The organism is Caldanaerobius fijiensis DSM 17918 (assembly GCF_900129075.1).
In the GTDB taxonomy this organism is placed as follows: domain Bacteria; phylum Bacillota; class Thermoanaerobacteria; order Thermoanaerobacterales; family Caldanaerobiaceae; genus Caldanaerobius; species Caldanaerobius fijiensis.
The window spans coordinates 115343-173013 of the sequence record NZ_FQVH01000002.1 but is presented as its reverse complement, the minus strand read 5'-3'; the positions used below and the strand labels follow the sequence as shown (position 1 = coordinate 173013).

Here is a 57671-nt window from a genome sequence, read left to right as displayed (position 1 = left end):
ACTATTTCTTTTGTCCGCCTTACATTTTCATCAAAACTCTCCATAGAGGCATCTATCATAACAGAAGTAAATCCGTAATGAATAGCTTTAACAATGTTTTCAAAAGACTGCCCATGATCAAAATGAACGACTACAGGTACATCAGCATCCTTAGCAGCTTTTATCATTAAGTGCGATATATCTTCAAAATCTACAAAAGGGAGGTGTACTTCTGCTAATGCTATTATAACAGGTGAACGCAGTTCTTCAGCTGCCCCGATTATACCCCTTAACATTTCGACGTTTAAAACGTTAAACATACCCACACTATATTTACCTTTTTCTGCTTTCTCTAGTACTTCTCTTAATGTATATAATGCCACGGTTAATCACTCCTTTTATAATATCCCGGTTTCCCCGGGATATATTATTACTTGCTTGGCAATATCTTTTCTACATCGTTATGAGGTCTTGGTATTACGTGTACAGCTATTAACTCTCCTAAATTCTTGGCAGCTTGAGCTCCTGTATCTACCGCAGCCTTCACGGCGCCTACATCACCTCTTACCATTACAGTCACAAGTCCTGAACCGATTTTCTCAGTACCTACCAATGTCACATTTGCCGCTTTAAGCATTGCATCAGCCGCCTCGATTGCAGCTACCAGTCCTCTTGTTTCCACCATGCCCAATGCTTCATTATTCATTTATTGTTCCTCCTTTAAATTTTTTATTTATTTAAATAATTTTGTTTTTGCCTATCCTATTAATCTTGATCATAAGATTCGTATCCTCATACGGCCTGGGAATTATATGCTTCACAATAACATCAGAAACTTTTTTTGCCGCCTTTTCGCCCGCCTCCAATGCTACTTCTACATCAGATATACTACCCTTTATTTTCAAAGCCACCACCAAAGGAATCGGAATATCTGAATTCTTAGGTCTATTGGTATCTATCGCTTCGATGGTTACTCTAGCAGCCTTTGCAGCCGCATCGCCAGCAACTAATGCCGCAGTTAATCCGTAAACTTCTAAAATGCCTATAGCTTCCATAATATCACCTATTTAATTAATTCACGATAGCTACCTTGATGCCACTTAAAGATATATTGGTTTCCATGGCTTTATCTATGTCTTCCAATGAAAATCTATGGGTTATAAGCTGTTCTAGTGGTATGCCGATTTCTTTTGCCCTTTTTATAAATTCTATTGATATTAAATATTCCTGAGGATTATAAGTCCATGAGCCTATCAGGTTTATTTCCTTATTGCATATATCAAAGTGAGGATTGATAGTAGTTTCGCCATTATTGACAAAAAATCCTACCTCACACAAACCACCACCACGCCTTACATACTTAAATGCCTCTGATGCTGCCGCAGGAACTCCTGTACACTGGAACACGAAATCTGCACCTATTCCACCGGTTAATTCTTTAACCCTATTAACTTTTGCATCAAGATTGTTATATTTAGTAAAATTGATAGTAGCCGTAGCTCCCATGCGCTTGGCCATTTCTAGCCTTCCATCATTTCCATCTATAGCGATTATGTTTCTTATACCCGATACTTTAAGACATGCTACAACCAATTGCCCTATAGGTCCAACACCCTGCACCAAAGCTATACTGTTAAATTTTAATAAACCTGTCTTTTTGGCTCTCTCTACTGCATGTACAGCAACAGTAGAAGGTTCTATTAAAAGCCTCTGCTCAAGATTCAACTCTGAGACATTGAAAAAAGTAGACCCTTTACCTATTTTTATATGGGTTGCAAACCATCCGTTCAGATGGTTATCCTCACTATCAGGTATAAGACCATATATGCGCTGATTTTCGCAAAGATTTGGATTTTCAGGATATTTTAAGCACATAGGGCACTGTCCACAGGCTATAACTGATGTAACTATTTTGTCGCCAACAGCTACTTTTTTGCCTGCCGTATCATATTTTACATTTTTGCCAATAGCAATTATTTCACCTGTTCCTTCATGCCCTAACACAACAGGGGCTATACCAAAAGGATCCCCTCTCCATTCGTGGACATCTGTTCCACACACGCCACATCCTTCAACCTTCACTAATATATCGTCATCTCCAATTTCAGGTATCAGGTATTCTCTTATTTCAATTTTTTTTGGTGCTACTAACATCGCCACTTTAGCAAATTTAGATCTGTCAGCCGTTGAATTACTAAAATCCATAACTGCATCGCTTATACTTTTAATATTTCCTATCCGCAGTTCTCTAAGCACTTTTTCTACCAATGATGATATTTCTTTTTCATCGATTTCCATGTTAAGCTCCCCCTTTTATATGATCCTTAAGCCATCAGCCAGAACACACCTTCGCATCCTTGTAAATGTTTGAGCAGATGTCAGTCCTTCCCCCGTTGGCCCTGCTATAGTAAAAGTCGTAAAACCTTCTCCACCAAATCCTATTCCTGCATATGACGGTGCATTTTTAACCAAGATAGTAGTATTTATAGCCTTAGCATATCTGGTAATATTATCGATATTCTTTGAATGTATATGAGCCGTATGTCGATTGTTTTTCTCAGCTTTCACAGCAATCCTAATGGCATCATCAATGTTTTTTGCTTTTACAATAGGAAGAATTGGCATCATAAGTTCTTCCATCACAAAAGGATGATCTTCGTCGGTTTCACATATTATACATCTTATGTCATCAGAAACGTTTATCCCTATTTGATCCAATATTACTTTTGCATCTTTGCCAACCAATTTCTTATTTAATTTACCATCCATTAAGACCAAATTTTCCAGTTTGCTTATCTGTAGCGCATTTAATTTGTATACCCCTTGCTTTAAGATCTCATCTAACAGATCTCTGTAAATTTTTTCAACTGCTATGACTTCTTTTTCTGCAATGCATGGCAAGTTATTGTCGAAAGTACATCCATCTATGATATCTTTTGCTGCTTTCTTTATATCAGCTGTCTCGTCAACAACTACTGGAGGATTTCCTGCCCCTGCACCGATGGCTTTTTTCCCAGACGATAGCACGATTTTTACTATCTCTGGTCCTCCTGTTGCTACAAGCAATTTTACGTCAGGGTGTTTAATCATGGCATTTGTCGTATTTATACTAGGTTCTTTTATTGACACAACCAGGTTTTCAGGTCCACCAGCCCTTATGATAGCTCTATTTATCATGTCTACGGCAAAATTAGAAACCCTCTTAGCGCCAGGGTGAGGACTAAACACAACAGCATTTCCTGCTGCAATCATCCCTATACTATTGCATATTATTGTCTCTGACGGGTTTGTAGATGGAGTTATAGCACCAATTACACCAAAAGGTGCCATTTCAACTAATGTAAGACCTTTATCTCCACTCCAGGCTTGAGTTTTTAGATCCTCTGTACCAGGGGTTTTCTTCGCTACCAATTGATGTTTTAATACTTTATGTTCAACTTTTCCCATCCCTGTCTCTTTTACGCCCATTTCTGCTAACACTCTGGCATTTTCCAATGTGGCCTTACGGATTTCAGATATAAATCTTTCTCTATCTTCTAAAGTCATGTTGGAAAACTTTTCAAAAGCGTCCTTTGCTGCTTCAATGGCATCTTCCATTTTGTCGAAAACACCTAATTGATGTTTGTCTTCGTTAAGTTTGATGTCTTCTCGATCTATTCTCCTAAGAACCTCCCGTACAATAGCCTCGATTTGTTCTTCTTTAACCACCTTTCATCACCTCCTCGCAAGAAAGCGCCACAGCTTTGGCTATTTGAGAATCTTGTTCAGCTGTACCACCGCTAATCCCAACGCCTCCTATTACCACTTCTTTGTTCTTTAAAGGGTAACCACCTCCAAAAGTAATAATTCTGTGATCATTAGTGGTATTAATACCGTAAAGGGGACCGCCTGGCTGAGCGAGACTGCCAATCTCTTCTGTAGACATTTTTAGAATCGAAGCAGAATAAGCCTTATCAATAGCAATATTGATACTGGCAATCATTGCTCCATCCATGCGCTGAAACGCTATGAGATTTCCTGCTTCATCAGCTATCGCAGATACAATTGGTATACCCATTTCTCTTGCCAATACCTGTGAAACCATTATCAACTTTAAAGCTACATCCAGACTTAAATAACCGTTTCTTTTATTGTCCTTTTTATTTGCATATACCACATCAGATAGTGAAATATGATCAATATACCGTGCTAGTATATAGAGTAAATCTGATAACCTGTTTAGATACTTTAAAATTTCTGGTTTTATGCCATCTTTTTTAAGTGCAACTGCTTTTCGCTCTGCTTTTCTAGCTATTGTCCTGGCAAAATCCATGTATGTAGAACCAAACGTTTTACCCGGGATGATAAAACCGGTTTGAGGTGATAATTCCTGTTGATATTTATCAATTAAATCTTCAATATATGTTATTTTCTCCGGCGATATATTTTTATCAAAACCAGCTATATTTGCACCAATGTTCAACATGTCTCTTTGAAATTCTTCAATTATATTTTTAATTTCTTCATTAACATATAATTTAACTATCCCCAAAGCACTGTTCAATTCGTCCAGAGAACCCAATAGTTCAATTCTTATGTCATCTTTGGGAAGCCTTATATTTTTTGCTATTGATGTCGTACCGTCATCTCCCGTACGAGTGTATATCTTCATTTTACCACCTGACTTTTATTTAATATTGTGTAATGGTAGATTTTTTGCCAATCTAGCCGCATTTTCCCCCATACGCCTAGCAGTTTCTTCATTACAATTGTCAATAGATAAATAAGGTATTTGCCATTGCATTATATGTAGAGCAACAGAATAATTATTCACAACAAGCCCTATGCCCAATTTAGAAAAAAGTTCTGATCTATCGTCAGCAATTCCCCAGGGAACACCTTCTTCTTCTATACCTGCTATTATATTGTCGGCTATGCTTTTGTTGTAAGATACAAAGAGAAGCCTTACCTCATAATTCAATCTTTCCATCCTGAATCTCCTTCAAAAGAGCAATGGCTAACCCTGTTGCAACCGCATTTCTCGGCCCTTCTTTTCCCCTTATATTTCCTTGACCTACGACTACACCACACTTAGTCAATTCTTCCATCAACATATGAGGATACTCAAAATCTAAGGATGATCCACCTATCATTACTATATATTCCAGCTTTCTAAGGTCGTTATTTGGAGCAACTTTTTTTAGGGCGCGTATAGAATTTCTAACCAATACATTGTATTTTACTTCTCTTCTGATACTGCGAATTTTATCCATTGTATGTTCAATTAAAATGGGAATATAATCACCATTTTTATTCAACAACACCCTGGCAAAAAGTTCTGGTCGCAAGGGATTTTTAAAAAAACTAATACTGCCGTCTTCATTTCTAATGTGAAAAAGGCTCTCAGATTTTCCTAAAGGATATTTTTTTAATTCTTCAGCCACTTCTATATTATGTAAACTTAATTCTTCATTAATAAGCAATGACACCATATTACCGGCTCCAGCCATATTCACTCGTCTTACCTCGTAATTGTGGTCTATATAGGCAGCGTCAATAGAACCTCCTCCTACATCCAGTATGGCAAGAGGTATATCTGTACCCGGCGTAGTAAATGCTCCTAACAATGCCATAAGTGTTTCATCACCCAATATACAACAGGGAGCAATGTTTTTTTCTATTTCAGTTATCAATGCCCCAAGAAACGCCGAATTTGACTTTACCATTGCAGCTATTCCTACTCCTGATTCCATGAAAATCTCGTTTGCAAGACCACCTTTAACTTTAAGCGGAACAATAGTATCAACAGCATATAAATCCGATATCATTATTTCATTGGTGGGAAGGCCTGAAACAGCTGCCATAGTTGACCTTATGTGGTGTAGCATAGACCCTATATTTGTTTCCTTTTCTGCAGTAACGTTTAATAGATCTCCTACCATAGAAAGTGCATCCATGATAGCATCAGCACCTTCGCTGACATCAACGGTTATTTCATTGTTTTTGCCTATGAGCGTTATCGAACCTGCCGGGACAACCTTTTCTTTCACTTCTCCTTCAGGTGCCATAATAACCACACCAGAGCGCTTTCCTATTAGTGACTTCGCAATAGGTATAACCTTTTTTGTTTCTTTAGGTGATAATTTTAATAATGTAGCGATACCGTAAGGGTTTGAAAGTTCTCTTATATACTGACCTGGAGGTGCAACCTCAATTGCAGCTATAGAACCTTTTGGTATTTTTTCGATGTTTTTTACTTCATCAATAATGGGAATTGTCTTATTAATGCGATTAGATATTAATACCCCATCGTTATTTTGTACTATAGCACCTACCACGTTAATACCATTTTTTAAGGCTTTTTGGAGTTCAGCAGCAGCTTTTTGAAAACTCCAATCAGACGGAACAAGAACAATTACAGGTTGACTTTTAGAGATATTTTCTAACAAATTTATATCTACTATAACCCCCACACCTATGCCACAACCTCCAGGGGTATCCGGATTATGGCCAATCATTGACGATTCTGTTATTATTGTTTCGGTGACGTTTTGCACTGCGATATCTCCAATTACAGGAGATACTTTATTGATACCGCATAAGTCAATATCTTTTATGCTTATACCGGATTTTTTCGTGGCATCTTGTAATGCGTTTAATATCCCAACTATGTTATCCTGTGTACCTTTTAAACCTGTAGTATCGCTTATCCCGCTGGATAAAAACCTTATCGTATTTTTATTACCTTCTGCCAGCGTTACTTCGGTAGTAGAATTGCCAACATCAATTCCTGCTACGATCATCTTTTAAGGACTCCTCTTCGCTCATATGTGTCTGCAGCCTTCCTTACAAGAGCAGCGCATCTTTTTGCATTATATTTTTTCTCCAATTCATCGGCTATATCTAATAATTCTTGCTTTGTAGACCTATGAGGCCTTAATGCGTTATATATTTCTAATATTTTATTATCAGGAACAACTGTAAGCTCTGCAGCTCTTCTTAGATTTTCTGCTAATTGTGGCCTTTCACACGCTTCTGCTATCTCAGCTTGATACATAAGTACATTACCTGATATCCTTAAATCACCCTGGCTTATACTGCCGTCATTGACGCTCTTGAGGTTAATATCATCAAAAGACTTACCAGTGTATGTCCTTATCAATTCTCGTCTCTTAACCGAAAGAGGATAATCTTCTCTGCTTAATGCCATTGTTCATCACCCCAGTCGATTTGTTCTGGAGGTATATTTTTAACACATTCTTTTTCCTTTATATATAATACAGCCGCCTTTGCCTGATATTTTGGCCTAATCATATAATCGTTTTTTACTTTTATAGGCATTGGTACATCTCCTTTAGCGTATCTAGCGGCATTTCTACCTATTTCACGATATGTAGGTAAATCTAACAATGGCGCCTGTGGAAACAACTCTAAATTAGATAGTGGCAAGAGGTCTTTTTGGTGTATTACTGTGGTCCCTTTTGATTGAATGCCTATGCCAATACCTGAACCGCTCATTTTTGCCGCTTCCCATGCTATAAAAGCCACATCTGCAGTAGAATAAATTCTGAATACTCTGTAGTGCATACCCTCTTCTTCTATGCCTGCTATTACTTCTCTTAAGACATCGCGCAAAGGAATATTAGCTATAGTTTTAAATTGGGATTTTAAGAAAGCCGGCCCAACCCCAATGACTACCTCGTCAGCTCTAAAATTATTCTCTAAAGATGATCGTTTTTTTAATTCCTGTATAACCTTTTGGGTAATGATTCTAACCAACTCATCCATTTCTTAAGATCCCTCTTTCTAATATTCATCTGGATCTATAAGATGAGGAATCGCTTTTATTTCATTCCATCTTTCCTCGCTCATGATATAACCTGTTCCAGGACCCCTATAATCGTTTTCACAGTTTACAGCACTTATTACGTTAAAATTCTTGTCAATTATAGAAGATGTTTGTAAATAATCACCTGATACTCGTTGTTTTAACATGTTTAAAATATTTTCTGCAATATCTTCAAATCCAGATCTATAAAGAGCTTTTACAACGTCAAGCCCTGTTATGCCTTTTTTCATCATTTCATCTATCGCTAACAAATCCTTTACTATATCTCTTTCAGGCATATCTTTACTTCCATGAGCATACGTAGCTTTCTCTACTTCTTCATTGGTTATGGGTGGTAATCCTAATTGGGTAAAAACGGATTTTAAAGCCCTTGCTGCCCTATTTCTGACCATTATTACTTCTTCTTCTGACACAGGCCTCAAACCACCATCTACTTTTAAATCCCTCTGCAACACATTATAATCGTCATAGTCATCTACATCAAAATTAGATCCTGCAAACATATTATCATAATTAGGTGTGGCACTATAACCTGAAAATATAAAATCTGTACCTGGCAGAAACTGCAGCATTGTCTTAGCTGTTCGCCTTATATCCGAATGCGAAAACGTCTGATCATTACCGGATGCTACTTCCAAATCCAGCATAGCAGCTACAAGATTTTCAGCCAGTATAGCTCTTATTCCTGATGGAACTGAAGAAGTAACCCCAATACAGCTTATAGATCCATTTTGTATCCCTTGTACACCTGCTCCTTTTGCAATCATAATACACCTGATTTCAAGGTAAAGCATCGATTTTCCTTCGGCATCACCCATAAGTACTTCAGATCCTGTACCAGATGTAAACCTTATCTTGAGGCCGCGGGATGCATAAGCGGATGCTAAAAATGCTTTTGAAAATGGCGTATCGTCGCCATCGATAAACACACCCTCAGTCCCGTAGACCGATATTGTTTCAGCATAGGAAGTAAGTCCCCTCATGGCTATGTTAAGCTCCGTCGCTTCTTCTACAGCACACTGAGTTAATACGCCACCACGACCTGTCTGTGAACCTACAAGAAGTGCCAATGCATTTAAGGGCGCATAACGAGCTATACCTACCGTAGTCTCTTCTTCATCAAATCCCCTTAAAGCCCCTTCTGCTGCATCTGCTGCTATAAGCACAGGGTTATCCATGAGATTAGTTACATGAGCCTGAATAGAAGGAATTTTCCTTGCTCTCATCTTCTGCATAGCCATCATCATTTCTACTACGTTCATAGAATTTACAACTTCCAATATTTTGGCAGGTGTCAAGCCTCTCGTGATATTTAGAATTTCTCTTCTACTTACATTTACATCAACAAGCATTTTTGCTATATCAATACTTTTTATGTTCATAGCGTTAATTGCGGCGGATATATCAATAGAGTTATCAGCAATAAACTCATCAATAAAATCAAATTCGTCGCGCTTTTTCCCATCTAGTTCTACAATCACACCATTTTCAATTTTTATTGATGGTTTCGGATCTCTGAGAGATTCCATGGCAATAAAACCCTTTTCGGGCCACTCCCTCATAAATGCATCGTTATTTATAGGTCTACTATCCAAAACTTGAAACCTTTTTGAACGTTTCATAGAACCGCCACCTGTGATAATTTAATTTAATTATATATCCATTTTATGTTTAAGTCAATAATTTTCTGTCAATAATATGTTATATTTATGTTTGTATTTAACATATAAAAATGTTGACATTTAAGCGTATCTTTCATAAAATTAATATATGCAACAGAAAGGATGAAAGTAATGACCGTTGATAGAAGACAAAAAATATTAAATTTGATAAATTCAAAAGGAGAAGTAAGACTGAGTGAGTTAAAAAAATTCTTTCCAGATGTATCTGAAATGACTTTAAGAAGAGATCTCATGTATCTTGAATCACAAAATAAGTTAATAAGAGTTCACGGTGGTGCTCGTTCGATAAATTCACTAAGCGCTGGTGAATATGATTTTAATAGGAGTATGCTAGAAAATATTGCAGCAAAAGAAAAAATAGCAAGGATAGCTACGCGATATCTTGTAGAAAATACCTCTACTTTTATAGACGCAGGAACTACACTTATGACTTTTGCAAAACAAATACCTAATATTAGACTATATGTAATAACAAATGCTCCAAACATAGCCATAGAGCTTTTAAAAAGAAGTAATATAGAAATAATTTTATTAGGGGGCAATTTAAATCACCATACAATATCTTCTTCAGGTCCTTTCGCATTAAAGAATCTACAAAGCTTGAATATAGATTTGGCATTTTTATCTATTGGTGGTTATTCGATATCAGCGGGGTTTACTAATCCCAATATTTATGACAATGAAATAAAAAGTTATGTAATAAAGAACGCTAAGAAAAAAATTATGCTTATGGATTCATCTAAGTTTAATAAAAGCCTACCTTTTACCCTGGCACAACCCGAAGAGATTGATATACTTATTACAGATAAAAAACCTGATGATAATATTCTGGAAGAATTTGAGAAAAAAGGGGTGGAGGTCGTGTATGATTTGTGATAAAATAATATTTAAGAAACTAAAAATAGAAAGGAGCACATTAATTAATGGACAATTTTCACGAAGAGGTCGTTAAAAAGAAAGATATGACTTTAAACAATATTATATACTATACCTCATACCTATTTATGGTTATTTTTGGATTAATATCATTAAACTTTCTATTTAGTATACTTGCTCACTTCAACATTATCAACTTGATTATAGCAGTTATAGCAGGTGGTATTGCATATGGCTTGTACGTTTTACGAAATAGCCAAAAGATCGAATATGAATACACATTTACCAACGGAGATATTGATATCGCTAAAGTCATAATGAATAGTAAAAGGGTTCATATTTTATCCACCAATGCAAAAGAATTTGAGGTGATAGCCCCCGTCAACAGTGACGCATACAAAAAGATATCTCATAACATTCGCAATTATAAAATATTTAAAGCGTATAATAACATTGATAAATTATATTTTGGTATATTTAGTCAAAATGGTAAACACTGTTTTCTTCTTTTTGAGCCCAGCGATAAATTGCTTAAACTATTGAATTTATATAATCCTAAAAATGTTCAGGTTGAATAAAACATAGTTTTATTCAACCTTTTTATAAAAGAACGATTTAAACTGTTCTAAACCAAAACGTTTTGGCATAAAAATCTGTTCAGTACTACCTACAAACAAAATACCGCCTGGGTTTAGAGCCTTTGCCAATTTATAAAATACCATTTCTTTTGTATCTTCATTAAAATAAATAACTACGTTCCTACACAATAGTAGATCAATATCGCTGAAATATTCATCTAATATAAGATCATGCTTTACAAAGGAGACATTTTCTTTTATTTCTTCTTTAATCGCGTACATTCCATTTTTTGAATCAAAGTACTTCATAAATTCTGTAGGTACATTTTCAATGCTTTTAGCATTGTAGATACCTGCTTTCGCTTTTTTTAACGCGTTTTCATCAATATCTGAAGCAATTATCGTAAACCTTTTCGGATCAATATATTTTCTCAACAACAATGAAATCGAGTAAGGTTCTTCTCCATTAGAGCATGCTGCACTCCAAACTTTAATAAATCTTTTTTTACTTATAATTGGGATTATATCATTTTCCAATATAGACCATTGTTGAGGATTGCGGAAAAATTCAGAGACATTAATAGTTATATAATCAATAAACTCATTATAAGCATCTTTATTGTTTCTAAGCAATGTTAAATAATCAGAATATTCATTCAAATTATGGCGAGTCATAAGTGTTTTTATTCTGCGCATCATTTGATTCTCTTTATATGCGGATAAATCAAGTCCAGCAATCTCCAATATCTCTTTAATAAACTCTCTGTACAGCAAAATAATAACCCCTTTAACCCTATAACAAAAAAGTCGTGAAAATTCACGACTCTATTTAATAATTTTGTAGAATCTATCATCAAATCCCGCTTATCTATAAATTAGCAACTTTTACGGGCTGCTCAAATATCCCTCGCTTAACCTCTGTAGCAGTCATATGCTTGGCATTAAGCATGCTTGTTAAAAAGTTACATGCGTCCCATGGATTGACATCATTTCCACATGTAAAAACATCAACTGCAGCATATCCTAATTCAGGCCAAGTGTGTATCGTAAGGTGAGATTCTGATATAATTACAACTCCACTTACACCTTGAGGACTAAACTTATGAAAAGCCACTTCTCTTACTTCAGCTCCAGCTCTTAGAGCAGATTCAACCATAATACGTTCTATATTCTCTCGATCATTTAATATTTCGGCGTCGCAACCATATATCTCTGCCAAAATATGACGGCCCAAAGCATTCATTCTATATTAATTACCTCCTTCATATATATTCAATAAGATACATTTTAGCAGATTTTATCTAAAAGTCAAGGGTTTTTAAATTTTTTATTTAATCTTCAGCCTTATTCTTTTTTTGTCTAAATCTACATTTAGTACTTCAACATTAACTATGTCACCCTCTTTTAAATCACCTTTTTCGTTCAAATGTGTTTTATGAATTAGTCCATCAATCCCCGGTTCTAATTCTACAAACACTCCAAATTGAGTTATTCCTACAACCTTTCCTGTTTTAATATCACCTACATGGTATTTTCTATCAGCACTATCCCATGGGTTTGGAATTATCTTTTTTAAGCTTAAAGCTATTTTTTCGTTTTCCCGATCAATATTCAATATATAAACTTCTAATTCATCTCCAATGCTTAATACATCAGATGGATGTTTAATTCGTCCCCATGATATTTCATTTATCCTGAGCAGACCATCAATACCCCCTATATCAACAAATGCTCCATATTCTGTTAGACTCTTCACTACGCCTTTAACTACCTGACCCACCTGTAGATTTTTCAATGTTTCAGCCTTTTTCTTTTCTATCATATCTTTTAAATAATTTCTTCTGGACCCTACTATTCTTTTCTTTTGCTCATCTATTTCAATTATTTTTAAATCGATAGTTTTCCCAATGTAATCATTAAGGTTATCTACGTGTTTTAAATCTAAATGAGATGCTGGTATAAAGCAACTAAAGCCTTTTACACTACCTAATACACCGCCTTTTACGGTCTTATATATTTTGCCTTTTACAGCATTTTGTTCTTCATAATCATTCTTTAGTTCATCCCAAATTTTAGAAGAATCGACGCGTTTTTTAGAAGCAAGAACATTTCCATCCTCATTTTCAAGTCTTAAAATTTCGACTTCAATTTTATCCCCCACTTTAACCACATCTGAAGGCAATTCTTCGTCATCATAAGTTAACTCGTTTTTTGGCACAAAAGCATCTGCTTTATAGCCTATATTTAATATCGCTCCCTCATCATTTACTTGAATAACCGTGCCTTCGACTACATCTCCCCTTTTAATTTCTTTAAAAGTTTTTTCATATTCATTCATGTAATCCAATTTTAATCCCTACCCTTCGCTTGTTTTTGCAACTCATCAATTACTGAGTTTATAACCCAATCCGGTGTTGAAGCACCAGCCGTTATACCTATTATATCACTTTTCGATAATTTGTTTAATGGCAATTGTTCCTTTGATTCAATATGGTATGTTCTTTTACAATGTTTTTGGCAAAGCTCCGCTAACTTCTTCGTGTTTGAGCTGTTTAATCCTCCTACCACTATCATCACATCTACTTCTTTGGCAAGGTTTTCAGCCTCTGTTTGACGCTGATATGTGGCATCACAAATTGTATTAAAAGTAACCAAATCATTTATTTTTTTACTCAAAATCTCAACTATCTTTTCCCACTTTTCGCGCATCATCGTCGTCTGAGAAACAGCGCAACCTTTTTCAAAATTAGGTATTGTCTCTGCTTCTTCGATAGAATTCAAGATAATGGCTGTATTATCACACCATCCGTTTACTCCTTTTACTTCGGGATGTGTAGGATCTCCTACAATAACAATTTGATATCCTTTTCTATAGTATGTATTTGCTATTTTCTGAACTTTTTTTACAAATGGGCAAGTTTTATCAAAAATGGTACATCCCTTATCACGAATCAAACGATATTCTTCTTTGGATATTCCATGGGTACGTATGATGAGATTGCTTTCCGGTGTTAGTTCATCTATAGAATCAACAACTTTTACACCCTTCTTATCATAAAATTCAACTACTTGTGGATTATGAATTATGGGACCATACGTATATATAGGATTAACGCCTCTTTTAAGCAATTCGTCAATAAAGTTTACAGCTCTTTTAACACCAAAGCAATACCCTGCCATTTTAGCCACTATTATTTTCATTTGCTTCCTCCTGTAGTGCTCTGATTTTTTCTATGACAATCTGACTTATTTCACTTAAATATTCACTATCATTCTTATTATTCGAATTTACTTTTAAATAAAAAGGACTACCTATATTTATTATAATTTTATTGAATAATTTGTACTCGCCTACGATGGCCACGGGAACAATGGGACATGAAGCTTTAATAGACAAGAGCGCTACACCAGGTTCTGCTTTTTTTAGCTCACGATTTCTACTTCTTGTCCCTTCTACAAAAAGTCCCAACGCCTTACCTTCTTTCAGTATTTTAAGAGCAGTTTTTATTGCCATAAAATCTGCAGTACCCCTTTTAACAGGAAATGCACCTAACATCTTCAATATTTTTCCGAAAAGCTTATTATGAAACAATTCCTCTTTCGCCATATAATATATTCTACGTTTTATAAAACATGCAACTAAAGGAGGATCAAAATAGCTTATATGATTAGGGCAAAGAATAAAAGCCCCGCTCTCAGGAATGTTATCAATACCTCGAACTTCTATTCTAAAAAATAATAGCAATAATAATTTGACAATTATTTTTGCTATATTATAAAACATAAGGTAAAACACCTACCTTATAAATCTATTTTAACAATTCTATTATGTGGCATACCACCTCATCTACTGACATATTAGAAGCATCTATTAGATGTGCATCATCTGCCATTTTTAGCGGTGAATATTCTCTGGTTTCATCCTGCAAATCTCTTGCCTTTATCTGTTCAATAACTTCACTAAATTCAATCTTTACACCTTTTCTTTTTAATTCCTCATATCGCCTTTTTGCTCTTATTTCAACAGATGAGGTAAGAAATATTTTTAAATCGGCATCTTTAAGGACTGTCGTACCAATATCTCTGCCTTCCATTACGACACTTTTGCAATCTGCTATCTTTCTCTGTAGCGACACTAATATACGCCTTACCTCAGGTATGCTGGCTACTTTAGATACATTTGCGGTCACAAGAGCAGATCTTATATCTTCAGTTACATCTTTATTGTCTAGATAAATCCTGCCATTTTCAAACTGTATTTCTGTGGAATTTAAAATATCCACTACAGTATCTGTATCACTAAAATCTACATGTTTATCTAGCAATTTTAATGTTACAGCCCTATACATTGCTCCTGTATCAATATATTCTATATTCAACCGCTGAGCTAACTCTTTCGCAACGGTACTTTTACCCGCTCCTGCAGGGCCATCAATAGCTATTTTTAAATTTGATATATCGGGTCTTAATATCTTTGCCTTTTTTAAGTAAACATGCTTAATTTTTTTGTGCTCATCAGCCTGAATATGTACTAATACCCGTATACATCTCCTTAAGCTATGTTTAACCTCGGCCTCCTGTAAACACATTACAGGTATATCATATCCCAAAGATCTTATAGCCGGTGCCGGGTATGCATCATCAAGATCTTTAGTAACCGAGAACAGAATATCCACTATTTGCGAAGGATCAATGTTGTTGGAATTAATAATTTCGTTTATGAGCATTTTTGCGGCATTTATTATATCTTCTTTTTTATTGTCTTCAACACTTATAGCCCCTCTTATTGAGTATAAAGTCATCGCTGTCACCTCATTCCAATACGGCATAACAAACTTATCTTCTCGTCAATGTATTTTTCTATAATACCATGAGGGAAAATAATATTCCCGCTTGCCCTTGCTATTTTTACTTTAGCTGGAGTCGTTGACTGCAACTCTATTATGTCACCTTTGCTAACATTTAATATAATATTATTAGTAAATGATGCTATTTCTTCTCCATTGCGGTAAATCCTTATACTCGCATTATTTTTATTAGATTTTATTTCAATCCAGCCAGTCTTCTTACAAACATTAATATCAGTGTATTTTTCAGCTCTTACAACATTGTTAATTTCGAATTTATTGTATTTTATGCCGCTGTTTGCCATTACAATAAGACAAAATAAAATCGCCCCTATTAAAATTAACATTTTTTCTATTTTTAATAACATTATCTTTATATCCCCCAATGTATGATATTTATGATATGTTATGTAATATCAATAAATATCATACATTGATTACCACAATAAGTGTCGCGTGTCATTATACAAAGTCAAAACAGCATTCTTATTTTCATATATTTCAATAATATTAACCGCTGTATTGTCCTGTCGAAACCTGTTATATTTTGATATATCTATTCCTAATAAACCTAACACCATCAGTTTTATGGGTCCTCCATGACTTACTATTATTATATCTTGATTACTGGACTCATCTAATACCTTTCTAAGCCCCACCATAACCCTTTCATATACGTCTTTGAGCATTTCACCACCTGGTATTTTTGCATTGTGAGGAGTTTCTTTCCAGACCTTATGCTCTTCAGGATAGTTTTTTTTGATTTCTTCAAAAGTAAGACCTTCCCACAGACCAAAATTTATTTCCCTAAATTCTTTCATCCTTATGATATCCTTTTTCAAAATTTCAGCAATATAAGAGGCGGTTTCAACTGCCCTCCTCAGATCACTGGAATATATCTTATCTATATTATACATACTCATTCTTCGTGCTAACATCATTGATTGGTGTCTACCATTATCATTTAAAGGTATGTCTCTACAACCCTGAGTTTTGTTATACAAATTCCATTCTGTTTCTCCATGCCTTATGAGGTATAATCTATTCATCTTTAGCCCCTTCTGTTTTATCAGAATAAACCCCATATTTATCCCATATTTTCTCAAGATGATCAAAATACGTAGTGATTATGTTCTTTTCTCTTAAACCAACGCTTACTATTAAAGCATTTATTAGACTCAAAGGCGCAACTAGCGAATCAACAAATGAAGCAATATTACTTTTTGCCAATAATACGCAATCGGCAGATTCAGTTAAAGGCGATAAATTGCTATCAGTTATTGCAATAACTTTAGCTTTTTTCTCCTTTGCGTACCTGAGCGCATCAATAGTTCTGCGGGAATACCTTGGAAACCCTATTCCTATCACGACATCATTTTCCCCGACCCTTAATAATTGTTCAAAAATATCGCTTACGCCATAGGATACTACTCTCACATTGTCCAGTATCAAATTTAAATAAAACCCCAAAAATTCTGCTAAAGCCATTGAACTGCGCAACCCTATAATATATATTCTTCTGGCATTAAATAAACTATCAACAACCTTATTAAAAACATCAATATCAAGGGTATCTAATGTTGCCTTTATATTTTCTAGATCGGATTTTAACACAAATTGAACAATATTATTATTTTCCGTATAATCCTCAGCTAATTCCAATCTTTGGATAGTAGTAAGTTTCATTTTTACAAGATCTTGTAATGATTTTTGAAGTTCCGGATACCCTTCAAATCCGATGGCATTGGCAAATCTAACCACCGTCGACTCGCTTACGTTTATTTTTTTGCCTAACTTAGATGCCGTCATAAATGCTGCTTTATCATAATGCTCAAGTATATACTCTGCTATAAGCCTCTGGCTCTTACTGAACTCAGGAAGGTGTTGCTTTATCCTGTCTATCAAATCTGTATTACTCACACCCTACCACCTTTTTAATATAATTTGATTTCAAAATGATTATAACATATAAATTTAAGTTTCGTAAATAGAAACTATCAACTCGTCTCCATCTAATGAAACACCAAAAATTAAATTATGATGTTTTAATGTTTTATTTAAAAAATCTATTACTTTATACAATTCGCCGTTATATGCAAATCTCCTTTCAGCAATCAATTCCAGTTTACCTTTATTTTCCATTTTTGTTAAATCCAATCTATTTCACCTCTGAAAAATTTTAAAATAGTTTAAAGCAAGAAGTGTTAATGTAAAACCATTAACACTTCTTTACAGTGATCAAGCAGGATATACTTTTTCGTTAAAATCTACTAAATCTGAATCTATTTTATATTTTCGCGCTTGTCTCTGTTTAAAGAAATTCAATGCCACCTGTGGGAATAACGCATATGAAAGTATATCTTCATCTTGCTCGATGTATGCAGATATTTCTTTCTTCAATTCATCCATCTGTGGCTTTAATAGGTCAGCAGGCCTTACTGTTACAACTTCTTCATCTCCAATTATTTTTTTCTTTATTTCCTCAGATATAGGTACAGGCGGTCTCCCATAAAGCCCTTTAACATAATCCTTTATTTCTTTAGGAACCATCTTATATCTTTCACCTGTAAGTACATTTAATGTAGCCTGCGTCCCTACCATCTGACTAGTAGGTGTAACTAGTGGAGGATAACCCAGGTCCTCTCTCACTCTAGGTACTTCTTTTAAAACTTCTTCATATTTGTCCAATGCATTTTGCTGTTTTAACTGTGAAACAAGGTTCGAGAGCATACCTCCAGGAATCTGGAATTTAAAAGCTCTTGTGTCTATTTCAGTAGTCATAATAGCACCCTTTTTAATATGATCTTCTCTAACTTTTTTAAAGTATTCAGCTATTTCATTTAATAAATCAAGATCTAACCCGGTATCGTAAGGAGTGCCTTGAAGGGTTGCCACTAACGGTTCTGTAGCCGGCTGAGATGTTCCCAAAGCCAGAGGAGAAATAGCTGTATCAACTACATCCACACCTGCTTCTATAGCTTTTAAATAAGTCATATCAGCAACACCTGTGGTATAATGACTGTGCAATTGGATAGGTAGTTTAATCGTTTCTTTCATTTTCTTAATTAATTCGTATGCAGTATAAGGAGTCAATAACCCCGCCATGTCTTTTATACATATAGAGTCACAACCCATATCTTCTAATTTTTTAGCCATATCCACGTATGTGTCAATATTATGAACGGGACTCAAAGTATAGACAACAGTTCCCTGTGCATGTCCTTTATACTTTTTAGTTGCCTTTATGGCTACTTCTAAATTTCTTATATCGTTTAATGCGTCAAATATCCTTATTATATCAATGCCGTTATCAATAGCTTTTGCTACAAAAGCCTCTACCACATCATCAGGATAATGCCTGTATCCGAGGAGATTTTGTCCTCTTAATAACATCTGAAGTTTTGTATTTTTAATTTTATCTCTAAGCTTTCTAAGCCTATCCCATGGGTCCTCATTCAAAAATCTCATACATGCGTCAAAGGTGGCTCCTCCCCACATTTCCAGAGAAAAATATCCAACCTTGTCCAATTTTTCGGCAATAGGAAGCATCTCATCTGTAGTCATTCTTGTGGCTAACAATGACTGATGAGCGTCCCTTAAAACCGTTTCTGTTATCATTACCTTAGCCATTTAAAACTCCTCCCTTACATAAATGATAATATAGCTTCTCTTATAAGCTTTGCCGCTAACATTGACGTTATATCTGAACAATCATTAATGGGCGAAACTTCTACTAAGTCAAAGCCAATTACATTTAATTCCTTCATCAAATGTATAGCATCCAACATTTCTCGGGAACTAATCCCACCGGGTTCAGGCGTACCCGTTCCTGGCGCAAATGCAGGATCTATAACGTCTATATCTAGGGTAACATAAATAGGTCTATTTTTCAAATCATTTAACACGCTTTTTAATGGATCTAATACATCAAACAAAAACATGTGACCATATTCTTTAGCATACTGAAATTCTTCCCTTATGCCAGATCGAATTCCAAAGTGATAAATATTTGTTGGCTTTACATATCTTGCGGCAAGTCTCAAAACATTGGCATGGGAGTATTCCTCACCAAAAAACTCTTCTCTTAAATCTGTGTGAGCATCAAAATGTAAAACTGCCATTTCATCTCCATATTTATTATACGCTTCTTCTATTATTGGAACACTTATAAGGTGTTCGCCCCCTATGAACAAAGGCTTTTTACCATCATTAAATACCTCTTTTGCGGCATTTCTAATAATATCTATACCTTTTTTCACATTGCCAAAGGGCAATACCAAATCGCCACAATCGTAATATTTTTTATCATGTAAATATCTGTCTAAATAAACGCTATACTCCTCTAGTCCATAAGACATTTCACGAATTCTCTGAGCACCAAACCTGGAACCAGGCTTAAAACTTACTGTATAATCAAACGGTATACCCATTAATACTATATTGGCTTTATCATAGTCATCTATACTACCAAGGAATTTGTTGCTAGACATAAGGTCAAAAGAAAACTTTTTCATATGTTACTACCTCGCATTTATTATATTTTTCACAAAGGGCGGAAGCACAAATGCACTATTATGTATTTCTGGAGAATAATATTTCGTATCTATATCTTCAAAGGACTTTACATTTAATGGATCATATATTTTCGATCCTAAAGTAAAAGTCCAAAGTCCACCCGGATATGTCGGTACTGTTGCAAGATAAAGACGCACAATCGGGAATAACTCCTTTAAATCCCTGTGTATATTTTTAATCAGATCTACATTGTAAAATGGCGACTCAGTTTGCGCTACAAATATACCATCATCCTTCAGTGCATCATAAACCATTTTATAAAATTGCCCGGAAAACAGACCTACAGCGGGACCAATAGGATCTGTTGAATCAACAATTATAACGTCAAATTCATTTCTATGTTCCTGGATGTATTTAATGCCGTCACATATCTGTATATCAGCTCTTTTGTCTTCTAAACCACAACTTATGGACGGTAAAAATTTCTTACTTACTTCCACTACTTTGTCATCAATTTCTGCTAATGTGGCTTTCTTTACAGACTTGTGCTTTAATACTTCTCTTATAGCTCCACCGTCACCACCACCAATTACCAACACCCTTTCCGGATTTACATGTGTGTTTAATGCCACATGGGTTATCATTTCATGATATATGAATTCATCTTTTTCATTGGTCTGTATTATATCATCTAAAGCTAACAGTGTTCCATACTGTGCTGTTTTATAAACGGCTATTTCCTGATAATTGGATTTACCAGAATATAAAACTTCTAATACTCGTACAGATATTTTCTGATCTTTTGTTTGATTTTCTGAAAACCACAACTCCATAATACCTCTCTCCTTACTGCATGTCCTTTGTTTTTATTAATATAATTATAACAAAAAAAAACTCATTTTACTACAATTTGCGAAGATATTCAATCTCTTCATCAGACAAATATCGCCATTGTCCTTCTTTTAATCCTTCTAAAGTAATATCTCCTATTGCAATTCGCTTTAGTGAAATAACAGGATGTCCAATTTTTTCACACATCTTTCTTATTTGTCTATTCTTACCCTCATGAATTTTTATTTCAACCAGAGATCTGCTATTAAAGATTTTAAGTATACTTATTTCTGCAGGTGACGTTACATAGTTATCAATTTTCAAACCGGTTCTAAAACGCCTCAAATCTTCTTCATCTGGAACGCCTTGCAAAGTAGCTAAGTACGTTTTTGTAATTTCATGGCTGGGATGGGTGAGCTTATATGTAAGTTCACCGTCGTTAGTTAAGATCAAAAGTCCTGACGTGTCATAATCCAGTCTACCTACAGGATATAATCTTTCTCGTTGATAACCTATAAGATCCATAACTGTTGGTCTGTTAAATTGATCTTTGACTGTTGTGATAAACCCTACAGGTTTATTCAATAGAATATATATTTTCTTTTTTTGCGGCTTAATTATTTTTCCGTTAACCTGAATTATATCCACGTCAGGATTTACCTTTACACCCATATCAGTAACAACACGTCCGTTTAATTTCACACAACCTTTTCGTATAAGCTCTTCACATTTTCTTCTCGAGGCAACTCCAGATTTTGCCATGTATTTTTGCAATCTTTCTAGCATAATAATCCTCTCTTACAATATTCTTTATAAATATATCTCTATAATTATACCAATTTTTCTTTGTATATATCAAGTAAACCTATTCTCTTTATACGATTCCTTATTTCCTCGGGATCTACTGAGTATAACCCCTGTTGTTTCATCCTTTCAAAGAACACTGAACCTGCAAAGGTATAGCGTAATTTTAATCCCTCACGAGTTTTAATATTTTCATTGGCATATGCGATAAGATCGCCTGTCGCAGTATTCCTTGGTAGCTCAAGAAGGGGTATTCCCATTGCAAGCCTTACACTGTTGTGACCTGCCAGGCTACCTGTTGCCATGGCTTCTGTATGACCTACAAATAATCCTGCCTTTTCTCCAGCACATAGTAGATTATCCACTCCCATTACTTTCATAGCATTATTTCTTGGTGCCATTGACAGATATCTTACAGAATTACCTTTACCGCCCGAATACGGATCTTCATAACGAGCCCTTTCTAAACCCGGAATCTTTCTGAGCTTTTCAAGAGGATAAAATGGTGTCATAAGCTTTGCATGACCTGTATCTAGCAGTATTATATTTTCAGCGTATTCTGGCAATGCGTATTGTTGGCATACTTTAAGGTCTAGTTTCCCTATATTAATATCTTCTTTGGGGACGGGTAAAATTACAACTCCATCCCTATTAAGTTTTTCTCGAATTTCTTCGCTCAGAGAGTCTTTATTTAATTTACAAGAACCACTAAAAGCACCATATACTTCATCGGCTCTCATCCCTAATATATCTTCTACCCCTGCCCTATAACTTATACTTACTCTAGGCCCAAAAGAAGGACATCTTAAAATACACATCGAACAACCATTACCGTACTTTAAACAGTTGCCCATGGGCCCTGTAGAGCCTGTGGTTTCAATAAACACATCACCTTTTATAGTTGATTCGTCAGCTAAAACCACAGATTTAATACTTCTTCCTTCCATCTCCACATCTACAGCTCTTGTCATAAGGCGGATATCAACACCTTTTTCCTCTAATATTTTCCTGACCATTGGCTCCACTTTTGTCACATCATATAGATTAGCATGTTGATGTCCAGGAAAGTTTATGTTAACATGTCTTGCTGCAGCATCCGTTATATTAATTAATTCTTCAGCACCAAGGGCTTTTATTTCCTCGGCACCCGTATATCTACCGTTATTTCTCATTATGCCACCCACAAGGCCTAAACCTGTTAACATATCGGTTTTTTCTAATAAAATAACTTCTGCTCCAGCTTTTCTTGCAGTAAGTGCAGCAGCGCACCCCGCCCATCCTCCTCCTATTATTACTACTCTAATCATGTAAAACTCTCCTTTCAATGAGTCTTCTCACATCAACTTGAACTTTACATGTTTTTACATTAATTTCATCCAACGTTATTTGACAGCTGCCACATACTCCTTCTCCACAACACATAGTCTGATTATTTGAAACTGCTAACATAACTTTTGGATTATATATGTCAATATAATTTAATATGTTAATGTGTTGTTCGTCAGATCCGCCGCTATACACAAAATTTAAATTTTGTTCAGCAATCAAATTTTGTAGAAGTTGCTGTCCGGAAAAAGACAATAAATCTGCATGATAGATTTCTTTACAATAAGGCCGTATATCATCCGTTATGATATCCTTGCCAATTTTCCCTTCATCCACTATAACAACGATATTATTGTGTTGATTAGCTAACTTTTTTACAAGTAAAAGTCCTGGAGCTTGAGCAATACCTCTTAAGATGATAAGTGCGTTTTGATTTTTGAGAGCTTTTACATACTTTAATCCAAAAAGTCCATTCCAATATGGACCTCTTATTATTACTTTTTTAGAGTTCTTATTTAAAACTTTTGTCTTGGGGCCCAAAACCTGAACAGCAATTTTGATAGTATGCTTTTGCAAATCAGAATCCATAATCGATATAGGTGTATCAAAATATGAGACTGTATCTTCTGGCCTTAAAAATATATAAGAACCAGGTTGTGAAAGTTCTCTTGACAATATGCTGTTGACGCTTAACTCCATCATAAATGCATTGTCGCTTATAGGAGTAATGGAAATAACATCAGATACATATGTAATTCTATTGCTTTTGCTCTTATAACCGGCCCACACATATTCTTGATAAATGCATACCCCTCTCCAATTGCAATCACAAAAAGCCTTGCCTTGTAACTGTGAACACGTAAGACATTCACCAACTTCTGCTAAATAGCAAGGGCAGTATTCACTTCCAGCATCTACACATTCAAGCCTTTTCAACGCATTCACCTCCAGTAAACAGCTCTAGTTATTAATTTATGAATGCGCCGAATTTTTGTTACAAAAAAAGTCCTTTAAGGACTAAATAACATTTTTAATCAAATCTCTTATATTTGGTTTGTTGTATTGAACATGAATAGAAGCCAATAAATTAACTTTTGCTAGTTTATCTTCTCCAATATAAATAGTCCCATAACCAATTATTGAATCCTTGGAAATTGGCGCATATATATATGCGGGAACCATAAAATTTATTCTAAAAAGGTTTATTTCTTCGTTTTTAACAGGTAAATAAACATCTGAAGAAGCATATAACGATATATGCTGCTGTCTACCATTATATACACGTATAGTTTTTAATATTTGTCCTTTTGAAATTATTTTTCTATAACTATAATTATCAAAACTATAATTTAAGAGATTTTCCGTATCCTTCCAATCATCAGGATCATTAAGTGTAACTACGATTAACTGCATACCTTTCCTTGTGGCAGATGTAACAAGGCATCTGCCGGCTTTTCTAGTATAACCGGTTTTTACTCCATCTGCACCTGGATATTTCCACAACATCTTATTATGGTTGGTAAAATATCTATATTCATTATTACCATAGGATACTGACTTGTTTTTTGTGGATACTATTTTAGAAAAAATGGGATTTTTCAATCCATACGCCGTTATAATTGCTAGATCTCGTGCCGTGGTATAGTGATTATCAATACCCGCATCTAAGCCATGTGGATTATCAAAATGGGTATCATATGCACCTATGCTCAAAGCTTTAGCGTTCATCATCTGAACGAACTCACTTAAGTTTCCACCTATGTGTTCAGCAACAGCAATGGCTGCATCATTTCCCGACTCCAGCATAACCCCATATAGTAAATCTTCCAGTCGAATTTTTTCGTTAGGTTTAAGGTATATCTTTGATCCCTCAACACAAGCAGCCTTTTGTGAAATTCTGACAACATCATCTAATCTTCCTTTTTCGATCGCAAGTATTGTGGTCATAATTTTAGTAGTACTTGCCATTGGAAGTCTAAGATCCTCATTCTTGGCATAAAGAACCCTTCCTGTCTTGGCATCCATAACTACAGCAGCTTTTGCACTTATTTTAGGAATATCCTGGCCTGCATAAACTGTATTGTATCTAAAAAGGATTACCCATAGAAAAAAGCATAAATATATTATTTTCTTCTTCATTAAATCACCTGTTATGATACAACTGTTGTATTAGTTTTTTTTGTTTTTAAATTAAAAAATTCCTGAATATCATCTATCAAAGCTGGTATTAAATCAATGATTTTATCTGCTGTTACATTGGTATCAACAGGTAATAATTTTATCTGGCCCTGCCCTACTACTAAAAAAGCTATGGGTTTGACTGTAACACCTGCACCACTTCCACCTGCAAAAGGCTTTTGGTAAGCCATCTTATCTGAACCTTCTGACTGATTAGACTGCTGCTCACTTTCATTTTTTTTCTTCTGTTTTTGTACTTCGTACTCGCCACCACCTGCAGCGTAACCAAAGCTCAACTTTGAAATAGGTATAATCACTGAACCATCAGGCGTTTCAACGGGATCTCCCACAATCTTATTTACGTCAACCATATCTTTCAAACTTTCCATTGTTGTTTTCATTAAACCTTCTATTGGATGCTCGCTCATTTTTCAAACCTCCCAGTAATATCAAAAATCCTCCAATAATAATGTGACCTAATCTTATCACAATTATACTATTGGCAAATAAATCAAACCTTAATTCGTTAAAATCAGGTTTAATGCTTACTGCAGGAACATCTGTGAATTTTATGTAAGACGAAGTTAATGCTAAAATTGTATTAATAACAGTATATAAAAACCCTGCAAAAATGGCAGTTAAAGCAGCATCATAAAGCCCTAACTGTATAAATATATCTATCTTATTTATGTATGTCCTTTTTGTTATGTAGTTTATAGCTTTTAGATATTTAATATATAGTTCGAATATATCACTTAACATTTCCCTCATTCGTTTATAGCTTACTTGCTTTTTTCTCTTTTTATTTAATAAAATAGGAAATATATATTTCAATATTATATTGTATCTTAATTCATTGCTATCTTTCCGAAATAAAAAATCAAGATAATTAACTTCAACTTTTGCAATTTTCAAAAAATATAGGTTAACAGAAAAAAGTATTGAGTCATTATTTTTAACCCTTTTAAGACCGAGATTAAATTTCAACGGTGTAAAAAACATTAACAAAAATAATAATAAAACTAGCAAAATATACAAATAAAGTCCTCCTTTCAAAGAAAGTATGGACTTTATTTTAGTAAATTATTCTAATTTTTTTAAGTCATCAATGCTCTGTAAATTAAAACACCTTAAAAATTCTTCCGTAGTCCCATACAATATAGGATGACCGATGGTATCCAATCTGTCTACTTCCATAATAAGGTCTTTATCCAACAATGTAGCAATGGCTTTATCGCTTCTAACACCTCTTATTTCTTCGATTTGCTGTCTTGTTATAGGTTGGTTATATGCAATTATTGCCAAAACTTCCAGAGCAGCTTGCGATAATTCAAGCTCCTTTTCCATCCTGTAAAATTCAGATATATATTTATGAAACTCAGGGTTTGTACACATTTGATAGCCGTCGTTCAATTTTGATATCATGATACCCCTTTTTTTTACCTTGGCTTCTTCATTTATTTGATCTATAAGCAAATTCAATCTTTTTTCATCTAATGAAAAAAAATCTATTAAATCTTTCTTTGAAATTTTAGAACCGGAAATAAAAAGTATACCTTCTATGATGCCTTTCAATTCGTCATCCGTCATTTATAACACCTCTCAAAATAATATCACCAAAAATTTTTTCTTGTATAGCACATAATTGGTTTAACCTGAGCATTTCTAATATGGCTAAAAAATATGCTATAATTTCACTTTTTTCATTGGATAAACTCACAAGGTAAAAAAAAGTTATTGTCTTTTTTATACTAATGATTCGCTTTAAATATTCTATCTTCTCTTCCACATTTAAAGGTTTTATATTTTTAATATGATCTAATGTAAACTGTTTTTGCCTTGCACTAATATTGTTCTTTTTTATAACTTTCGCATAAACATTTTTCAACTTTTCTACAGGAATTTTTTTTAACCTTACCTTTGATACGGCGAAATCATCTGAAAAAATAGTTTTATTTCTGTAAAATATCTTTCGAGATTTATATTTATTAACTAACGCTTGTGCATAAGATTTATATTTTTTATACTCAATCAATTTCTGCCTAAGAGCTTCTTTCGAATCAACTTCATCGATGCTCAATTGTATATTATTATTATCATTAGGAAGTAAGCTTTCAGACTTTAGCTTTAATAACGTAGATGCCATTAACAAAAATTCACTCGCCAGATCCATATCTATGGATTCCATGGTGCTAATATAATCGATATATTGATCTGCAATACTCGTTATAGAAATATCAACGATATCAACTTTTGCCTTTTCTATAAGATATATAAGTAAATCCAAGGGGCCTTCGAAATTCTCTAATTTTACCACATACTCCAACTTAAAACACCCTCATACGATTGATATAATCGATCTTAATCCAAAGTCTACAAGATTCACCAACGGTCCCATTACCCTTGATATAATACCTGTGAACAATAAAATAAGAAGTAATATTTGACCAAAATTTTCATATTGTTCTAAGACATAAGAATATCTATAAGGTAAAAGCGAATATAGTATCTTGGAACCATCTAAAGGCGGAACTGGGATAATATTAAATACGGCCAAGACAATATTATAAATATATAGTTGATGCAAAATTGGTCCTATTACCACCAACTCATAACCACCAGCGTATATTATTAAAAGGCTGACAAAAGCCATTAAAACATTCGAGAGAGGTCCTGCAATTGCTGTAAGAAATTCCCCTTTTTTTACATCCTTATAATACATAGGATTTATCGCAACAGGCTTTGCCCATCCAAATCCTATTATCCAAAGGGTAAGAAAACCTACGGGATCTATATGTGCCAGGGGATTTAAAGTCAATCTCCCCTGTGCTTTTGGAGTGGGATCACCTAATTTATATGAAACTACAGCATGAGCATATTCGTGAAACGACATAGCCAGTAAAAGTGCAGGTATACGGTATAAGTATATTAAAATATCCACAAAATTCCCCTCACTTTATTTAAAGTACTATTATTATACAATCTGTATTATTTTAAATCAAGGCTTTGTTTTTGGTTTAAACAATATGCTGAATATATAACCAAAAACCACTGCAGCACCCAGTCCACCCGCACTTGCTTGAAATCCTCCTGTTAATACTCCTATCAATCCTTCTTTTTTTATGGCTTTTATTGTACCCTGTACGAGAGAATGCCCAAACCCTGTCAGCGGAATTGTAGCTCCTGCACCGCCAAAATCCACCAAACGTTGATATATACCTAATCCACTTAAAACAGCTCCCGCCACCACATATACCACAAGTACTCGGGCGGAAGTCAATTTAGTTTTGTCTATAAGAATTTGGGCTATCACACAAATAAAACCTCCTACTACAAAGGCTTTTAAATAATCCATAAAATCACCTCATTTCGATTGTTACAGCATGAGCAATACCAGGAATAGACTCTCCTTGCTGACTGCTTGTTGTTGAAAGCAATGCTCCTGTAGCCATAAAGAGCACTCTTTTAAAAGTACCTTTTTTTATTTCTGTTAAAATATAACCATTTAAAACTACTGCTGAACACCCACAACCGCTACCACCGGCATGGGTATCCTGTCTCTCGCAATCATATATTTCAATTCCACAGTCGGTATAAATATTGCTAATATCTATGCCATCTTTTTTTAATAGTTCCAAAGTTAAATCCTTGCCTATTTTTGCCAAATCTCCGGTTATAATTAAATCATAATCATCAGGGCCAAAACCTGTGTCACTAAAATGAGTTTTAATAGTATCAACAGCGGCGGGTGCCATAGCTGCTCCCATATTGTTGGCATCTTTTATACCCAGGTCCAAAACTCTACCTGTTGTTATATAAGTTATATATGGACCATCACCAGAAGACGAAAGAACAGTGGCCCCAGCACCTGTAACCGTCCATTGAGCCGTTAAAGGCCTCTGCGTGCCCAATTCCAGAGGAAACCTATACTGTCTTTCGGCTGATGAAAAATGACTTGATGTAGCTGCAATCACATAATCTGCAAAACCACCATCTATAAGTAATGCTCCAAGACTTAATGATTCACTCATTGTAGAACACGCGCCATATAGACCAATATAAGGTATTTGGAGTTGCCTTGCCGTAAAACTCGACGAAATTATTTGATTCAAAAGATCTCCTGCCAAAAGATAGTCTACGTCGGCAGTAGTTATCTTGGCTTTTTGCATTGCCAGTATTATAGCGTTTTGTAGCATCTTACACTCAGCTTTTTCCCAGCATTTTTCCCCTAGATAATCATCTTGCTCTATTTGGTCAAAATATTCCTTTAAAGGTCCATCACCTTCTTTTGGACCAACTACCGATGCATATGCAATGATAGAAGGTGGATTTTGCAATTTAACCGTCTGTTTGCCTATTTTCTTGACTGCCATAATAATATCACCTCTCTGCTTTTAAAATTTATCAACCAGATAGTATATCAAACCGATTATTGCCGCTGTACTTATTCCAAAAACAATAACAGGACCTGCAATTTGAAACATTCTGGCACCAACACCAAATACCAATCCTTCTCTTCTAAATTCTATAGCAGGTGATACAACAGAATTAGCAAACCCCGTTATAGGCACAATAGACCCTGCTCCAGCTCTTTTACCAAGCAGATCATACCAGCCTAAACCGGTAAAAAAAGCGCCTAAAAATACCATTATAATTGAAACAGGTGTTCCGGCATCTTTAGGATTCATACCCTTTGATATAAAGTAATTCAAAAAAAACTGCCCCAGTACACATATCAAACCACCAACAGTAAATGCCCAGACTATATTCTTTAATAATGTGGGTTTAGGTTCTTTTTGATTGACTAGTTTTTGATATTCTTTTTCATCAATAACCTGCTTTGTTCTATCCATAAATAACACCTTCCTTAAACACCGGTATAATAATGAGCACCAGAAGGTGCCCACTGTTAAAAGTTATTATTATCCACCCTATACGCCACTTCAATATTCGCCTTATATTCCACTATTTTGCCATCCTTTACATTTGCCGTTTGATTTTTTACTTCAATTCCAGAAATATTCTTTATTGTCTTGGACGCTTCTTGTACAGCTTTTTGTATAGCATCATCCCAACTAATAGTTGAATCACCTACTATATTTAAGACATTTACAACAGCCACTGTGATACCTCCTTTAATTGTGATACATTTATATATTTTGTTATTGCAATTAAAACTATTCATTATTGACTAAGCTACTAAATTATAAAAAGGATTATAAAAGAATGCCTTTAACATCTTTTATAATCCTCTGATGTAACCAATCTAGCCTTTTCAGGTATTTTAGTATTAGATTTGTTTATATAATAGAACCATGTGGTAGTACCTAATATGGTTAATAATAAAATTATTAAAACAGATTTCCATTTAAAATTATTCCTCATAAACAACCACCTCTGTGATTATTATGAGATTCTAAAAAATTTTTATTCAAAATGCTTTAATCCTGGCATAGCTCCTTTCTTAACTTAGTCAATATTTTCTTTTCCAGTCTTGAAACTTGAACTTGTGAAATTCCTAATGCAGCTGCTATTTCAACCTGCGTTTTTTCCTGAAAATACCTCATAATTATTAAATTCTTTTCTGATTCGTCTAAAGAGTTTAAAACATTTTTTAGAGCTATTCTATCCACTATACTTTCATCAATTTGATCACTGCTTATTATTGTATCCATCAACACTTTTGATTCGTCTTCGTTTACATAATCATATAAATAGTCAACTGACGAACTGGAATCAATAGCCATAATAATGTCATCTACAGGGAGATGTAATTCATCAGCTATTTCGTTTATTGTAGGATCTCTATTAAGCTTTTTTGCCAAATTATCTCTAACGTATTTTACTTTGGTTGATGTTTCTTTTAATGAACGGCTTACTTTTATCATGCCATCATCTCTTAAAAATCGTTTTATCTCACCCATAATTATTGGTACAGCATATGTAGAAAATTTTACATTATAATTACAATCAAACTTTTTTATAGCTTTTATAAGTCCAACACAACCTATCTGTACCAAATCTTCTGCATCATAACCCCTATTATAAAATCTCTTTACTATGCTCCATACCAATGCCATGTTGTTGTTAATTATAGTTTCTTGAGCCTTTTCATCACCTTGCTGGGCTTTTTTTAGATATTCTCTCAATACTTCATCAGGCATTACAGAGGAACCATCGGACATTGTCTCAACTCCTTCTGATCCTCTTGGTCATCACAACCTTGGTACCTTTGCCCAATTCTGAATAAACATCTAAACTGTCCATAAAAGTCTCCATAATAGTGAATCCCATACCGGAGCGTTCTAATTCAGGTTTTGTTGTAAATAATGGCTTTCTCGCTTGAGCAACATCTTCAATACCTTTACCTTCATCAATGACCTCGATTTCTACCGTATCATCGTCTAAGAGCCTTGCAATCATTTTTATATAGCCATTTTTTCCTTCATAACCATGTATTATAGAGTTGGTAACAGCTTCTGAAACAGCTGTTTTAATATCCGCAAGCTCCTCAATAGTCGGATCTAATTGAGATACAAAAGCAGCAATTACTATTCGAGCAAAGGCTTCATTTTGAGACTTACTCATGAACTCTATTTTCATTTCGTTTTTTATACCCATTTAAGTTCCCCCTCGTCCCTAATTATTTTAAATAGCCCTGAAATGTCAAAAATTTTTCTAACCTGTGGATTAACATTTACTACAGCTAAATCTATCCCCATCGACTTTAATATTTTGTATCTCCCTATTAATACGCCAATCCCGGAACTGTCCATAAAATTTAATTTTTTCATGTTCAATATTACTTTATCATAGTTTTTCCCTCTAATACTTTCATCTATCTGCTCTCTAAATATTTCAGATGTATGATGATCTAACTCACCTTCTATAGATATAAGGAGCGTACTATCATATTCATTAATATTTAACAACATATCTTGCCTCCCTCCTTTAAGAAATATATTCTACATAAGTATGTAATTTCCTGCTATTAATGTAAAAAATCTCTCATATACGAGAGATTTTTTATATCCAATCACCTAAAATTCGCATGTAATAATCTATAACACCTGCTTTTTTAACAGATCGATCAGAAACCAACGGCAATCTGGAAATTTCTATACCATTTTTATATACAACTATTTCACCTATTTTTTCTCCTCTTCGTATTGGTGCTATGATTTTCTGCGGTAATATAATTTTCTTTTTTATGCTTTCATCTTCACCTTTTCTGATAAGTATGTTTGAATTATTTGATGCTATAGCATTAACTTTATCTATCAACCCTTTTTCAACTTTTATCTCCTCTATAACCTGACCTTTGTCAGCAACTTTATAAGATTTATAATTGGCAAATCCATAATCCAATAATTTTGACGCTTCATTAAACCTATGCTTAGAATCGGGAGCTCCAAATACTACAGCTATTAACCTCATACCATTCCGTAAAGCCGTTGCCGACAAACAAAATCCCGCTTCATCCGTTGACCCTGTTTTTAAGCCATCTGCTCCCTTATAAAATCTAACAAGCTTATTGGTATTAGCCAAACCAAACTTTCCACCTCTTAAACTATCCAGATATATCTTTGTCCATCTCAGGACACCTGGATGCTTTGTTATCAACTCCCTGGACATAACTGCCACATCGAATACACTGGTATAATGATCTTTTTCCGGAAGTCCTGTACAATTTGTAAAGTGTGTATTTTTTAATCCCAGTTCTTTTGCTTTTTTATTCATCATCTTTACAAACATTTCTTCAGTGCCGGCAATATATTCAGCCAAGGCAACTGTAGCATCATTTCCAGACGCAATAGCTACTGCTTTCATCAAATCGTCTACTGTCATTTCTTCCCCTGGTGCTAGATAAATCTGAGAACCGCCCATATCACTGGCATGCTCGCTGGCCGTTACCATATCAGTTGTTTTTATTTTGCCAGAATCAATTGCTTCCATAAAGAGTATCATACTCATTATTTTCGTAATACTGGCCGGTGGCAATCTCTTGTGGGCATTGTTTTCATATAATACTTTCCCGCTTCCGGCATCCATTAAAATAGCCGCTTTTGATGTAAATTTAAAATCAATCGTCTCCTCATTTACTGTATCATTTTGAGCAAAAGCAAATTGGGACGCATTAAAAGACATTATCATAACAAGGGCAATAGTCAAAATACACTTAATGCGCTTCATTAACTTTCCTCCTAACTTTTACTTTTATATTCAATATTTATATTGCCCTTGCAGTTTAAATTTATTACAACACAGTTTAAATAAAGCGACAGCATGTCAGGCGAATTATATAAGACGCCTAAATTGCATACACAATAAGCATGGGAACCATATATGCTTCTATAAGCGATCCTATAACTATAAGTCCACATATTAGCAAGGAGGTAATGGTGTATTGCATAAATCCATCCCAGTACCTATTTAGGTATATCTTTCTATTCTTAATGGTGCGAGCAGAAAAAAGTATGCCATTAACACTTAACATAAGAAAACCTGGGATTATAAATACATTCTGTGGAAAGATAGCTATACTGGAAAGTGCTATGCCCTTCATTGACAATGCGTCTATTAAAAATCCTACCGTATAACCAATTAAAAAACCTTTAAATAAAAGCAATATAATTATAACCGGGATGCCAAATACTGTTGCCCCAGATATCCAGAATGTAAAAAACAGAATAAGGTTATTTTGTAGTGAAACCTTAAAAATATGCTGGTTGTCCAAATTTTGAGTTTTGAATGTCTCTAAAAAACTATTGAAATATTGAAGAAGGTCTTTCTTTTGTCCCTCATCAAGGGCTTTTATGGAAAAGCTACCTGTTGTTATTCCTATAGCCAGGCAAACAATACATATAAGGTATAAAATGCCATTTTGCCTTATATCGTTTTTGATACTATTCCCAAGTTTTTTTGACAAACTACTCATCCTCCCGGCATGTATTCTATATAAATACTATGCCAGCTCATATATTTATATGACCATATACACCTCCGCCACCTGCTTTTATGGAAACGGCCCCTTTTCTAGCTCTAATAATATTTTCCGCAGCTTTTTTGCCTGCAACTTTCTGTATTTCATCAAATGAAGCATTATGAAGTACGTACAATTCACTATGAAAATAATCTAATAGCTTATCCCGTGTAACTTTGCCAATACCCGGGATAAATTCTAACGGCATATTATAAATGTATTTAGGCCTAAAAGTTGGATGAATCACTTCTTGATCTTTTATGGTCATTAAACGATCTAAAACACCTATAACTACCTCTGTGCTACCACACTTATTACATCGATGTTGAGGAGGTTGACCATCGACAACCATGTTACATTTAAGGCAATATGTCCGATGATATTTGCCTAATCTCGGATCAAGCCCATAATTAGCAATTATTTTTCTACCCTCACGATTTTGTAATACCATAAGTAATTCGGCAAAAGTGGGCTTTATCATATAAAATATATTAAATTCTCTGGCAATCTTATTCAATGAGTGAGCATCTGAATTACTTAAAAAAACCTTCGAATTCAATTCCTTAAGCATATCGGCCATATTTGAATCGGCACTTAGACCCAGCTCTATAGCGTAAATTTTATCATAATACTTATCAAAGGTCCTGGTAAGAGAATCGGTACAATTACCATATAAGCTTTTAAAAGGCGTGAAGACATGAGCCGGTATAAAAATGCCATCGTGATCTAATACAGCTTTTACTAGTTCTATTATGGACAGATAACATCTTTGTGTGCTTAAATTTATATTTTTTATATAATTCTTTATATACGAGGCAAATGCGGTTATTTGGCTTAACCCCGGGAAAAAACAAAGACAATGTGCTACTCCATCACCCACCGTTAATTCCAACTCTGCACCGACTATGACGGTTGTTTTACCGCAACGAAACCCTCCATCCTGAAGTTCGTCCATAAGGCCTTTATATATTAATTCCTTTATCTCGCTTAATACTGAAGGAACAAGACAATCCACAATTCCTACAATATTGATTCCCTTTTTTAATTCGCACTCTTTTATCGTGTTCAAAAGTGTTAAATCGCGAGAAGCAGTTATTTTAACAACTTTTTCTTTACTGGAACCAATGTGAACATGAAGATCTGCTGAAAAGTTATTCATAGTTTACCCCCGTCAACCTAATGGCATAATGTATTCCTATTATAGTTTTTGCATCTTTAAATTCTCCTCTCTTCAACATCTGAGCAGCATCTTCTAATTTTAAGTGTTCAATTCTTATAAATTCATCATCGTCAGGAGCTATTTGACCTTTTTTCAAATCAGTAGCGTAATATAAAAATATTTTCTCATTAGAAAATCCAGGAGTTGTATAAAATTCACATATATACTGCCATTTGTCTGCAGTATATCCGGTTTCTTCTTTTAATTCCCTGATCGCACAATTTAGCGGATCCTCATTTTCTATTTTCCCCGCAGGTATCTCAAGTAAATCACCTTCAATGGCCTTTCTAAACTGTCTTACCATTATTAAACTTCCATTGTCCACTGCAATAATAGCTACGGCTCCCCTGTGTTCAACAACTTCCCTCAGCGATGTTTTGCCATTTTCCAACTCTACCTGATCAACTCGAAGATTTAAAATCTTCCCTTTATAGACATATTCTGATTTAAGAGTTTTTTCTCTAAACATGTAAATTTCCTCCTGTTTTGTATTTTTTATACGCTGCTAAAACCGTTGCGGCACAGCTATTAAAGAATTCAGGTTCTTCAGCATACCCTCTCCCCATCGTAGAAAAATTATAATTAAAATACTTATTAGCGTCGGCTAAAAATGAACCATCTTCATAAATCACATTATGTTTTTCGTCTATATGAGATTCTTTTATTTGAGAGTGCACATAATCCATTTTTCTCTTATCCATTTTGGGTATCACAACCGTGCAACTGGTTTTGGCTATCTCACTTAAAACCGTTATAGTGTGATGACTTATTCCTTTGTGCCTTAGACGCTTATCGCCAAACTGGATACGAGGTATCAGATAAGGAATTCCTCCTAAGGTATTTACGGCATCAATTATATATCCTTGCTCTATTCCTGAAAAGCCATACTTTGTACCTGTTCCGGCGATTCCTGGCCCCATCATTATCAAAGTAATATCCGCTTTTGATACGGCGTATGATGTAATAAGGCCTGTATATACATTTATAGCATCAAAATCCCCGCCGAAAGCATTTCCTACAGTAATAGTAGCATTTAGTATACCATCTTTTTTTAATTCTCTGACCACATTGCTAAAACTTATAGGTAGTGCTGCACCATCTGTCATTATATATGAAATTTTTATATCCCTGTCTAAGTATTTTAAGGCAATACACGAGGGTGCTAGCATGCTATGAAGCTCTCCTATTATCACAGGCATGCCATTTAATGTAGTAAATTTATTAAATTTATCGTGATATTGGCTCTGTTGCTCTTCTACAGCCATAACCTTTAACTGCATTGGAGTATACCGTAATTTCATAATATGCCCCTTGTTATCTATATCCCTTTCAGGTCGACTATAATTTGTTATAACAAAGTGATATCCTCCAGATCCAAGACCCAGTGACACAGCTGTAGTATTTAGAACCACTGTATCACCGCACCCTATATTTCCTGTTAAATAATTATAATTAATAGCCTTATATTTCTCTCCGGCTATTTCTACTGTTAAAATAGATATAGCTTCATCTAGCATATTTACCTCTAAAACCTTTCCCAGTTTTATTTCTATCATAAGTACACCTCACTCAAAAGCAAGTATGTTTAAAGCCTTATAAGTGGCCTCATCTATTAGATGCGTATAAGGTAATCTTTTGTCTTTTTTGAATTTTAACAATGCATTCTTTAAATCCTCTTCATATATTCCATCAACAGGCCCTTTATAATATCCTAATCTCTTTAACCTGATCTGTACTTGCATAATAGCTGAATTTCTATCGCCAGGTCTAAACTCCACATAACCATGACCCAAAGGACCATATGGTCCACCTACGATGACTACCAATGTTCCAATTTTTACATGCGAATACAAATCTTCTACGTCAGTGTTTCTCATTCTAAAACATCCATGAGATGCTGCCCAACCTATTGAACCGGGCTTATTAGTTCCATGTATACCGTACTTACCAAAAGGTACGTCTAGGCCCATCCAACGAGTTCCAAAGCCTCCACCCCAACTATCTTTATGTATTATTTTGAATGAACCAATAGGCGAAGGCGTTTCTGGTTTTCCTACAGCAACTAAGTATCTTTTTACAATTTTATTGCTATCGATATCAATTAAATAAAGAGTTACTTCATCTATATCAATAAGAATCATATAATCATTTTTAGTAGCAGGTAGATATTTTCTACTGTATTTTGAAACGTAATTTGCATTAATTCCAACAGTAAAAAAAAACATCAGTACTATAACCATAACCCACTCCAATTTTCTCATAAGGACGCCCCCTACCATTTCAACTTCTATATTATTTTACATATCAGGGAGCACCAAATAGACCTATATTCTACCTAATTCATCGAAAAATTTTAATATAGAATTACTCTCAATTAATTTTGTTATAGAATACTTTTCTGCTATAATTTGCAGCAAAATCAACAACAATGCAATTATTAATCTAATATCAAAACTAAAAGAAATTGCCGTGTATACACCTACAACCGATCCCAATAAATTTGACCCTGTATCTCCTAACATCGAAAAAGCTTTTATATCCCTAGGAAAGTAAGCTGCCACAAAACCCATTACTGGAATCAATAACCATATATTTTTATGCGCAAAAATAGCAAATAGAACAAATAAAAGAATAGAGACCTTTAGAGCTCTCCCAGGACGCAAATCCATTAAATTTAATGTATTAGTAAATAAGGCAATTAAAACGGTATTAATAAATATATCTATGTATGTACTTGATACTATAACAGATATAAAAAGTGCTGTAAGAAAACCTATAACGGCTTTTAATCCCCCTGTAGTCATATGATAGTGTATAAGCTCTTTTATGTGCCCTTTAAAGCCTTTAACACCTTTTTGCCCTATCAAATCGTCCAATAATCCAACTAAAGCCATAAAAACAGCACTTAATATTACAACGATAACCTTTATATCCTTTGAGATAAAATATAAAATTGTTCCTACCAAAATAACCACAGGGATAGCTGCGATACCCATTCCTGTAGGTATATTCTGCCCTTTATAATTGACACAGGTACAATTCAATTCAACAAACATGCTTTCAATTAAAGGTATAAATAAAAGCGATAACAAAACGCTTAATATAAAAAGCAACAAAAAAATTATCAATGTCATACATTTATCGCCTTCTTCACCAAAGTAATAAATATCTCTTTGAATTGAACACCCCTGTGCAAAAATCCTTTTAGATCTCTTGCGGTCTCATTATGAGCCATATTCACATCTACCTCTTTTATGCGATACCCCTTGCGCAGAATATCAATAGTCATACCTACTTCTATTCCAAAGCCGTGAGAAAAAGGCATTAAATCTTTTATAACGACTTTCTTAAAAGCCCTTTGACCAGATAATACGCTGTGTATATATTTTCCCGTAAGCGCCTTTACTCCATATCTTGATAAACTTTTTACCAAACCAAATCCGCCTTTTTTAGTACTTTTTGGAAATCGAGCGATAGTGACATCTGCTTCATCATTTTTGATCGGATTGATTAACTTTATCGCTTCTCTAGCACTACTACCTAAATCGGCGTCGAGAAACACTATAATATCGCCATTGGCGTGTTTTATTCCTTCTTGCAATGCCTCGCCTTTACCCCTATTGGGCATAAGATCGATGACCTTAACGCCAAATCTTTTCGCTATATCAGAAGTATCATCTGTAGAACCATCATTTATTATTATAATTTCACAGTCTTCTATTTCTAGCAAACTTTTAATCGTATCAGCAATACGCTCTCCCTCATTATAAGCGGGTATCAAAATACTTATCACATTCTCACCTACTTTGAATTGTTTATATCTGGCAGCAAGCCAGAAGTAGCAGACTTTTTGATACCGTAATTGCCAGGTTCATTTTTTATCGCAAATACCAGGGCTGTTTTACCATATATTAAATCTATATCATCTACAGTAGATAATCTTAATTTTTTATAATAATCTATATACGAAAATGTTACATCTGATCTTTCAATACCTATTATTGGCACATTCTGTTGTTTTAAAAGTTTTATCAGTGGTATATCAATTAATTCAGGATAGTTTGTTTTTTGTAAACTTCCACCACAGATGATAACATAGTCAGGCTGAACGTTAAAATACCCTGAAAAATCTATTACACCTTCACTTTTCAAAAAATTTAATACGTCTATATCAACTTTTTTGGTGAGAGCCTGATTTATTTTTTCCACTACATATTGGACCACTTTGTCTTGAGATATATTTTCACCTTTAATTGCAGCGTAATTAATAATTTCCTGTTTTTTTACATCATCATTTATCAAAATATATGGATAAATACGAATTTCACTGACTACATTACCACCAGCACTTTTAATGGTAGATTTTATGCCTGTATACAAATAATCATCATTGGTCTCTATTATTGCTATATTCAAGTCTTTCAACTTTCCTTCGATCAAGCGCGGGTATACTGCATTTATAAATGAATCGTTTAATTTTAATTGAGCATTAAGGTCCTTTATTTGATTTTTAAGATTATTATTTTCGTTCGAAAATTGATTGAATTTTTTCTCAAGTTCATTGATCAATGAATCCTGTTGCTGTACAAATATATCTTGTCCATCTAACATAAAGCCAATATAAATCCCTATTCCTAATGCCATAAATATTGCCGCAATAGTAATAACATAATATTTTAAGTTAATAAACATCTAAATCCTCCTATAAACCAAAAATTAATTTGATTCTTAAAGCTATAATTTTTAATAACTGCTGCATAGGTGTAGATATCATACTTATCACTATTATAGGCATCAATGCAGATAATAAAAGCCCAACTATATAACTTAATTTTAAATTGCTTCGATATAATTTGTTAACACCTTTAGCATCTACTAATTTTGAGCCAATCTTCAACCTTACCAAAAAAGTACTGGCCATACCCTTTCGCCCTTTTTCTAAAAAGTCTATCATACTCGAATGACTCCCAACTGCAACTATCAAATCCGCCCCTTTTTCATAAGCCAATAACATAGCAATGTCTTCACTCGTACCTGGTGCAGGAAATACATGGGCATCCAATCCAAGTTCTTTAACCCTTTTAAGTCCCGGCGCTCTCCCATCCGGATAAGCATGAACTACAATTTCTTTAGACGATAATAAGCCTTTATCGCTAACGCTGTCCATATCTCCTACAACAATATCAGGTTTGAAACCAAATTCCAACAAAGCATCTGCTCCACCATCTACCCCGATCAAAACAGGTTTCACTTCCTGAATATAATATCTAATTGTCATTAAATCTTCTTTATATTCTTTTCCCCTTACTACTACTAATACATGCCTATTGCGTATACGGGTCTTTATAGGTGGAATCGGAATATTTTCAGTGATAAAGTATTTTTCTTTCTTCGCATAATCAAGAGTATTTTCGATAAACTTATCTAATTCTTCTTCTAAGTTTTTTTGAGCTTCCTGTTGCATGTAATTAATTACTTCACTTGTTAGAACCATGCCCTTGGCAATCACATTGCCATTGTAATAAACCTCATTATCGATGATTTCAATTTCGTCTCCATTTTTCACGATATCAAAAATACCTGTTCCTACATTGTCTAACATAAATATGCCCGCTTTGTGTAGTATTTTAGGCCCCTGGTTTGGATACTTACCGGATATAAACCTGCTGGCATTTATAACTGCTTTCACCTTGGCATCCACCAGCGATTCCGCCGCTACCTCATCTATATCACAATGATCTATTATGGCAATTTCTCCAGGTTTCAATCTTTTTACTAAATTCTTTGTTTTTTTATCCAACTGAGCTCTTGCTTTTATATACATCTTACTTCCTCCATATCATAATCAATAAAATTATATCACAAATATAGATAGGTTAAAATAACTACAAACAAAAAATAGAACCACTAAATGGTTCTATTTCCATAATTTTTTTACTGTGACACCTCTAAAATAATATTTTATTATATCTTCTGCAGAAAATCCTCTTTTTGCCATAGTATTCGCACCCCATTGTGACATTCCAACGCCATGACCCCACCCTTTTCCTGATATAATAAAACCATTATTTGTTGTTTTTATATCGGTAATAAGTGTGGACCTGAACTTATCAGGATTAAGGGCTAATCTTAACTCTGGGCCACCAATTAATGTGTCATCTATTTTAAAAACTTCTGCTCTACCCGAAGGCCCTTTTTTAACAATTTTTATAGATCTGACATCACTCACGTTATATCCCAATGTCTTTAAGGCATTTTTAATTTCATCCTTACTAAAAGTATTGCTCCAATTTAAAACGCTTTTTTCTATAGTAGGATAATCCTTAACTACAGTTAAATAAGGGGTAGGTTCTTTAGTGAAGTTTAAACCTTCTTTGGCTGTAGCTGTTCTGCCACCTGAATATGAATGAAAATATGCATTTATATATTTGTTATTGTACATTATAACTTCTCCTCTTGTAGCTCTTACAGCCTTGCGGATGTTCTCATTTATATTTGAAGGATTATACGCTTGAAATTCTTTTGGATCTGTACTAGCATCGGTTCCATGAACCGTTTTTCCTCCAGCCATTTTTTTTAACGTGAATGTTCGCGCTATTATAGCTTGAGCTTCTAGTACCTGTTGCGGCCAATAATTTTTTACTTCACCAGCTACTACTCCCAAAATATAGTCTTCTATTTTCATATTTTCGACCTTGTTTTTATCCGCAATATAAACAGTTATAGTGGGCTCTGGTTTATAAGCTTTTGGTGTCACAAATGGTTTCTTCTTCGCCACGTTACATGACACTATAAGACTCAGGAGAGATATTAAAAAAATGAAAAATATAAATATCTTTTTCCGAATTTTACAACACCTCCTGAGTCTATTTTAAACACTATCATCCAACTTTATTCATATTAAGCTGAAGACGTAGTTTATCTGCTATAAATGCTATAAATTGAGAATTTGTTGGCTTACCCTTATATTCGTCAATAGTACTTCCAAATATGTTATTTATTGTTTCTAGTTTACCGTGACTCCAAGCCACTTCAATAGCATGCCTTATAGCTCTCTCAACTCTACTTGGCGTTGTATTATATTTAATCGCAATTTTAGGATATAACTCTTTTGTTATTGCGCCTATCATTTCTACATTGTTTATAACCATATAGATGGCATCTCTTATATATAGATAACCTTTTATATGTGCTGGTATCCCTATTTCTTGAATAATCTCTGTTATTTTAGCTTCCAAATTAGCTGTATCAAGCTCAGGTTTTAACCCTTCATTATAATCATTATTTAAAGGAAGCATAAATATATCCTTTATTCTTCTATAAAGCGTATTTAAATCAAAAGGTTTAAGAATATAATAGTCTACATTTAAATTTATAGCCATTTGCGTTATTCTTTCCTGCCCTACAGCAGACAATACTATTATTTTAGGCATTTTTAGAAGATTAAGCGATTTAATCGTTTCTAAAACGCCTAGTCCATCTAAATACGGCATTATAATATCAAGCAATACCAAATCAGGATTAAGCTCCATAATCAATTTTATGGCCTGGTTTCCATCATTGGCTACACCAATCACGTCTATATCTTCCTTATTATTGAAATAATCTGTTAATATAGAACAAAATTCTTTATTGTCATCTACTATTAACAACTTAATCAATTTTATCCTCCCTCACCCTGCTTTTTATTACTTTATCGTAATTCTACACCAAATCTAAAATTCCTCCTTTTTTTTCCATAAATTATTTTTTGTTTAATTCATCTATCATCCACTCAATATAAATACCATATCCTCTGGTTGGATCGTTTACAAAAACGTGCGTCACCGCCCCGACCAATTTCCCATCTTGAATTATCGGACTGCCACTCATCCCTTGTATGATACCACCAGTATGCTTTAATAAATAAGGATCTGTAATTTTTATTATCATGCTCTTAGGATTAGGTTGATCCTGTTTTACAACTTTTTGTATCTCAATGCTGTATTCCCTTACCTTGCTATCATCAATCATAGCTAATATCTTAGCAGGACCAGGCTTTACCTGAGACTGATATCCTATAGGATACAAATTTTCTGTTAAATTATCTTTGTTATATAAAGTCCCATAGATACCATATTTAGTATTCTTTTCTATTTTCCCAATGCTATCTTTCCCTTCAATAAATATGCCTTTAATTTCCCCTGGTCTGCTTTTATAACCCTGTTGAATAGATGTTATATGTGCATGCATAATTTCTCCATCTTTTATATTAAGCATCTGCCCTGTATCCATATCTGTAATTGGATGACCCAATGCTCCAAATTTATTGTTACTAGGATCTACAAAGGTTAACGTGCCAATTCCTGAGGTATGATCTCTTACCCAAAGACCCAACTTATATTCTCCATCATCTTTTGACTTTATAGGATTTACTTTTAAATCAATAATTCTTTCATCTCTTTGAATCTGCAATGATAATGTCCTGCCCCCTTTTTCTCTTAGAATACTAACAATACTATCGCTATCTTTTATATCTAAACCATCTATTCTCAAAAGTATATCACCTATTCTAATACCTGCTTGCTTTCCTGGGCAATACACTTTCCCCGATGTTCCGATGATATCAGAAAAACCTACTACAATAACACCTTTAGTATTGATTCTTACACCTATAGGTTGTCCCCCAACAATAACGTATTTTTTAGGAACAATATCCAACATTACATTTTTTACCGGGATTATTCCAAATAACTTGAGGTTTACTACTGCATGTCCAATGTCTTCAGATTTTATACTGAATCTTGTCAACGATGGCAAGTATCTTTCTTTATGCACCGCCACATTATTGATTTTTATTATGCCTTGCTTATCTGCTCTTACTGTTATAGAAAGAGGAAAACCGATGTTAAATCTGGATTCTTCCCCCTCCAATATTATTTGATGAGCAGGAATTTGTATAAAGTTTGTTATTATCGGCGTATTATTTAATATTAATATCAAAATTATAACAATGGCACAAACAATTTTTTTTAATCGCACAAATACCACTCTCCTCATTGACTTACAAATATAAAATTTCCTTTGAGAGTGGCATTTATACTTGTAAAAAAGACCTATTGAGCTATTTTTTCTTTTAATTTATTTGCTATTGCTATCATTTCTTTAGAATGGGATATGGACAATGGAGTTATATTGTCTCCACTGATAATCCTGGATATCTCATAAATTCTACCTCTATCATCTAATTTTTCCACTTTTGTATATGTTCTATTATCAGTTATAACCTTTCGGATATAATAATGAGTATCCGCCAGACTGGCTATTTGTGGCATATGTGTGATACATATAATCTGTCTTTTTAAAGATAACTCTAAAATTTTTTCTGCCACGGCCTGTACAGCTTGTCCACTTATACCTGTATCTATTTCGTCGAAAATAAGAGTATCAATGCCATCTACTTCTGAAAAAACTTTTTTAAACGCTAACATTATTCTAGACATTTCTCCACCTGACGCGACCTTAGACAACGGTTTTAATGGTTCCCCAGGGTTTGTGCTTATCATAAATTCTACGCGGTCTATTCCATCTGCCGATATCTCTTTCTCATCAAAATGTACTTTGAATAAAACCCCTCTAATACCAAGCTGATCAAGTTCTTTTGATACCATATTTTCTAGCTCTTCTGCAATTTTACGTCTCATATTTGACAATTTTCTGCTAAAACTCAGCAAATCTTCCTTTATTCTTGCTTGCTTTTGACGCATTTCCTCTAATATATGTGCGTTATTTTCTATTCGCTCTATTTTTAATTGTAACTCGGATTTATAAGCGATTAACTGCTCGATAGTTTTTCCATATTTTCGCTTCAAATCTGATAAAAAACCAAGTCTCTCCTCTATCTTGTTTAATTCTTCAGGATCAAAGTTTAAACCTTCCATATAATGCCTTAATGATCCGGATATGTCCTCTATTTGATAGTATAAATCATTTAAACGATTTAACATATTCTCAATTTCTTTGTCGTACTGAGATACATTTTTCAATTTATTAATAACTTCACCCAATTCATCTATGACACTTCGTTTATTTTTATTATCATATAGTGTAGAATAAGCGTAGAAAAGTGCATCATATATTTTTTCAGCATTGGTCATTACCTTTCTAGCTCTCAATAATTGTTCTTCTTCCTCCGCTTTTAAATTCGCCGCATTGATTTCATTTAACTGATATTTAATAAATTCTTCTTCTAGAGGATTATTCCCTTCTTCCTGTAATCTCCTTATTTCTCTATCGTACTCCATATACGTATTATATAAATTGTTTACATGTTTCTTTAGTTCATCTAATTCACCACTGCCAAAAGCATCCAACAAACTTTGATGGGTTGACCAATCGAACAACATTTGGTATTCATCTTGGCTATGGATATCTATGAGTTTTTGTGCAAAATATTTAAGTGTAGATATATTTACTGTTTTATTATTTATTTTACATCTATTTCGACCATTTAACATAAGTTCTCTATATACGATAATAAAATCATCCTCTGCATCATAAAATCCCATTTCTTTAAGTTCATCTATAACCCTATTTTTTTCATCGACTTCAAATATGGCTTCAACCTCAGCTTTACTGCACCCTGTCCTTATCATATCCTTGTCTGCCCTACCACCCAACACAAAACTCAGAGCTTCAATAATTATAGATTTACCAGCTCCTGTTTCTCCGGTTATGATATTTAAGCCTTTATCAAAATTTATCTCTAGATTATCTATTAAAGCAAAATTTTTAATTGAAAGTGAAACAAGCAATGGATATCACCCTCAATCTATTTTATAAGACTTTTAAACCTAGATAAAATTTCATTAATATTTTTGACATCTCTCACGAGCACAAATATAGTATCATCCCCTGCTAAAGTACCTACTATATCTCTAAAATTCAAAGCATCTATCGCAGCAGCTGCTGCCATAGCTGTACCTGAGAGGGTTTTCAGTACAATAATGTTACCAGCGTAATCTATAGAAACTAAAGATTGAGATAATAGAGTTACCAGTTTATTGCTTACATCCTCTTCTGTCTTATTAAGGGATACATACCTGTATCTACCTTCTTCATCCATAACTTTTACTAATCTAAGGTCCTTAATATCTCTTGATATGGTAGCTTGTGTCACGTTAAATCCACTTTTTCTCAATTCATCCACAAGCTCATCCTGGGTTTCAATAGGCTTTTCCTCTATTAATTCAAGTATTTTAGCATGTCTCGACATTTTCATAAGATGCTTTTCCTCCCGTCACTCTCGATTTATTTCAGATAATTTATTTCTCAATAATTCAAAAAATGACTTTTTTTCTATTCTTATAAGCATACTTTCATATTTTGATTTTTTAATAATTACTGAATCGCCTTTTTCTAGTTTATAACCAACCTGTCCATCAACGGTCAGCATTATATCCAGGTTACTATCTAAGATATCTACTCTCACTTGCGAGTCCGCAGAAACTATTATTGACCTGTTGTAAAGCGAATGAGGACATATCGGCGTTACAATAATCAAATGGACGTCTGGTTTAACAATCGGACCCCCAGCAGAAAGCGAATAAGCTGTTGAACCGGTAGGACTTGATACTATTAAACCATCTGAAGAATACGTATCAACAATTTCGCCATCTATATAAGTCCTCAGATGAATAACTCTGGAAAAAGCACCTCTTGTTATCACAATATCGTTAAGTGAATGATATTCTTGTAAAACCTCATCGTGCCTGATAAGTTTACATTCCAGCATCATCCTCTTATCAATTGTGTAATCCCCATCTATAGCTATTTTTAGAGCCTTGTACAGATCTTTTAATTCAACTTCTGCCAAAAATCCTAAACGCCCCATATTTATACCTAATACGGGTTTTTCATATATAGAAGCTTTCCTTGCCACATTAAGGATTGTCCCATCTCCACCCAAAACCACAATAAAATCTGAAGCAAAATAAAGCTTATCATTATTTTCTGTTATAACAATACATCCTTCTTTTTTAAGCCAATCAATACATGCATTTGTAATCTTTAAATCTTTATCCTTTTGTTCATTAGTTATTATTCCTACTGTTTTCATCTGCCTCTTCCTTAATTATAAATTTCTATGAGCTTCTTTTACCACATCTGTTATTTTTTTATCTATATTTATGTTAGCATTACCTTTTTTAAGATGAATAAAAAACTCAATATTTCCTTCAGGTCCCCTAATAGGTGAATAGGTAAGGTTTAATAATGTCATACAATTTTTTAAAGCTTCGTCAATCACACTTTTTAGTACTGCTTCGTGCACTCTAGGGTCTTTGACAACACCTTTTTTACCCACATACTGTTGTCCAGCTTCAAACTGTGGTTTTACTAAAGATATTATGTCACCATCCGTAATAAATTCAGAAACTACAGGTATTATTTTTTTTACAGATATAAACGATACGTCGATTGTTACTATATCTATAGGATCAGGAATATCACACCTTTTAAGGTATCTAGCGTTAGTTTTTTCCATACAAACAACTCGCTTATCGTTACGTAGTTTTCTATCTAATTGGGCATATCCAGCATCAATTGCATAAACTTTTGCTGCACCATTTTGTAAAAGGCAATCGGTAAACCCACCTGTAGAGGCTCCTATATCCATCGCTACTTTACCTTCAACAGAAATGTTAAAAACTTTTAGAGCCCTCTCAAGCTTAAGGCCACCTCTGCTGACATATGGTATAATATCACCCTTTATAGTTATATTCACATTGCTATCAACTTTTGTTCCAGGTTTATTACATACAATTCCATCTACGTACACATTACCTGACTTTATATTAGCTTGTGCTTTTTCTCTAGATTCATAATAGCCTCTTGATACCAGTAGAACATCAAGTCTTACTTTTTCCATAATCATCTCTCTCTAATAGAAATGAAATGATTTGTTCCGCAATCGATTCAGCATTCATACCATAATATTTAAAAACATCCTCTATCTTACCATGACATATAAATTGGTCAGGCCATCCTATAACCTTTGTAGGAATATTATAAATAAACTTTTCGCTCAACAGCTGAATGATACTGCTCCCCATCCCTCCTATTTTTACATTGTCTTCCATTGTCACAAGATGTCGTGTCTTCAAAACAGATGCTATAATTGTATTTTCATCTAGAGGTTTTATAATGCGGGCATTGATCACTTCAGGAAATAAATGCTTTGATTTCAAAATTTCTGCTGCCTTCAATGCGATTTCTACCATCCGTCCTTCGGCTACGATGGTTACATCGCGGCCTTCTTGTAATATCTCTGCCCTGCCGTCAAAAAGAATAGATGAACTGTCCTTTGTATAACGACAGTTTCCCCTTGGATATCTTATAGCCACAGGTTTATTTAATGTCAACGCATATTTAAGCATCGCCGATAATTCATTACCATCTTTTGGCGATAAAATAATCAAATTAGGAATATGACTAAGATATGATAAATCAAAGATACCATTATGTGTCTCCCCATCTTCTCCTACTACACCAGCCCTATCTATGGCGAAAATCACAGGAAGTTTTTGAAGACAAATGTCGTGTACAATTTGGTCATATCCCCTTTGTAAAAATGTTGAATAAACAGCAAACACGGGCCTTAGACCTGCTGCTGCCATACCCCCTGCCATAGTTACAGCATGCTGTTCAGCTATACCTACATCAAAAAAACGATCAGGAAATTCTTTTTTAAATCTCGTTAGTCCAGTACCATAAGGCATAGCTGCAGTAATAGCTACTATGTTTTTATCTTTTTTGGCAAGTTCAACCAGAGTATCTCCAAACACCTCAGAATATGTCTTGCCATTTTTTATGTTTATACATTCACCGGACTCTATATCAAAAGGTTCTATACCGTGATAATATTCTGGATCATTTTCTGCATTTTTATATCCTTTCCCTTTTTTAGTTATAACATGTACCAAAACAGGGCTTTTTACCATTTTTGCTGAGCTTAAAACTTCTTTTAGCGCAGATATATCGTGTCCATCAATAGGTCCAAAATATGTAAATCCAAGATTTTCAAAAATCATACCTGGTACCAATAATGACTTTATACTATTTTTGAACCTCTGTAATGTATTAGAAAGTATTGAGCCTATTTCAGGTATCCGATTTAACACTTTATCAATATCTGCTTTCATCTTAAAATAAGCAGGATCTGTTCTCAATTTGCTTAAATATATTGATAAACTACCCACATTATGGGATATCGACATCTCATTGTCATTTAATATAACCATCAACTGAGTTTTTGTGCGCCCTGCGTCATTAAGAGCTTCAAAGGCCATACCTCCTGTGAGAGCACCATCTCCTATTACCGCAACTACAAAATAATTTTCACCTTTTATATTTCTCGCCCTTGCCATGCCCAATGCCGCAGATATAGAAGTAGAACTATGGCCCGTACCAAATGCATCATAAGGACTTTCCTCAATCTTCGGGTACCCACTCAAACCTCCCAGTTGACGCAATGATGAGAAATCATCTTTTCTTCCGGTCAATATTTTGTGTACATATGTTTGATGTCCCACATCCCAGATGATCTTGTCTACAGGTGCATCAAAAACTACGTGCAATGCAATGGTAAGCTCAACAACTCCCAGATTTGACGCCAGATGTCCCCCAGTTTTAGATACTTTATCAATTAAAAAGCATCTTATCTCATCAGCTAATTGCGCTAATTCATCATTATTGAGTTGTTTTAAGTCCTTTGGTGTATGGATCTTTTCCAGCATACTATAACCTCTTCATTTTTTATTTCTGAATAAATCTATCTTTAAATAGTGAGATAACCAATATAACAATTTACCAACTAACAATATTATATCATTACTCTGACTTACGGCAATATTTTTTTCAGCCGCTTTTAAACCAATTGTCATAGCAGCAACTAAACTGCTTAAAACAGCGCTAATAATGGTCCTATCAAAATTAGTATTTTTAGAAAGTTCAAGTAGCATTATTCCTACAATAGTACCGCTTAATATGTTACATATATCTCCCATTATATCATTACAAAAATTACTAACTACCCCTGCATTTCGTATCAATTTTATAGCATGCTTTGCCCCCGTTACCTTGTTTGAAGCCATTGAATGAAAAGGTTTTTCTTCCGCTGCAGCTGCTGCTATTCCTATAATGTCAAATACCACGCCCAGGAGTATTATTATAATCAATAAAATAAAAGCCATGAGTAATCCTGCTTTACTGAGCAATATCTCAGAAACAGAACCTAAACTCATAGCTGTTACAAAGCTTATAATTGTCGCTGTAAAAGTCCACTTTATATTTACTTTCGGTTTCTTACTACTAGGCAAAATATACACCTCGCACCATCTATATGTAGTACGGAAGTGGCAGCATGCCAGATAAATTTTGCAGCTTAGGTCCAGTAGGATTTCCCAAATGGGTACCTCTTTGTCGCCAAAAAGGCGGTTTCCCTTTAAACCCATTTCTATCATGTCGCCAATGATAGGACTGGATTACCACTAAGACTACACTGTAATCTCTGACATGCCACTATATAAGTACAGTCTAGGAGCTTTCCTCAACAGCCTTACCAACCCCTAGCCTCTTTTGCAAAAAAGGTTTCAATGAGCAAAAATTTTATCTCTTAGGCCATCGAGATAAAATTCGAACCTCATCTCCACCTTTTTCACTCAAGGCAGGCTACACTGCTCACAGCTTTTAACCGCGAAACAGGTTTACCCCTAAGCCGTAATCCACCTCGGATTACATACTTAGGCCTCAACGGAAACAGGGTCAACGCCCACATGCCATTGTGGATCGCCCCATTTCCTTATCTCCCAGCACCAGCTCCCAACTGGGCGTTGGCAGCCAGCACAAGGAGCTTCATCGATATGCCCTTGACGGATTTTTAGGCCCGTCTTCAGGATTGGCAGTGCTGACTAGAATACTGCGCCACTTCCGCTCTCCACCAAGTACTGCATTCCAATTATAACATATAAATTTTCTATAATCAAATTTTATACGAAGGAGGGTAAGCTACTATAATGGAGAAATAACGAGTATTTTAAGATTAGGCTTTTCTTTTTGAAAGATAGATGACAAATTCGCGTAAAAACGACGACTTTTCGCCAAAAATACTCAACGCCTCTACAGCTTCTTTAGTAAAATCCTGAACTAACTGCCTGGCTTTATCTAAACCATATATTGACACAAAAGTACATTTATTATTTTTAGCATCGCTTCCCACAGGTTTACCCAATTGTTTTTCATTACCTATTACATCTAAAACATCATCCATGATCTGAAAAGCCAATCCCAGGTAATCAGCGTATTTTTCTAAAGCATTTAATTGAACATCATCAGCACCACCAATTATAGCACCTGATAAGACAGATGCTTTTATAAGAGCTCCTGTCTTATGATTATGCATATAGTACATAGTCTTCTCGTCGATACTTTTCCCTTGATAAATGATGTCTACAACCTGTCCTCCAATCATACCTTCTGTACCTGCAGCCTTTGCTATAACCTCTATAGCTTCAAGAATTTTTTTATTTGGATTTTGCAATGCGTAATTATTTAAAACAGCAAAAGCATGAGTCAAAAGAGCATCGCCTGCCAAAAGAGCTATAGCATCCCCATAAATCTTATGATTTGTAGGTTTTCCTCTTCTAAAATCATCATTATCCATTGCAGGCAAATCATCGTGAATAAGAGAATATGTATGGATCATCTCAATAGCACAAGCCACTGGCAATGCCACAGTATAATCACCGCTTACCATCTCACAGGTTTTTAAGCATAATATAGGCCGTATGCGCTTACCACCTGCAAACACGCTATATCTCATAGATTCATGAATAATTTGGGGATATGAGCTTTCATCAGGAAGATATTTATCTAAAGCGTTATCTACAATTTCTATGTATTTTTTCAGTTCATCTATCATTTTTATCCTCCACAAATGGTTTTTCTGAGAAACTCCCATCTATCTCTCTTGTCAAAATCGATATTTTACCGCTAGCATCATTAAGCTTCTTAGTACATATTTTAGATAATTCTATACCTTCTTGAAATAGTATAAGCGAATCCTCTAGAGTTTGATTGCCACTTTCTAATTTTTTTACAATTTCTTCTAACTTCCTTAGTGCTTCTTCAAAAGTCAAATCAGATGACTTTTTAGTCATTCGATAACACTTCCTTTACAATGCATAAGGCGGAGCCGTCATAAAATCTGATATTGATCTCATCATTTACCTGTAGCTTTTGTGACGATAATATTTTTTGATGGTCACGACTCTGTACGATCGCATATCCTCTGCTCAAAATAGCTAACGGGTTCAATGCATCCAGTTTTGCCCGTAGCTCTTTATATTCTGCATCCTTTTTACTTATAATTTTTTCAATTAAATCACACAAATGTTTAGTGATATAGGCTATCTGGAGTTTTTTATTGGCTAAAAGATCGTAGGGATACGCAAATACCTTACTGCTTTTAATGGCATTTAACCTGTTCGTTTTAACCTCTAAAATCAGTTTCATTGCTGATACCAACCTGATTTTGAGATTATGTAAGTTCGCATGTAAATCAAAAATCGATGGTATCACAATTTCTGCTGCTGCCGAAGGGGTGGGAGCCCTTTTGTCCGATACAAAATCAGATATGGTATAATCCGTCTCATGGCCAACCGCCGAGACAATGGGTATTCTAGAATCAAATATAGCTTGTGCGACTATCTCCTCATTAAACGCCCATAATTCTTCTATAGATCCCCCACCTCTTGCCAGAATTATGACATCTACATCATCCCTTTGATTTATAATTTTAATAGCCTCTGCTATTTCTTTAGCAGCCATTTCGCCCTGTACTCTCACGGGAAAAATCATCAAATCGACAAAAGGATTTCTCCTCTTGGCTATATTAATAATGTCATATAGCACAGAACCCGATAAAGAAGTCACTACGCATATTTTTTTAGGCAAAAATGGCAACGGCTTCTTATTCTTTTCGTCAAACATTCCTTTTCTATATAATTTTTCTTTCAGCTTTTGAAATGCTATGTACAATTCCCCTGATCCGTTTAATTTGATATTAAAGGTATTTAAATAAACCTTTCCATCTTTTTCATAAAATAAAGCCTTTGCGGTTATCGTCACTTGCATACCATCTTGTGGTGTAAATTCAAGATGCTGCATGGCATCATCAAACATGATACAGTTAATACTGCTATAGGGATCTTTCAAAGTAAAAAAAGCGACGTTTGCAGCAATTTGAAAGTTAGATATCTCCCCGCTTACGTTTATCCTTCCTAATATAACATCAGAAGAAAATAACTTTTTTATGTATGACGTAACCTCACTTACTGTTAATATTTTCAAATACATGCTTTTTATATGCCTCCATGGTATTCTCTAAAAGCATGGCTATAGTCATTGGTCCCACGCCACCGGGTACCGGTGTTATCCAGGATGCTTTTGCCAGCATATTTTCGTAATCACAATCACCATATAATTTTCCTTCAACCTTTGTAGTTCCCGCATCCACCACTACGGCACCTTCTTTTATCATATCGCTCTTAATTATATGTGCCTTTCCTACAGCTGACACCAATATATCAGCCCTCAGCGTATAGTCTTTGAGATTTTCTGTCTTAGAATGACATATTGTAACTGTTGCATTTTCTCTTAATAAAAGTGCAGCAATAGGTTTGCCCACTATGTTACTTCTTCCGACGACAACAGCGTTTTTCCCTTCTATTTTTATTCCGTACTCCTTTAACAACCTTATAATTCCTTTAGGGGTACAAGGTTCAAATCCACTTATACCCAGATGTAATTTCCCAAAATTTACTGGGCTAAAACCATCTACATCCTTGTCGGTCTTTATATTCTCATTTATGACATGTTCATTTAATCCGCGTGGTAACGGAAGTTGCACTAATATGCCATCAATATTAGGGTCTTCGTTTAAATCGTGTATATTATCAAGTAATTCTGATTCACTTATATCTTGTGGCAACAAAACTTTTTTCGAGTACATTCCTACTTGCTTACACGCTTTTTCCTTCATAGAAACATAAAGTTGCGAAGCAGGATCCTCTCCTACTAATACCACAGCTAACCCTGGAGGCCTCTTTCCCATATCCACAAATTTTTTAATTTCATCTTTAATATTCGCCCTTATTTTCTTAGCTAATGTTTGTCCATCTAGTACCGCCATTATTTCCCTCCTTCATTTCTTAAATAGCTACCAAGTATACCATTAATAAACTGGCCTGATTTTTCTGTACTGTATTTTTTTGCTAATTCTACTGCTTCATTAATCGTAATTGATGGATGAATAGTACCATCTAATATCTCATAAATGGAATATCTCAAAATAGCCAAGTCGACTTTATTCATGCGACTTATATCCCATCCTATAGAATAACGGCTTATAATCTCATCTAATTGGTCCATTTTCTCATATACGCCTTTTACTGTTCTTTTTATATATTCTTCTTGATCTCCATAATCATCTTCCCTATTTAACACGTCATCCGCCTTTACTTCTCTTAAATCCATTTCATAGATCAATTTAAGTATTAATTCTCTAGCACTTTTTCTGGTCATACCATATCTCCCTACTCTAGTTTATGCCTTAAAAATGTAGTGACATTTGCTACATTTACTTTAACAGCCGCAACTTTAATACCAGAATTTTTTTCCACTGATTCTATAATCTGCTTTTGCAATTTATTGGACAGTTCTGGTATTACTATATCTTTTGCGACTACTATATTAATATAATACACAACCTGGTTTTTTACAATATGTGCTTTTACCTTTGCCTCTTTTATATCTTTTAATTCATCTATAACACTTTTTGCCAAGCTCTCTAGCGTTACAATCGATATAGCTACCTCGCCATGTTCAGTAAGAAGCGAAACAGACTCAGCCTCTTTACCAGAGATCCATGACAGCAATAAAACAATACTTAGCAGCAAATATACTAAACTTATAAGCATAACATAGTTATAATTGTTTTTAATCACTTCAATAACATGACTCTCAGGTGTAAGCATAAAGTTTAATGCTATAATTATTATACCCGTTATATAAAAAAACGACAGAACTTTCGCTATCAGCTTCAAAGGAACGCCTCCTCTCTATTAATCCAAATTAACCCTCTGAATATTCAGAGGGTTAATTTTATTTAGTACCGGTATATTCGTCTACCCTTGCATTCCTATTATCCATGTTGATACCTTGTACATGTATGTTGACCTCTATGACTTTTAATCCCGTCATAGATTCCAGAGATCTTTTGACGTTTTCCTGTACCTTCCAAGCCACCTCCGGTATTCGTACACCGTATTCAACAATTATGTATAAATCTACTTTTGCTTCCTTTTCTCCAACTTCTACTTTGACACCCTTAGATAAGTTCTTTTTACCCAGCATTTCTGTTATACCATTTACTACCCCACCGCTCATTCCTGCAACGCCTTCAATTTCAGTAGCAGCCAGTCCTGCAATCACACTTACAACCTCATCCGCTATCCTTATTGACCCATATTCGCTGGTCTGTTCTGTAACTTTCTCCTCCATTTCTAAAACCTCCCTTTGTTTATATATATATTATATCAACTAATTTTTGAATTGGCAAATTTTTTTCAACTTTTACGTTTGATTATATGTATTTGATCTACTGATAGCCCTGTTTCCCGTGTAACTATATCTTGTATCTGAGCTATGCGAGCGGCTGTTAACTGCTGGTTAGTATCAATTAATACGTTTGCTGATTTATCGTCTATAAATACCAGAACGTCTTTGAATCCTTTAGCTTTTATCAAGTTCTCTATAGTCATCTCTTTATTTGTTTGCTCCGTCAGTTTTATAATCTCAGCCTGGGCTTTATCTCTGTTTTCTTTCGATGTCTTTTCATTATCTACAATTTCTTTTAAGTTTGCTATGCTTTCACTTCTGGTTCTTTCTCTATCCTGCCTATAATCTGCAAATACATCAGAATTGGCAGTTACTGCTTTATCTTTACTTACATTGGTTGATGTTTTTTTACTTGTATTTAGCATTTGTGCTACATTTTTATCCGTTTCTGTTGCATTAATCGGCAAATTATTTTTCCCATACTGATAATCCATGATTACCGCTACTGCCAGCAACAGCACCAACGCAATTAATGCTATTGTACGTTTACTTTTCATAAATAACCCCTCCAATTTATATTTTTATATAAATATATTACTTGCCCGCCACCACCATTACCTTGTATGCAGGAATTCCTAAGGCTACCTGCACCATATTAGAAAGCTTATACAAAAAATCCGAATCATTGTTGCCATCTACTACTACCAAGACGCCTTTTACATCTGGTACAGTTTCACTTAATACTAAAGGCTGTGTACCTGATGCAGTACTTATGGTTACGGTCTTTTTGTTATTTGAATACTCCGTTATGGTACGGGTTCCACCTTGATTGTCTTTTTCTTCTGTAACCCTTCTGGATTCATTATTGTCCACTGCGGGAATCAAAGTGCTTTTATCAGAAGCCAGCGTCACCATTACATCAACCCCTCTTACACCGTCCACTTTAGATAGTATATCTTTTAGTTTTTTTTCCAATGCGCTTTCATAAGAGGTATCTATATCAGTTGCTTTAATATGTTTAATGTTATCAGTCGTTTTATTGCTATCTGCTCCTTTGACGAAAAAGCTTCCAGCAATGATCAGTATAATACCCATTAAAGTAAGGACAATTAAATTTTCCATCTTTTTATCATATTTAAAGTTAATAAATTTTAGCAGCGACTTCAAAGAACTCACCTCTCATCTCTAGTTCATTTCAATTCTTTACTATACTTATATTCTTTATGGGTAAATTATATACTAACGAAATGTCTTTTCTAATATTTTGTATTAATTCATTTTGTTGGTCTATCAATGTTTGATTTAATATAACTTTTTGTACCTGTCTAATTTTTTGATTACTGATGTCATTAACTTTAATATTTATGCTT

71 protein-coding genes (2 of these 71 running past the window's edge) are annotated in these 57671 nt (G+C 34.5%); 2 read left to right on the top strand and 69 right to left on the bottom strand.

What is annotated here, in order from left to right:
- The 11 genes in view from BUB87_RS02300 to BUB87_RS02250 are tightly spaced (at most 47 nt apart) and all read right to left on the bottom strand, a layout consistent with a single transcriptional unit that may run on beyond the window.
- Positions 1 to 362 carry the start of a class II fructose-bisphosphate aldolase gene (locus BUB87_RS02300; protein WP_073341484.1) on the bottom strand. It extends 610 nt beyond the left edge of the window, so only the first 362 of its 972 coding nucleotides appear in the window; it begins with the start codon at positions 360 to 362; its stop codon lies off the left edge, out of view.
- Between the two features lie 47 nt (positions 363 to 409).
- Positions 410 to 685: a propanediol utilization microcompartment protein PduA gene (gene pduA / locus BUB87_RS02295; protein WP_073341483.1), complete on the bottom strand. Its 276-nt coding sequence runs from the start codon at positions 683 to 685 to the stop codon at positions 410 to 412.
- A 31-nt stretch (positions 686 to 716) separates the two neighbouring features.
- Complete coding sequence (locus tag BUB87_RS02290; protein WP_084110782.1) at positions 717 to 1034, bottom strand: BMC domain-containing protein; 318 nt, start codon at positions 1032 to 1034, stop codon at positions 717 to 719.
- A gap of 16 nt (positions 1035 to 1050) precedes the next feature.
- Positions 1051 to 2277, bottom strand: a complete 1227-nt coding sequence (locus BUB87_RS02285) for a zinc-dependent alcohol dehydrogenase (RefSeq protein ID WP_073341481.1) — start codon at positions 2275 to 2277, stop codon at positions 1051 to 1053.
- Between the two features lie 15 nt (positions 2278 to 2292).
- Positions 2293 to 3687, bottom strand: a complete 1395-nt coding sequence (locus tag BUB87_RS02280; protein WP_073341480.1) for an aldehyde dehydrogenase family protein — start codon at positions 3685 to 3687, stop codon at positions 2293 to 2295.
- On the bottom strand, positions 3680 to 4630 hold the full coding sequence (locus BUB87_RS02275; RefSeq protein ID WP_073341479.1) for a cob(I)yrinic acid a,c-diamide adenosyltransferase: 951 nt from the start codon (positions 4628 to 4630) through the stop codon (positions 3680 to 3682). Before BUB87_RS02275 ends, BUB87_RS02280 begins: the two co-directional genes overlap by 8 nt.
- A 15-nt stretch (positions 4631 to 4645) precedes the next feature.
- Positions 4646 to 4948: a glycerol dehydratase reactivase beta/small subunit family protein gene (locus BUB87_RS02270; protein WP_084110788.1), complete on the bottom strand. Its 303-nt coding sequence runs from the start codon at positions 4946 to 4948 to the stop codon at positions 4646 to 4648.
- On the bottom strand, positions 4929 to 6761 hold the full coding sequence (locus BUB87_RS02265) for a diol dehydratase reactivase subunit alpha (RefSeq protein WP_073341477.1): 1833 nt from the start codon (positions 6759 to 6761) through the stop codon (positions 4929 to 4931). Before BUB87_RS02265 ends, BUB87_RS02270 begins: the two co-directional genes overlap by 20 nt.
- Positions 6758 to 7168 carry a diol dehydratase small subunit gene (locus BUB87_RS02260; protein WP_073341476.1) on the bottom strand — a complete coding sequence of 137 codons (411 nt, stop codon included), beginning with the start codon at positions 7166 to 7168 and terminating at the stop codon, positions 6758 to 6760. The genes BUB87_RS02265 and BUB87_RS02260 overlap by 4 nt, the downstream gene beginning before the upstream one ends.
- Positions 7159 to 7746, bottom strand: coding sequence for a propanediol/glycerol family dehydratase medium subunit (locus BUB87_RS02255; RefSeq protein WP_073341475.1), 588 nt, complete (start codon positions 7744 to 7746; stop codon positions 7159 to 7161). Before BUB87_RS02255 ends, BUB87_RS02260 begins: the two co-directional genes overlap by 10 nt.
- 18 nt (positions 7747 to 7764) lie before the next feature.
- Positions 7765 to 9429, bottom strand: coding sequence for a propanediol/glycerol family dehydratase large subunit (locus BUB87_RS02250; protein ID WP_073341474.1), 1665 nt, complete (start codon positions 9427 to 9429; stop codon positions 7765 to 7767).
- A gap of 171 nt (positions 9430 to 9600) precedes the next feature.
- Between BUB87_RS02250 and BUB87_RS02245 the strand changes: the two genes are divergently transcribed.
- The gene (locus BUB87_RS02245; RefSeq protein WP_073341473.1) at positions 9601 to 10365 is read left to right on the top strand and encodes a DeoR/GlpR family DNA-binding transcription regulator; all 765 of its coding nucleotides are present in this window, start codon (positions 9601 to 9603) and stop codon (positions 10363 to 10365) included.
- Between the two features lie 47 nt (positions 10366 to 10412).
- Complete coding sequence (locus BUB87_RS02240) at positions 10413 to 10943, top strand: DUF6106 family protein (protein ID WP_073341472.1); 531 nt, start codon at positions 10413 to 10415, stop codon at positions 10941 to 10943.
- A gap of 9 nt (positions 10944 to 10952) precedes the next feature.
- On the opposite strand, the gene BUB87_RS02235 is transcribed toward BUB87_RS02240, so the two are convergent.
- The 58 genes from BUB87_RS02235 to spoIIIAF form a co-directional block, all read right to left on the bottom strand.
- Positions 10953 to 11717, bottom strand: a complete 765-nt coding sequence (locus tag BUB87_RS02235) for a CheR family methyltransferase (RefSeq protein WP_327021774.1) — start codon at positions 11715 to 11717, stop codon at positions 10953 to 10955.
- A 94-nt stretch (positions 11718 to 11811) separates the two neighbouring features.
- Entirely contained in the window at positions 11812 to 12186 is a 375-nt protein-coding gene (gene speD / locus BUB87_RS02230) for an adenosylmethionine decarboxylase (RefSeq protein WP_073341470.1), read from the bottom strand.
- Positions 12187 to 12270: 84 nt separating this feature from the next.
- Positions 12271 to 13281: a 30S ribosomal protein S1 gene (locus tag BUB87_RS02225; RefSeq protein ID WP_234945933.1), complete on the bottom strand. Its 1011-nt coding sequence runs from the start codon at positions 13279 to 13281 to the stop codon at positions 12271 to 12273.
- Positions 13282 to 13292: 11 nt separating this feature from the next.
- Entirely contained in the window at positions 13293 to 14144 is an 852-nt protein-coding gene (locus BUB87_RS02220; RefSeq protein WP_073341468.1) for a 4-hydroxy-3-methylbut-2-enyl diphosphate reductase, read from the bottom strand.
- Positions 14125 to 14727 carry a lysophospholipid acyltransferase family protein gene (locus tag BUB87_RS02215; RefSeq protein WP_073341467.1) on the bottom strand — a complete coding sequence of 201 codons (603 nt, stop codon included), beginning with the start codon at positions 14725 to 14727 and terminating at the stop codon, positions 14125 to 14127. The genes BUB87_RS02220 and BUB87_RS02215 overlap by 20 nt, the downstream gene beginning before the upstream one ends.
- Before the next feature lie 25 nt (positions 14728 to 14752).
- Complete coding sequence (gene cmk, locus BUB87_RS02210) at positions 14753 to 15745, bottom strand: (d)CMP kinase (protein ID WP_073341466.1); 993 nt, start codon at positions 15743 to 15745, stop codon at positions 14753 to 14755.
- Between the two features lie 5 nt (positions 15746 to 15750).
- The gene (locus BUB87_RS02205; protein WP_073341465.1) at positions 15751 to 16158 is read right to left on the bottom strand and encodes a hypothetical protein; all 408 of its coding nucleotides are present in this window, start codon (positions 16156 to 16158) and stop codon (positions 15751 to 15753) included.
- A gap of 69 nt (positions 16159 to 16227) precedes the next feature.
- A complete protein-coding gene (locus BUB87_RS02200; RefSeq protein WP_073341464.1) occupies positions 16228 to 16839 on the bottom strand; it encodes a histidine phosphatase family protein in 612 nt (203 codons plus the stop codon).
- A complete protein-coding gene (locus BUB87_RS02195; protein WP_073341463.1) occupies positions 16832 to 17710 on the bottom strand; it encodes a MurR/RpiR family transcriptional regulator in 879 nt (292 codons plus the stop codon). The genes BUB87_RS02200 and BUB87_RS02195 overlap by 8 nt, the downstream gene beginning before the upstream one ends.
- Before the next feature lie 54 nt (positions 17711 to 17764).
- Positions 17765 to 17947: a YpmA family protein gene (locus tag BUB87_RS02190; RefSeq protein ID WP_234945926.1), complete on the bottom strand. Its 183-nt coding sequence runs from the start codon at positions 17945 to 17947 to the stop codon at positions 17765 to 17767.
- Between the two features lie 81 nt (positions 17948 to 18028).
- Positions 18029 to 19420: an oxaloacetate decarboxylase subunit alpha gene (locus BUB87_RS02185; protein ID WP_073341462.1), complete on the bottom strand. Its 1392-nt coding sequence runs from the start codon at positions 19418 to 19420 to the stop codon at positions 18029 to 18031.
- A 14-nt stretch (positions 19421 to 19434) separates the two neighbouring features.
- Positions 19435 to 20304, bottom strand: coding sequence for an agmatinase (speB, locus tag BUB87_RS02180; protein WP_073341461.1), 870 nt, complete (start codon positions 20302 to 20304; stop codon positions 19435 to 19437).
- 6 nt (positions 20305 to 20310) lie between these two features.
- Positions 20311 to 21138, bottom strand: a complete 828-nt coding sequence (gene speE / locus BUB87_RS02175) for a polyamine aminopropyltransferase (RefSeq protein WP_073341460.1) — start codon at positions 21136 to 21138, stop codon at positions 20311 to 20313.
- 70 nt (positions 21139 to 21208) lie between these two features.
- Positions 21209 to 21922: a pseudouridine synthase gene (locus BUB87_RS02170; RefSeq protein WP_073341459.1), complete on the bottom strand. Its 714-nt coding sequence runs from the start codon at positions 21920 to 21922 to the stop codon at positions 21209 to 21211.
- Positions 21923 to 21966: 44 nt separating this feature from the next.
- Positions 21967 to 23247 carry an FAD-dependent oxidoreductase gene (locus BUB87_RS14845; RefSeq protein ID WP_073341458.1) on the bottom strand — a complete coding sequence of 427 codons (1281 nt, stop codon included), beginning with the start codon at positions 23245 to 23247 and terminating at the stop codon, positions 21967 to 21969.
- Positions 23240 to 24211: a sulfide/dihydroorotate dehydrogenase-like FAD/NAD-binding protein gene (locus BUB87_RS02160; RefSeq protein WP_084110778.1), complete on the bottom strand. Its 972-nt coding sequence runs from the start codon at positions 24209 to 24211 to the stop codon at positions 23240 to 23242. Before BUB87_RS02160 ends, BUB87_RS14845 begins: the two co-directional genes overlap by 8 nt.
- Before the next feature lie 72 nt (positions 24212 to 24283).
- Complete coding sequence (locus BUB87_RS02155) at positions 24284 to 25405, bottom strand: D-alanyl-D-alanine carboxypeptidase family protein (protein ID WP_073341456.1); 1122 nt, start codon at positions 25403 to 25405, stop codon at positions 24284 to 24286.
- 11 nt (positions 25406 to 25416) lie between these two features.
- Positions 25417 to 25872: a GerW family sporulation protein gene (gene ytfJ, locus BUB87_RS02150; protein WP_073341455.1), complete on the bottom strand. Its 456-nt coding sequence runs from the start codon at positions 25870 to 25872 to the stop codon at positions 25417 to 25419.
- Positions 25808 to 26482 (bottom strand): DUF2953 domain-containing protein, encoded by a 675-nt coding sequence (locus BUB87_RS02145; protein WP_073341454.1) that lies wholly within the window; start codon positions 26480 to 26482, stop codon positions 25808 to 25810. The genes ytfJ and BUB87_RS02145 overlap by 65 nt, the downstream gene beginning before the upstream one ends.
- A gap of 45 nt (positions 26483 to 26527) precedes the next feature.
- A complete protein-coding gene (gene scpB, locus BUB87_RS02140) occupies positions 26528 to 27034 on the bottom strand; it encodes an SMC-Scp complex subunit ScpB (protein WP_073341453.1) in 507 nt (168 codons plus the stop codon).
- Positions 27024 to 27761 carry a segregation and condensation protein A gene (locus tag BUB87_RS02135; protein WP_234945930.1) on the bottom strand — a complete coding sequence of 246 codons (738 nt, stop codon included), beginning with the start codon at positions 27759 to 27761 and terminating at the stop codon, positions 27024 to 27026. Before BUB87_RS02135 ends, scpB begins: the two co-directional genes overlap by 11 nt.
- Positions 27762 to 27782: 21 nt before the next feature.
- Entirely contained in the window at positions 27783 to 28337 is a 555-nt protein-coding gene (locus BUB87_RS02130; RefSeq protein WP_073341492.1) for a site-2 protease family protein, read from the bottom strand.
- 105 nt (positions 28338 to 28442) lie between these two features.
- Positions 28443 to 28799: a stage V sporulation protein AE gene (gene spoVAE, locus BUB87_RS02125; protein ID WP_073341451.1), complete on the bottom strand. Its 357-nt coding sequence runs from the start codon at positions 28797 to 28799 to the stop codon at positions 28443 to 28445.
- A gap of 4 nt (positions 28800 to 28803) precedes the next feature.
- Positions 28804 to 29817 (bottom strand): stage V sporulation protein AD, encoded by a 1014-nt coding sequence (gene spoVAD / locus BUB87_RS02120; protein WP_073341450.1) that lies wholly within the window; start codon positions 29815 to 29817, stop codon positions 28804 to 28806.
- 21 nt (positions 29818 to 29838) lie between these two features.
- Positions 29839 to 30297, bottom strand: a complete 459-nt coding sequence (gene spoVAC, locus BUB87_RS02115; RefSeq protein WP_073341449.1) for a stage V sporulation protein AC — start codon at positions 30295 to 30297, stop codon at positions 29839 to 29841.
- A 56-nt stretch (positions 30298 to 30353) separates the two neighbouring features.
- A complete protein-coding gene (locus BUB87_RS02110) occupies positions 30354 to 30566 on the bottom strand; it encodes a dodecin family protein (protein WP_073341448.1) in 213 nt (70 codons plus the stop codon).
- Between the two features lie 319 nt (positions 30567 to 30885).
- The gene (sigF, locus tag BUB87_RS02105) at positions 30886 to 31629 is read right to left on the bottom strand and encodes an RNA polymerase sporulation sigma factor SigF (protein WP_073341447.1); all 744 of its coding nucleotides are present in this window, start codon (positions 31627 to 31629) and stop codon (positions 30886 to 30888) included.
- Positions 31630 to 31633: 4 nt separating this feature from the next.
- A complete protein-coding gene (spoIIAB, locus tag BUB87_RS02100; protein WP_073341446.1) occupies positions 31634 to 32065 on the bottom strand; it encodes an anti-sigma F factor in 432 nt (143 codons plus the stop codon).
- Positions 32056 to 32379, bottom strand: a complete 324-nt coding sequence (gene spoIIAA / locus BUB87_RS02095) for an anti-sigma F factor antagonist (RefSeq protein ID WP_073341445.1) — start codon at positions 32377 to 32379, stop codon at positions 32056 to 32058. Before spoIIAA ends, spoIIAB begins: the two co-directional genes overlap by 10 nt.
- A 91-nt stretch (positions 32380 to 32470) precedes the next feature.
- Entirely contained in the window at positions 32471 to 33637 is a 1167-nt protein-coding gene (locus BUB87_RS02090) for a D-alanyl-D-alanine carboxypeptidase family protein (protein WP_073341444.1), read from the bottom strand.
- A gap of 118 nt (positions 33638 to 33755) precedes the next feature.
- Positions 33756 to 34373 carry a stage II sporulation protein M gene (spoIIM, locus tag BUB87_RS02085; protein ID WP_073341443.1) on the bottom strand — a complete coding sequence of 206 codons (618 nt, stop codon included), beginning with the start codon at positions 34371 to 34373 and terminating at the stop codon, positions 33756 to 33758.
- A gap of 46 nt (positions 34374 to 34419) precedes the next feature.
- The gene (locus BUB87_RS02080) at positions 34420 to 35586 is read right to left on the bottom strand and encodes an endonuclease Q family protein (RefSeq protein WP_073341442.1); all 1167 of its coding nucleotides are present in this window, start codon (positions 35584 to 35586) and stop codon (positions 34420 to 34422) included.
- The gene (locus BUB87_RS02075) at positions 35579 to 36115 is read right to left on the bottom strand and encodes an NUDIX hydrolase (RefSeq protein WP_073341441.1); all 537 of its coding nucleotides are present in this window, start codon (positions 36113 to 36115) and stop codon (positions 35579 to 35581) included. Before BUB87_RS02075 ends, BUB87_RS02080 begins: the two co-directional genes overlap by 8 nt.
- Positions 36108 to 37202, bottom strand: coding sequence for a DUF3866 family protein (locus BUB87_RS02070; protein WP_073341440.1), 1095 nt, complete (start codon positions 37200 to 37202; stop codon positions 36108 to 36110). Before BUB87_RS02070 ends, BUB87_RS02075 begins: the two co-directional genes overlap by 8 nt.
- Before the next feature lie 9 nt (positions 37203 to 37211).
- The gene (locus BUB87_RS02065) at positions 37212 to 37907 is read right to left on the bottom strand and encodes a L,D-transpeptidase family protein (protein WP_084110774.1); all 696 of its coding nucleotides are present in this window, start codon (positions 37905 to 37907) and stop codon (positions 37212 to 37214) included.
- A gap of 63 nt (positions 37908 to 37970) precedes the next feature.
- Positions 37971 to 38780, bottom strand: coding sequence for an MraY family glycosyltransferase (locus BUB87_RS02060; protein WP_073341438.1), 810 nt, complete (start codon positions 38778 to 38780; stop codon positions 37971 to 37973).
- A complete protein-coding gene (locus BUB87_RS02055; RefSeq protein ID WP_073341437.1) occupies positions 38777 to 39439 on the bottom strand; it encodes a glycosyltransferase family 2 protein in 663 nt (220 codons plus the stop codon). Before BUB87_RS02055 ends, BUB87_RS02060 begins: the two co-directional genes overlap by 4 nt.
- Before the next feature lie 8 nt (positions 39440 to 39447).
- Positions 39448 to 40338, bottom strand: coding sequence for a copper transporter (locus BUB87_RS02050; RefSeq protein ID WP_073341436.1), 891 nt, complete (start codon positions 40336 to 40338; stop codon positions 39448 to 39450).
- A gap of 10 nt (positions 40339 to 40348) precedes the next feature.
- The gene (steA, locus tag BUB87_RS02045) at positions 40349 to 41470 is read right to left on the bottom strand and encodes a putative cytokinetic ring protein SteA (RefSeq protein ID WP_073341435.1); all 1122 of its coding nucleotides are present in this window, start codon (positions 41468 to 41470) and stop codon (positions 40349 to 40351) included.
- A gap of 93 nt (positions 41471 to 41563) precedes the next feature.
- Positions 41564 to 42403, bottom strand: a complete 840-nt coding sequence (locus BUB87_RS02040; RefSeq protein ID WP_084110772.1) for a SpoIID/LytB domain-containing protein — start codon at positions 42401 to 42403, stop codon at positions 41564 to 41566.
- Positions 42404 to 42527: 124 nt separating this feature from the next.
- Positions 42528 to 43313 carry a sporulation transcription factor Spo0A gene (spo0A, locus tag BUB87_RS02035; RefSeq protein WP_073341433.1) on the bottom strand — a complete coding sequence of 262 codons (786 nt, stop codon included), beginning with the start codon at positions 43311 to 43313 and terminating at the stop codon, positions 42528 to 42530.
- 76 nt (positions 43314 to 43389) lie between these two features.
- Positions 43390 to 44667, bottom strand: a complete 1278-nt coding sequence (spoIVB, locus tag BUB87_RS02030) for a SpoIVB peptidase (protein ID WP_159432349.1) — start codon at positions 44665 to 44667, stop codon at positions 43390 to 43392.
- A 74-nt stretch (positions 44668 to 44741) separates the two neighbouring features.
- The gene (gene recN, locus BUB87_RS02025; RefSeq protein WP_073341431.1) at positions 44742 to 46439 is read right to left on the bottom strand and encodes a DNA repair protein RecN; all 1698 of its coding nucleotides are present in this window, start codon (positions 46437 to 46439) and stop codon (positions 44742 to 44744) included.
- Positions 46440 to 46456: 17 nt separating this feature from the next.
- Positions 46457 to 46906: an arginine repressor gene (locus BUB87_RS02020; RefSeq protein ID WP_073341430.1), complete on the bottom strand. Its 450-nt coding sequence runs from the start codon at positions 46904 to 46906 to the stop codon at positions 46457 to 46459.
- Positions 46907 to 46924: 18 nt separating this feature from the next.
- Positions 46925 to 47743 (bottom strand): NAD(+)/NADH kinase, encoded by an 819-nt coding sequence (locus BUB87_RS02015; protein ID WP_073341429.1) that lies wholly within the window; start codon positions 47741 to 47743, stop codon positions 46925 to 46927.
- 15 nt (positions 47744 to 47758) lie between these two features.
- A complete protein-coding gene (locus tag BUB87_RS02010) occupies positions 47759 to 48559 on the bottom strand; it encodes a TlyA family RNA methyltransferase (protein WP_073341428.1) in 801 nt (266 codons plus the stop codon).
- Entirely contained in the window at positions 48534 to 50420 is a 1887-nt protein-coding gene (dxs, locus tag BUB87_RS02005; RefSeq protein WP_073341427.1) for a 1-deoxy-D-xylulose-5-phosphate synthase, read from the bottom strand. The genes BUB87_RS02010 and dxs overlap by 26 nt, the downstream gene beginning before the upstream one ends.
- 12 nt (positions 50421 to 50432) lie before the next feature.
- Positions 50433 to 51002, bottom strand: a complete 570-nt coding sequence (locus tag BUB87_RS02000; protein WP_073341426.1) for a hypothetical protein — start codon at positions 51000 to 51002, stop codon at positions 50433 to 50435.
- Between the two features lie 722 nt (positions 51003 to 51724).
- Complete coding sequence (locus BUB87_RS01995) at positions 51725 to 52603, bottom strand: polyprenyl synthetase family protein (protein WP_073341425.1); 879 nt, start codon at positions 52601 to 52603, stop codon at positions 51725 to 51727.
- Positions 52593 to 52841: an exodeoxyribonuclease VII small subunit gene (xseB, locus tag BUB87_RS01990; protein WP_073341424.1), complete on the bottom strand. Its 249-nt coding sequence runs from the start codon at positions 52839 to 52841 to the stop codon at positions 52593 to 52595. Before xseB ends, BUB87_RS01995 begins: the two co-directional genes overlap by 11 nt.
- The gene (xseA, locus tag BUB87_RS01985) at positions 52834 to 54039 is read right to left on the bottom strand and encodes an exodeoxyribonuclease VII large subunit (protein ID WP_073341423.1); all 1206 of its coding nucleotides are present in this window, start codon (positions 54037 to 54039) and stop codon (positions 52834 to 52836) included. The genes xseB and xseA overlap by 8 nt, the downstream gene beginning before the upstream one ends.
- A complete protein-coding gene (gene folD, locus BUB87_RS01980; RefSeq protein WP_073341422.1) occupies positions 54011 to 54874 on the bottom strand; it encodes a bifunctional methylenetetrahydrofolate dehydrogenase/methenyltetrahydrofolate cyclohydrolase FolD in 864 nt (287 codons plus the stop codon). Before folD ends, xseA begins: the two co-directional genes overlap by 29 nt.
- Complete coding sequence (gene nusB, locus BUB87_RS01975; RefSeq protein ID WP_073341421.1) at positions 54874 to 55266, bottom strand: transcription antitermination factor NusB; 393 nt, start codon at positions 55264 to 55266, stop codon at positions 54874 to 54876. The genes folD and nusB overlap by 1 nt, the downstream gene beginning before the upstream one ends.
- Positions 55267 to 55277: 11 nt before the next feature.
- Entirely contained in the window at positions 55278 to 55787 is a 510-nt protein-coding gene (gene amaP, locus BUB87_RS01970) for an alkaline shock response membrane anchor protein AmaP (RefSeq protein ID WP_073341420.1), read from the bottom strand.
- 58 nt (positions 55788 to 55845) lie between these two features.
- Positions 55846 to 56244, bottom strand: a complete 399-nt coding sequence (locus BUB87_RS01965; RefSeq protein ID WP_073341419.1) for an Asp23/Gls24 family envelope stress response protein — start codon at positions 56242 to 56244, stop codon at positions 55846 to 55848.
- A gap of 65 nt (positions 56245 to 56309) precedes the next feature.
- Positions 56310 to 56858: a SpoIIIAH-like family protein gene (locus BUB87_RS01960; RefSeq protein ID WP_073341418.1), complete on the bottom strand. Its 549-nt coding sequence runs from the start codon at positions 56856 to 56858 to the stop codon at positions 56310 to 56312.
- Between the two features lie 37 nt (positions 56859 to 56895).
- Positions 56896 to 57468, bottom strand: coding sequence for a hypothetical protein (locus tag BUB87_RS01955; protein ID WP_084110770.1), 573 nt, complete (start codon positions 57466 to 57468; stop codon positions 56896 to 56898).
- Positions 57469 to 57496: 28 nt separating this feature from the next.
- On the bottom strand, positions 57497 to 57671 hold the final stretch of the coding sequence (spoIIIAF, locus tag BUB87_RS01950) for a stage III sporulation protein AF (RefSeq protein WP_073341417.1). 386 nt of this gene lie beyond the right edge of the window; 175 of the gene's 561 nt are visible here — the last part of the coding sequence; the start codon falls outside the window, past its right edge — the gene reads right to left on this strand; the stop codon is at positions 57497 to 57499.

What these genes read in the sequence shown, in the direction of transcription:
- BUB87_RS02225 (WP_234945933.1), bottom strand. Translation starts at nt 13,281, where the DNA reads ATGAATGAATATGAAAAAACTTTTAAAGAAATTAAAAGGGGAGATGTA.
- BUB87_RS02060 (WP_073341438.1), bottom strand. Translation starts at nt 38,780, where the DNA reads ATGACATTGATAATTTTTTTGTTGCTTTTTATATTAAGCGTTTTGTTA.
- BUB87_RS02250 (WP_073341474.1), bottom strand. Translation starts at nt 9,429, where the DNA reads ATGAAACGTTCAAAAAGGTTTCAAGTTTTGGATAGTAGACCTATAAAT.
- spoVAC (WP_073341449.1), bottom strand. Translation starts at nt 30,297, where the DNA reads ATGGATAGAACAAAGCAGGTTATTGATGAAAAAGAATATCAAAAACTA.
- BUB87_RS02075 (WP_073341441.1), bottom strand. Translation starts at nt 36,115, where the DNA reads ATGTTTAGAGAAAAAACTCTTAAATCAGAATATGTCTATAAAGGGAAG.
- scpB (WP_073341453.1), bottom strand. Translation starts at nt 27,034, where the DNA reads ATGACGGATGACGAATTGAAAGGCATCATAGAAGGTATACTTTTTATT.
- BUB87_RS14845 (WP_073341458.1), bottom strand. Translation starts at nt 23,247, where the DNA reads ATGATTAGAGTAGTAATAATAGGAGGAGGATGGGCGGGGTGCGCTGCT.
- BUB87_RS02020 (WP_073341430.1), bottom strand. Translation starts at nt 46,906, where the DNA reads ATGAAAATGTCGAGACATGCTAAAATACTTGAATTAATAGAGGAAAAG.
- BUB87_RS02290 (WP_084110782.1), bottom strand. Translation starts at nt 1,034, where the DNA reads ATGGAAGCTATAGGCATTTTAGAAGTTTACGGATTAACTGCGGCATTA.
- cmk (WP_073341466.1), bottom strand. Translation starts at nt 15,745, where the DNA reads ATGACTTTATACTCAATAAGAGGGGCTATAAGTGTTGAAGACAATAAA.
- BUB87_RS02270 (WP_084110788.1), bottom strand. Translation starts at nt 4,948, where the DNA reads ATGGAAAGATTGAATTATGAGGTAAGGCTTCTCTTTGTATCTTACAAC.
- BUB87_RS02050 (WP_073341436.1), bottom strand. Translation starts at nt 40,338, where the DNA reads ATGTTTATTAACTTAAAATATTATGTTATTACTATTGCGGCAATATTT.
- BUB87_RS02275 (WP_073341479.1), bottom strand. Translation starts at nt 4,630, where the DNA reads ATGAAGATATACACTCGTACGGGAGATGACGGTACGACATCAATAGCA.
- BUB87_RS02080 (WP_073341442.1), bottom strand. Translation starts at nt 35,586, where the DNA reads ATGAATAACTTTTCAGCAGATCTTCATGTTCACATTGGTTCCAGTAAA.
- BUB87_RS01965 (WP_073341419.1), bottom strand. Translation starts at nt 56,244, where the DNA reads ATGGAGGAGAAAGTTACAGAACAGACCAGCGAATATGGGTCAATAAGG.
- BUB87_RS02245 (WP_073341473.1), top strand. Translation starts at nt 9,601, where the DNA reads ATGACCGTTGATAGAAGACAAAAAATATTAAATTTGATAAATTCAAAA.
- xseA (WP_073341423.1), bottom strand. Translation starts at nt 54,039, where the DNA reads ATGTATTTGAAAATATTAACAGTAAGTGAGGTTACGTCATACATAAAA.
- speE (WP_073341460.1), bottom strand. Translation starts at nt 21,138, where the DNA reads ATGGAGTTGTGGTTTTCAGAAAATCAAACAAAAGATCAGAAAATATCT.
- BUB87_RS02265 (WP_073341477.1), bottom strand. Translation starts at nt 6,761, where the DNA reads ATGATCGTAGCAGGAATTGATGTTGGCAATTCTACTACCGAAGTAACG.
- BUB87_RS02240 (WP_073341472.1), top strand. Translation starts at nt 10,413, where the DNA reads ATGGACAATTTTCACGAAGAGGTCGTTAAAAAGAAAGATATGACTTTA.
- BUB87_RS02170 (WP_073341459.1), bottom strand. Translation starts at nt 21,922, where the DNA reads ATGCTAGAAAGATTGCAAAAATACATGGCAAAATCTGGAGTTGCCTCG.
- BUB87_RS02015 (WP_073341429.1), bottom strand. Translation starts at nt 47,743, where the DNA reads ATGAAAACAGTAGGAATAATAACTAATGAACAAAAGGATAAAGATTTA.
- BUB87_RS02205 (WP_073341465.1), bottom strand. Translation starts at nt 16,158, where the DNA reads ATGTTATTAAAAATAGAAAAAATGTTAATTTTAATAGGGGCGATTTTA.
- steA (WP_073341435.1), bottom strand. Translation starts at nt 41,470, where the DNA reads ATGTATATAAAAGCAAGAGCTCAGTTGGATAAAAAAACAAAGAATTTA.
- BUB87_RS02185 (WP_073341462.1), bottom strand. Translation starts at nt 19,420, where the DNA reads ATGGCTAAGGTAATGATAACAGAAACGGTTTTAAGGGACGCTCATCAG.
- BUB87_RS01995 (WP_073341425.1), bottom strand. Translation starts at nt 52,603, where the DNA reads ATGATAGATGAACTGAAAAAATACATAGAAATTGTAGATAACGCTTTA.
- BUB87_RS02200 (WP_073341464.1), bottom strand. Translation starts at nt 16,839, where the DNA reads ATGAATAGATTATACCTCATAAGGCATGGAGAAACAGAATGGAATTTG.
- BUB87_RS02065 (WP_084110774.1), bottom strand. Translation starts at nt 37,907, where the DNA reads ATGAGAAAATTGGAGTGGGTTATGGTTATAGTACTGATGTTTTTTTTT.
- BUB87_RS02130 (WP_073341492.1), bottom strand. Translation starts at nt 28,337, where the DNA reads ATGTCGTTTCACGAATATGCTCATGCTGTAGTTTCATATAAATTAGGT.
- xseB (WP_073341424.1), bottom strand. Translation starts at nt 52,841, where the DNA reads ATGACTAAAAAGTCATCTGATTTGACTTTTGAAGAAGCACTAAGGAAG.
- pduA (WP_073341483.1), bottom strand. Translation starts at nt 685, where the DNA reads ATGAATAATGAAGCATTGGGCATGGTGGAAACAAGAGGACTGGTAGCT.
- BUB87_RS02070 (WP_073341440.1), bottom strand. Translation starts at nt 37,202, where the DNA reads ATGATAGAAATAAAACTGGGAAAGGTTTTAGAGGTAAATATGCTAGAT.
- BUB87_RS02255 (WP_073341475.1), bottom strand. Translation starts at nt 7,746, where the DNA reads ATGGATGAGTTGGTTAGAATCATTACCCAAAAGGTTATACAGGAATTA.
- speD (WP_073341470.1), bottom strand. Translation starts at nt 12,186, where the DNA reads ATGAATGCTTTGGGCCGTCATATTTTGGCAGAGATATATGGTTGCGAC.
- folD (WP_073341422.1), bottom strand. Translation starts at nt 54,874, where the DNA reads ATGGCGGTACTAGATGGACAAACATTAGCTAAGAAAATAAGGGCGAAT.
- speB (WP_073341461.1), bottom strand. Translation starts at nt 20,304, where the DNA reads ATGAAAAAGTTTTCTTTTGACCTTATGTCTAGCAACAAATTCCTTGGT.
- BUB87_RS02220 (WP_073341468.1), bottom strand. Translation starts at nt 14,144, where the DNA reads ATGAAAATAATAGTGGCTAAAATGGCAGGGTATTGCTTTGGTGTTAAA.
- ytfJ (WP_073341455.1), bottom strand. Translation starts at nt 25,872, where the DNA reads ATGAGCGAGCATCCAATAGAAGGTTTAATGAAAACAACAATGGAAAGT.
- spoIIAA (WP_073341445.1), bottom strand. Translation starts at nt 32,379, where the DNA reads ATGTTGTTAAATATTAATGAATATGATAGTACGCTCCTTATATCTATA.
- BUB87_RS02285 (WP_073341481.1), bottom strand. Translation starts at nt 2,277, where the DNA reads ATGGAAATCGATGAAAAAGAAATATCATCATTGGTAGAAAAAGTGCTT.
- BUB87_RS02090 (WP_073341444.1), bottom strand. Translation starts at nt 33,637, where the DNA reads ATGAAGCGCATTAAGTGTATTTTGACTATTGCCCTTGTTATGATAATG.
- BUB87_RS02215 (WP_073341467.1), bottom strand. Translation starts at nt 14,727, where the DNA reads ATGTTTTATAATATAGCAAAAATAATTGTCAAATTATTATTGCTATTA.
- spoVAD (WP_073341450.1), bottom strand. Translation starts at nt 29,817, where the DNA reads ATGGCAGTCAAGAAAATAGGCAAACAGACGGTTAAATTGCAAAATCCA.
- BUB87_RS02155 (WP_073341456.1), bottom strand. Translation starts at nt 25,405, where the DNA reads ATGAAGAAGAAAATAATATATTTATGCTTTTTTCTATGGGTAATCCTT.
- BUB87_RS01960 (WP_073341418.1), bottom strand. Translation starts at nt 56,858, where the DNA reads ATGAAAAGTAAACGTACAATAGCATTAATTGCGTTGGTGCTGTTGCTG.
- nusB (WP_073341421.1), bottom strand. Translation starts at nt 55,266, where the DNA reads ATGACCAGAAAAAGTGCTAGAGAATTAATACTTAAATTGATCTATGAA.
- dxs (WP_073341427.1), bottom strand. Translation starts at nt 50,420, where the DNA reads ATGCTGGAAAAGATCCATACACCAAAGGACTTAAAACAACTCAATAAT.
- spoIIAB (WP_073341446.1), bottom strand. Translation starts at nt 32,065, where the DNA reads ATGGGTATAAAAAACGAAATGAAAATAGAGTTCATGAGTAAGTCTCAA.
- sigF (WP_073341447.1), bottom strand. Translation starts at nt 31,629, where the DNA reads ATGTCCGATGGTTCCTCTGTAATGCCTGATGAAGTATTGAGAGAATAT.
- spoVAE (WP_073341451.1), bottom strand. Translation starts at nt 28,799, where the DNA reads ATGGATTATTTAAAAGCCTTTGTAGTAGGAGGTTTTATTTGTGTGATA.
- BUB87_RS02260 (WP_073341476.1), bottom strand. Translation starts at nt 7,168, where the DNA reads ATGGCATTAAGCAGAGAAGATTATCCTCTTTCGGTTAAGAGACGAGAA.
- BUB87_RS02010 (WP_073341428.1), bottom strand. Translation starts at nt 48,559, where the DNA reads ATGATTATGGAAAAAGTAAGACTTGATGTTCTACTGGTATCAAGAGGC.